The organism is Actinoallomurus iriomotensis (assembly GCF_030269445.1).
GTDB lineage: Bacteria > Actinomycetota > Actinomycetes > Streptosporangiales > Streptosporangiaceae > Actinoallomurus > Actinoallomurus iriomotensis.
The window spans coordinates 341342-398455 of record NZ_BSTJ01000004.1; the positions used below are offsets into that span (position 1 = coordinate 341342).

At 72.7% G+C, this 57114-nt stretch carries 53 protein-coding genes and 1 pseudogene (1 of these 54 running past the window's edge); 22 read left to right on the forward strand and 32 right to left on the reverse strand.

The features are described from left to right. Positions 1-109: 109 nt before the first annotated feature. The gene (locus tag QSK37_RS18920; RefSeq protein ID WP_285622696.1) at positions 110-2752 is read right to left on the reverse strand and encodes a bifunctional acetate--CoA ligase family protein/GNAT family N-acetyltransferase; all 2643 of its coding nucleotides are present in this window, start codon (positions 2750-2752) and stop codon (positions 110-112) included. Positions 2753-2952: 200 nt separating this feature from the next. Between QSK37_RS18920 and QSK37_RS18925 the strand changes: the two genes are divergently transcribed. Beyond that, positions 2953-3375: an Hsp20/alpha crystallin family protein gene (locus tag QSK37_RS18925; RefSeq protein ID WP_285622699.1), complete on the forward strand. Its 423-nt coding sequence runs from the start codon at positions 2953-2955 to the stop codon at positions 3373-3375. Between the two features lie 71 nt (positions 3376-3446). Here QSK37_RS18925 and QSK37_RS18930 read toward each other — a convergent pair whose 3' ends face one another. Then, positions 3447-4439 carry an Acg family FMN-binding oxidoreductase gene (locus tag QSK37_RS18930; protein WP_285622702.1) on the reverse strand — a complete coding sequence of 331 codons (993 nt, stop codon included), beginning with the start codon at positions 4437-4439 and terminating at the stop codon, positions 3447-3449. Next, the gene (locus QSK37_RS18935; protein ID WP_285622704.1) at positions 4436-5326 is read right to left on the reverse strand and encodes a universal stress protein; all 891 of its coding nucleotides are present in this window, start codon (positions 5324-5326) and stop codon (positions 4436-4438) included. Before QSK37_RS18935 ends, QSK37_RS18930 begins: the two co-directional genes overlap by 4 nt. 132 nt (positions 5327-5458) lie before the next feature. Between QSK37_RS18935 and QSK37_RS18940 the strand changes: the two genes are divergently transcribed. The 6 genes from QSK37_RS18940 to QSK37_RS18965 are packed head-to-tail and all read left to right on the forward strand — an operon-like array spanning position 5459 to position 10329. Beyond that, on the forward strand, positions 5459-6571 hold the full coding sequence (locus tag QSK37_RS18940) for a 4Fe-4S dicluster domain-containing protein (RefSeq protein ID WP_285571826.1): 1113 nt from the start codon (positions 5459-5461) through the stop codon (positions 6569-6571). Next, entirely contained in the window at positions 6564-7043 is a 480-nt protein-coding gene (locus QSK37_RS18945; protein ID WP_285622706.1) for a cyclic nucleotide-binding domain-containing protein, read from the forward strand. The genes QSK37_RS18940 and QSK37_RS18945 overlap by 8 nt, the downstream gene beginning before the upstream one ends. 5 nt (positions 7044-7048) lie before the next feature. After that, positions 7049-7840, forward strand: a complete 792-nt coding sequence (locus QSK37_RS18950) for an FAD/NAD(P)-binding protein (RefSeq protein WP_285623536.1) — start codon at positions 7049-7051, stop codon at positions 7838-7840. A 14-nt stretch (positions 7841-7854) separates the two neighbouring features. After that, positions 7855-8613 carry an NADH-quinone oxidoreductase subunit B family protein gene (locus QSK37_RS18955; RefSeq protein WP_285622709.1) on the forward strand — a complete coding sequence of 253 codons (759 nt, stop codon included), beginning with the start codon at positions 7855-7857 and terminating at the stop codon, positions 8611-8613. Beyond that, on the forward strand, positions 8600-9892 hold the full coding sequence (locus tag QSK37_RS18960) for a Ni/Fe hydrogenase subunit alpha (RefSeq protein ID WP_285622712.1): 1293 nt from the start codon (positions 8600-8602) through the stop codon (positions 9890-9892). The genes QSK37_RS18955 and QSK37_RS18960 overlap by 14 nt, the downstream gene beginning before the upstream one ends. After that, positions 9889-10329 (forward strand): hydrogenase maturation protease, encoded by a 441-nt coding sequence (locus QSK37_RS18965; protein WP_285622715.1) that lies wholly within the window; start codon positions 9889-9891, stop codon positions 10327-10329. The genes QSK37_RS18960 and QSK37_RS18965 overlap by 4 nt, the downstream gene beginning before the upstream one ends. Here the strand turns inward: QSK37_RS18965 and QSK37_RS18970 are convergent. After that, a complete protein-coding gene (locus tag QSK37_RS18970) occupies positions 10326-10766 on the reverse strand; it encodes a pyridoxamine 5'-phosphate oxidase family protein (RefSeq protein WP_285622718.1) in 441 nt (146 codons plus the stop codon). The genes QSK37_RS18965 and QSK37_RS18970 overlap by 4 nt on opposite strands. Before the next feature lie 193 nt (positions 10767-10959). Between QSK37_RS18970 and QSK37_RS18975 the strand changes: the two genes are divergently transcribed. Next, positions 10960-11949: a rubrerythrin family protein gene (locus tag QSK37_RS18975; RefSeq protein ID WP_285622720.1), complete on the forward strand. Its 990-nt coding sequence runs from the start codon at positions 10960-10962 to the stop codon at positions 11947-11949. A gap of 13 nt (positions 11950-11962) precedes the next feature. Here the strand turns inward: QSK37_RS18975 and QSK37_RS18980 are convergent, their stop codons facing one another. The 11 genes from QSK37_RS18980 to QSK37_RS19030 form a co-directional block, all read right to left on the reverse strand. Then, positions 11963-14239, reverse strand: a complete 2277-nt coding sequence (locus QSK37_RS18980) for a heavy metal translocating P-type ATPase (protein WP_285622723.1) — start codon at positions 14237-14239, stop codon at positions 11963-11965. Beyond that, positions 14236-16662, reverse strand: coding sequence for a glycoside hydrolase family 65 protein (locus QSK37_RS18985; RefSeq protein ID WP_285622725.1), 2427 nt, complete (start codon positions 16660-16662; stop codon positions 14236-14238). The genes QSK37_RS18980 and QSK37_RS18985 overlap by 4 nt, the downstream gene beginning before the upstream one ends. Beyond that, complete coding sequence (locus QSK37_RS18990; RefSeq protein WP_285622729.1) at positions 16652-17404, reverse strand: HAD family hydrolase; 753 nt, start codon at positions 17402-17404, stop codon at positions 16652-16654. The genes QSK37_RS18985 and QSK37_RS18990 overlap by 11 nt, the downstream gene beginning before the upstream one ends. Positions 17405-17438: 34 nt before the next feature. Further along, positions 17439-18089, reverse strand: a complete 651-nt coding sequence (locus tag QSK37_RS18995) for a V-type ATP synthase subunit D (RefSeq protein WP_285622732.1) — start codon at positions 18087-18089, stop codon at positions 17439-17441. Further along, positions 18086-19456: a V-type ATP synthase subunit B gene (locus tag QSK37_RS19000; RefSeq protein WP_285622735.1), complete on the reverse strand. Its 1371-nt coding sequence runs from the start codon at positions 19454-19456 to the stop codon at positions 18086-18088. Before QSK37_RS19000 ends, QSK37_RS18995 begins: the two co-directional genes overlap by 4 nt. A gap of 14 nt (positions 19457-19470) precedes the next feature. Then, a complete protein-coding gene (locus tag QSK37_RS19005; RefSeq protein WP_285622736.1) occupies positions 19471-21129 on the reverse strand; it encodes a V-type ATP synthase subunit A in 1659 nt (552 codons plus the stop codon). Further along, a complete protein-coding gene (locus QSK37_RS19010) occupies positions 21117-21656 on the reverse strand; it encodes a V-type ATP synthase subunit E family protein (protein WP_285622739.1) in 540 nt (179 codons plus the stop codon). Before QSK37_RS19010 ends, QSK37_RS19005 begins: the two co-directional genes overlap by 13 nt. 1 nt (position 21657) lies before the next feature. After that, a complete protein-coding gene (locus QSK37_RS19015; RefSeq protein ID WP_285622742.1) occupies positions 21658-22086 on the reverse strand; it encodes an ATP synthase subunit C in 429 nt (142 codons plus the stop codon). After that, positions 22056-23402, reverse strand: coding sequence for a V-type ATPase 116kDa subunit family protein (locus QSK37_RS19020; RefSeq protein WP_285622744.1), 1347 nt, complete (start codon positions 23400-23402; stop codon positions 22056-22058). Before QSK37_RS19020 ends, QSK37_RS19015 begins: the two co-directional genes overlap by 31 nt. Next, on the reverse strand, positions 23386-24273 hold the full coding sequence (locus QSK37_RS19025; protein ID WP_285622746.1) for a hypothetical protein: 888 nt from the start codon (positions 24271-24273) through the stop codon (positions 23386-23388). Before QSK37_RS19025 ends, QSK37_RS19020 begins: the two co-directional genes overlap by 17 nt. Positions 24274-24336: 63 nt before the next feature. After that, on the reverse strand, positions 24337-24651 hold the full coding sequence (locus tag QSK37_RS19030) for a hypothetical protein (RefSeq protein ID WP_285622749.1): 315 nt from the start codon (positions 24649-24651) through the stop codon (positions 24337-24339). A 315-nt stretch (positions 24652-24966) separates the two neighbouring features. Here QSK37_RS19030 and QSK37_RS19035 point away from each other — a divergent pair, with 315 nt between their 5' ends. Both QSK37_RS19035 and QSK37_RS19040 read left to right on the forward strand, forming a co-directional pair. Further along, positions 24967-26442, forward strand: a complete 1476-nt coding sequence (locus QSK37_RS19035; protein ID WP_285622752.1) for a bifunctional aminoglycoside phosphotransferase/ATP-binding protein — start codon at positions 24967-24969, stop codon at positions 26440-26442. Between the two features lie 58 nt (positions 26443-26500). After that, the gene (locus QSK37_RS19040; protein ID WP_285622754.1) at positions 26501-27139 is read left to right on the forward strand and encodes a CBS domain-containing protein; all 639 of its coding nucleotides are present in this window, start codon (positions 26501-26503) and stop codon (positions 27137-27139) included. Between the two features lie 3 nt (positions 27140-27142). Here the strand turns inward: QSK37_RS19040 and QSK37_RS19045 are convergent, their stop codons facing one another. The 6 genes and pseudogenes from QSK37_RS19045 to QSK37_RS19070 all read right to left on the reverse strand — a co-directional run bounded on the left by QSK37_RS19045 (position 27143) and on the right by QSK37_RS19070 (position 32573). Next, positions 27143-28531 (reverse strand): WS/DGAT/MGAT family O-acyltransferase, encoded by a 1389-nt coding sequence (locus QSK37_RS19045; RefSeq protein WP_285622756.1) that lies wholly within the window; start codon positions 28529-28531, stop codon positions 27143-27145. A gap of 9 nt (positions 28532-28540) precedes the next feature. Further along, entirely contained in the window at positions 28541-29401 is an 861-nt protein-coding gene (locus QSK37_RS19050; RefSeq protein ID WP_285622759.1) for a universal stress protein, read from the reverse strand. A 244-nt stretch (positions 29402-29645) separates the two neighbouring features. Continuing rightward, complete coding sequence (locus QSK37_RS19055) at positions 29646-30026, reverse strand: substrate-binding domain-containing protein (protein WP_285623538.1); 381 nt, start codon at positions 30024-30026, stop codon at positions 29646-29648. A gap of 4 nt (positions 30027-30030) precedes the next feature. Next, complete coding sequence (locus tag QSK37_RS19060; protein WP_285623540.1) at positions 30031-31350, reverse strand: ABC transporter permease subunit; 1320 nt, start codon at positions 31348-31350, stop codon at positions 30031-30033. 168 nt (positions 31351-31518) lie between these two features. After that, positions 31519-31836: pseudogene (locus QSK37_RS19065) on the reverse strand (hypothetical protein); the annotation flags it as partial. A gap of 197 nt (positions 31837-32033) precedes the next feature. Further along, complete coding sequence (locus QSK37_RS19070) at positions 32034-32573, reverse strand: cupin domain-containing protein (protein ID WP_285622762.1); 540 nt, start codon at positions 32571-32573, stop codon at positions 32034-32036. A 115-nt stretch (positions 32574-32688) separates the two neighbouring features. On the opposite strand from QSK37_RS19070, the gene QSK37_RS19075 reads away from it, so the two are divergent. Continuing rightward, on the forward strand, positions 32689-33249 hold the full coding sequence (locus tag QSK37_RS19075; protein WP_285622764.1) for a TetR/AcrR family transcriptional regulator: 561 nt from the start codon (positions 32689-32691) through the stop codon (positions 33247-33249). 521 nt (positions 33250-33770) lie between these two features. On the opposite strand, the gene QSK37_RS19080 is transcribed toward QSK37_RS19075, so the two are convergent. From QSK37_RS19080 to QSK37_RS19090, 3 genes are read right to left on the reverse strand one after another with little or no spacing between them, the layout of a single operon-like run. After that, positions 33771-34358 carry a dihydrofolate reductase family protein gene (locus QSK37_RS19080; RefSeq protein ID WP_285622767.1) on the reverse strand — a complete coding sequence of 196 codons (588 nt, stop codon included), beginning with the start codon at positions 34356-34358 and terminating at the stop codon, positions 33771-33773. Positions 34359-34407: 49 nt separating this feature from the next. Next, positions 34408-34908: a pyridoxamine 5'-phosphate oxidase family protein gene (locus QSK37_RS19085; protein ID WP_285622770.1), complete on the reverse strand. Its 501-nt coding sequence runs from the start codon at positions 34906-34908 to the stop codon at positions 34408-34410. Continuing rightward, positions 34905-35465 carry a cysteine dioxygenase family protein gene (locus tag QSK37_RS19090; RefSeq protein WP_285622773.1) on the reverse strand — a complete coding sequence of 187 codons (561 nt, stop codon included), beginning with the start codon at positions 35463-35465 and terminating at the stop codon, positions 34905-34907. The genes QSK37_RS19085 and QSK37_RS19090 overlap by 4 nt, the downstream gene beginning before the upstream one ends. A 75-nt stretch (positions 35466-35540) precedes the next feature. Here QSK37_RS19090 and QSK37_RS19095 point away from each other — a divergent pair, with 75 nt between their 5' ends. Beyond that, positions 35541-36398 (forward strand): LysR family transcriptional regulator, encoded by an 858-nt coding sequence (locus tag QSK37_RS19095; RefSeq protein ID WP_285622776.1) that lies wholly within the window; start codon positions 35541-35543, stop codon positions 36396-36398. Between the two features lie 195 nt (positions 36399-36593). On the opposite strand, the gene QSK37_RS19100 is transcribed toward QSK37_RS19095, so the two are convergent. Continuing rightward, positions 36594-37436, reverse strand: a complete 843-nt coding sequence (locus QSK37_RS19100) for an oxidoreductase (RefSeq protein WP_285622778.1) — start codon at positions 37434-37436, stop codon at positions 36594-36596. 204 nt (positions 37437-37640) lie between these two features. Here QSK37_RS19100 and QSK37_RS19105 point away from each other — a divergent pair, with 204 nt between their 5' ends. Continuing rightward, positions 37641-38183, forward strand: coding sequence for a TetR/AcrR family transcriptional regulator (locus QSK37_RS19105; protein WP_285622781.1), 543 nt, complete (start codon positions 37641-37643; stop codon positions 38181-38183). A gap of 542 nt (positions 38184-38725) precedes the next feature. On the opposite strand, the gene QSK37_RS19110 is transcribed toward QSK37_RS19105, so the two are convergent. After that, positions 38726-40270 carry an MFS transporter gene (locus tag QSK37_RS19110; RefSeq protein WP_285622784.1) on the reverse strand — a complete coding sequence of 515 codons (1545 nt, stop codon included), beginning with the start codon at positions 40268-40270 and terminating at the stop codon, positions 38726-38728. A 217-nt stretch (positions 40271-40487) separates the two neighbouring features. On the opposite strand from QSK37_RS19110, the gene QSK37_RS19115 reads away from it, so the two are divergent. After that, on the forward strand, positions 40488-41735 hold the full coding sequence (locus QSK37_RS19115; RefSeq protein WP_285622786.1) for a phospholipase D-like domain-containing protein: 1248 nt from the start codon (positions 40488-40490) through the stop codon (positions 41733-41735). 85 nt (positions 41736-41820) lie between these two features. After that, positions 41821-42021 (forward strand): hypothetical protein, encoded by a 201-nt coding sequence (locus QSK37_RS19120; protein ID WP_285622788.1) that lies wholly within the window; start codon positions 41821-41823, stop codon positions 42019-42021. A 32-nt stretch (positions 42022-42053) separates the two neighbouring features. Here the strand turns inward: QSK37_RS19120 and QSK37_RS19125 are convergent, their stop codons facing one another. From QSK37_RS19125 to QSK37_RS19140, 4 genes are all read right to left on the reverse strand, one after another. Continuing rightward, positions 42054-42476 (reverse strand): STAS domain-containing protein, encoded by a 423-nt coding sequence (locus QSK37_RS19125; protein WP_285622790.1) that lies wholly within the window; start codon positions 42474-42476, stop codon positions 42054-42056. 374 nt (positions 42477-42850) lie between these two features. After that, positions 42851-43228, reverse strand: coding sequence for a fluoride efflux transporter CrcB (gene crcB / locus QSK37_RS19130; RefSeq protein ID WP_285622791.1), 378 nt, complete (start codon positions 43226-43228; stop codon positions 42851-42853). Further along, positions 43225-43572, reverse strand: a complete 348-nt coding sequence (locus QSK37_RS19135; protein WP_285622793.1) for a DUF190 domain-containing protein — start codon at positions 43570-43572, stop codon at positions 43225-43227. The genes crcB and QSK37_RS19135 overlap by 4 nt, the downstream gene beginning before the upstream one ends. After that, positions 43569-44051, reverse strand: a complete 483-nt coding sequence (locus QSK37_RS19140; protein WP_285622796.1) for a fluoride efflux transporter FluC — start codon at positions 44049-44051, stop codon at positions 43569-43571. The genes QSK37_RS19135 and QSK37_RS19140 overlap by 4 nt, the downstream gene beginning before the upstream one ends. Before the next feature lie 254 nt (positions 44052-44305). On the opposite strand from QSK37_RS19140, the gene QSK37_RS19145 reads away from it, so the two are divergent. Then, on the forward strand, positions 44306-45511 hold the full coding sequence (locus QSK37_RS19145) for a cytochrome P450 (RefSeq protein WP_285622800.1): 1206 nt from the start codon (positions 44306-44308) through the stop codon (positions 45509-45511). Between the two features lie 3 nt (positions 45512-45514). Here QSK37_RS19145 and QSK37_RS19150 read toward each other — a convergent pair whose 3' ends face one another. Further along, positions 45515-46468, reverse strand: coding sequence for an aldo/keto reductase (locus tag QSK37_RS19150; RefSeq protein ID WP_285622803.1), 954 nt, complete (start codon positions 46466-46468; stop codon positions 45515-45517). Positions 46469-46476: 8 nt separating this feature from the next. Further along, positions 46477-47694 (reverse strand): cytochrome P450, encoded by a 1218-nt coding sequence (locus QSK37_RS19155; RefSeq protein ID WP_285622805.1) that lies wholly within the window; start codon positions 47692-47694, stop codon positions 46477-46479. A gap of 168 nt (positions 47695-47862) precedes the next feature. Here QSK37_RS19155 and QSK37_RS19160 point away from each other — a divergent pair, with 168 nt between their 5' ends. The 6 genes from QSK37_RS19160 to QSK37_RS19185 all read left to right on the forward strand — a co-directional run. Continuing rightward, positions 47863-49488, forward strand: a complete 1626-nt coding sequence (locus QSK37_RS19160) for an FAD-dependent monooxygenase (protein WP_349497972.1) — start codon at positions 47863-47865, stop codon at positions 49486-49488. 42 nt (positions 49489-49530) lie between these two features. Then, a complete protein-coding gene (locus tag QSK37_RS19165) occupies positions 49531-50403 on the forward strand; it encodes a phytanoyl-CoA dioxygenase family protein (protein WP_285622810.1) in 873 nt (290 codons plus the stop codon). 64 nt (positions 50404-50467) lie between these two features. After that, a complete protein-coding gene (locus QSK37_RS19170) occupies positions 50468-51517 on the forward strand; it encodes a ketoacyl-ACP synthase III family protein (RefSeq protein ID WP_285622811.1) in 1050 nt (349 codons plus the stop codon). Positions 51518-51558: 41 nt separating this feature from the next. Next, the gene (locus QSK37_RS19175) at positions 51559-52614 is read left to right on the forward strand and encodes a ketoacyl-ACP synthase III family protein (protein WP_285622813.1); all 1056 of its coding nucleotides are present in this window, start codon (positions 51559-51561) and stop codon (positions 52612-52614) included. Then, positions 52614-56594, forward strand: coding sequence for a type I polyketide synthase (locus tag QSK37_RS19180; RefSeq protein ID WP_285622815.1), 3981 nt, complete (start codon positions 52614-52616; stop codon positions 56592-56594). The genes QSK37_RS19175 and QSK37_RS19180 overlap by 1 nt, the downstream gene beginning before the upstream one ends. After that, positions 56584-57114, forward strand: the 5' portion of a protein-coding gene (locus QSK37_RS19185) for a transketolase (RefSeq protein ID WP_285622817.1). It continues 321 nt past the right edge of the window; only the first 531 of its 852 coding nucleotides appear in the window; its start codon is at positions 56584-56586; its stop codon lies beyond the right edge, outside the window. Before QSK37_RS19180 ends, QSK37_RS19185 begins: the two co-directional genes overlap by 11 nt.

Sequence of the window (57114 nt, forward strand, 5' to 3'; positions counted from 1 at the left end):
CCCGGCCCCGGTCCGGGCCCGGGCGTCGACGGACCGACGATCTCCCGGCGCCTGCTCGGCCGGTCGACCGTCCGCGTGCGTGTCGGGCCTCGGTGTGGGGGGCTCAGAGTCAGCGGAGACGGCGCAGGTGGGGGTCCCAGCGGCGCTGCGGCAGGACGTGGATCCGGGCGTCGACGGCGATGACGCCGTCCGGGCGGGCGATGATCGGGTTGAGGTCGATCTCGGCGATCTCCGGGTGGTCGTCGGCGAGACGGGACAGCCGGAGCAGGGTGTCCTCCAGCGCCGCGGTGTCGACGGCCGGCGCTCCGCGGTGGCCGAAGAGGAGCGGCGCACCGCGGATGGAGCGGATCAGCTCGGCGGCGTCCAGGTCGGTCAGCGGGGTGAGCCGCACGGAGCGGTCCCCGAGCACGTCGGTGGTCACGCCGCCGAGGCCGAAGACGACGAGCGGGCCGAAAACGGGTTCCTGGACGACGCCGCACAGGACCTCCACGCCCGTACGGGCCATCCGCTGGACGAGCACGCCGCGGAGCCGGTCGCCGAACAGGTGCACGAACCGCGTGTAGGCGTGCCGTACGTCCTGTTCGCCGTGCAGGTCCAGTGCGACGGCGCCCGCGTCGCTCTTGTGCACGAGCCCGGGTACGTGGGCCTTGAGCGCGACATGGCCGTACAGCCCGGCCACGGCACGTACGGCCTCATCGGCCGACGAGGCCCGGCGCCACTCGATCACGGGTATGCCGTAGGCGGTCAGTACGTCCATGCAATCGGCCGGTGAGAGCCAGTCCCCCTCCGGCGATCGGGCGAGCGCGTCCTGGATGATCCGTGCCACTGGAGGAGCCGTGATCGCGCCCAGGTCCGGCTCGCGTCCCTGGGGACGGTCGAGCCATCGGCGGTACGACCAGGCGCGGGCGACGGCGCGCGCGGCGTGTTCGGGGAACGCGTACGAGGGGACGCGGCGTCCGCCCGGCCCGGGCCGGGCGCGGACGGTCTCGTCCTGGCCCAGGACGACCGCTGCCAGGGGACGCGCGGTGCCGCCGGTGGTGACCGCGGAGACGAGGTCGGAGGCCGCCGTGGGCACCACGATGGCGATCACCGCGTCGACCTCGGGGTCGGCGGCGACGATGTCCAGGCAGCGGGTGAACCGGCCCGGGTCGATGGCCGCGGTGGTGTCGACCGGACCGGCGCATGCGGCTCCCGGTGGGAGCAGCCCCGTCAGCTCCCGTACGGTCGCGTCGCCGAGGCCGGCGGCGGTCAGTCCGGCGTCGGCGCAGGCGTCGGCGGCCAGGACGCCCGCGCCGCCCGCGTTCGAGACGACCGCGACGCGAGGCCCGGCCGGCAGCGGCTGGTGGGCGAGCAGCGTGGCGGTGTCCAGGAGCTCGCCGAGGCCCGCGGCGGCGATGACGCCGGCCTGCTGGAACAGCGCCTCCTGCGTGACGGCGGGTGTGGCCGCCGCGGCGGTGTGGGAGGCCGCCGCCCGGTGACCGGCCGCGGAGCGTCCCGCGACGACGGTGAGCAGCGGCATCCGGCGGCCGAGGCGCCGGGCGGTCCGGGAGAACTTGCGCGGGTTGCCGAAGGACTCCAGGTACAGGACGCCCAGCCGGGTGGCGGGATCGGACTCCCACCACAGCAGCAGGTCGTTGCTGCTGACGTCGTACTTGTCGCCGGTCGAGACGAAGGTCGACACCCCGATGTCCAGGCGCGACAGGTGGTCGCGCAGGGCGATGCCGATGCCGCCCGACTGGACGACGACCCCGGCGCGGCCGGCGTTCGCCGCGCGCGCGGCGAACGTCGCGTCGAGCCGTACGGCGGTGTTGGCGATGCCGAAGCAGTTGGGCCCGACGAGCCGCATGCCGTACCGGCGGCAGGTGCCGGGCAACGCGCTCCCGTGCAGGCCCGAGGTGATCACCACGAGTGATCGCACGCCGCGGCGCCCGCATTCCTCGGCGACCTCGGTGATCGCGCCCGGCGGTGTCGCGATCACCGCGAGGTCGGGGCCCTCGGGCAGCGCGGACACCGAGGGGAAGCACGGGACGCCCGCGAGCTCCCGGCCCGCGTTCGGGTTGACCGCGTAGACCCGGCCGCCGAAACCGCCGGCGAGGAGGTTGCGGAGGATCGCCCGGCCGACGGACCCGGCCCGGCGCCCGGCGCCCACGACCGCGACGGACGCCGGGCACAGCAGGTGACGCAGGCTCTCGACGTCGGCGAGCCGTTCGCGCTCGGCGACGGCGTCGAGGTACGTCCCGTCCCCGGTCAGCGGGATCGTCACCTCGACGACCCCGTTCACGGTGCGGCGGTCGACCGGCAGGCCCGCGCAGGCGAACACCCGCGACATCGCGACGTTCTGGGCCAGGGTCTCGGCGCGGAACGCGACGAGGCCGCGGGATCGGGCCAGCGAGACGAGATGCTCCAGCAGCAGGGTGCCCACGCCGCGGTTGTGCATCCTGTCGGCGACGGCGAGCGCGATCTCCGCCTCGCCGGCCGTCGCGGTGCGGTCGTACTCGCCGACCCCGATGAGCTCGCCGGCGAGCCAGGCGCCGAGCACCGCGTGATCGGGACCGGGTTCCCGGCACAGGCGCGCCGCCACCTCGTCGGCGATCCGCGGGCTGATCCCGAAGAACCGGAGATAGAGGTTCTCCGGTGACATGTCGCGATGAAGTTTGTGAACGGCGTCGAGATCGCCCGGCAGCACCTCACGGATCGCCACCGCCGTGCCGTCCGTGAGCAGCGCGTAGACCGGGGCCGCCGGCTCCACCATGTCTCCCAGCATCGATCCGCGGCAGGTTCCGGGCAGCGGGCCGAGGTCACCCCCGCACAGGACCTTCGGTCCCTCCGCGCACACCGGGCTCAGGGGACGCCGCGTCGGGACGGAAGTCCCGCGTCCGCGGGAAGACCGCCTCTACACCGCGCGCCGGTCATCGGACGGAATGGGAGAGCAGGCGAGCTGAGGAGGAGACGATGAGTGTGCCGGCCCGCAGAGAGACCAGGGGAATGTTCCCCGACCTGTTCGACCTGTTCGAGATGCCGCTCACGGCCCTGCGCCCGTTCACCGGCCAGACCGGTCAGGCCATCCGGGTGGAGGACGCCATCGAGGACGACCGGTACGTCGTCCGAGCCGAGATGCCCGGCATCGATCCGGAGAAGGACCTGGAGATCAGCGTGTCGCGCGGCGTGCTGACCATTCGCGCCGAACGCCAGGAGTCGCGGGAGGGACGGCGCCACTCCGAGTTCCGCTACGGCTCCTACGAGCGACACATCCGGCTCCCGGAGAACATCAGGGAAGACGAGATCAAGGCCACCTACGACCAGGGCATCGTGACCATCACGATGCCGCTCCAGGAGCAGAAGGAGGCCACCCGGCGGGTGCCCGTCGAACGTTGATCCCCCGCCGCAAGGACGCGAACGCCGTTCCGGTCCACACGGCGTTCGCGTCCGCCTCTGAACCGCCCGGCTCACGGCTCAGGGCGGATGAGCTCCTCGGGCGGCCGCCGGACGCTCCTCCCCTCCCTCTCGGCGACGCCCAGTCTCATGATCGTCTGCGGATGCGCGCCGTCGCAGAAGCGGGCGCGGATCAACTCGCGCAGCTCCGGGATCTCCAGCGCCTGGGTGTGGAACGCGGCGGAGACGCCGTCCTGCGCGGCGCGCAGCAGCACGTGTTGCAGCGCCTGCCCGGCCTCGAGCCACGCGCCACGCTCGTCCGTCCTCGTCGTCAGCAGGGCCACCACCCCCGCCGCGCCGTGCCGTTCGTCGGCGGGGAGACCCCAGCCGTGGCCCCGTGCGAAGTCGCGCTGCGCGAACGGCGGATCCGTGCGCCCGGGGTCGTGCGGGTAGGCGTCCTCGTGCACGCCGTCCCGCCGGCGGCTGCCGGGACGCGGCGCCCAGCGGGCCATCTCGGCGCAGTAGTCCGGGTTCTGGCGCAGCAGTTGCTCGGCGACCTCGGTGAGGGCGCCGAGCGCGATCCTCGCCCGCGGGTCCGCGACGACGCGGAGCGCGGCGTTCTCGTCGAGGGCACAGGTACGGAGCGCCTGCAGCAGCCCGGCCGGCAGTCCCTCGGGCCGGAAGCCGCCACGGTGGGTGCGGCGGCGCCGGATCTGGTCGTACATCCGGTTCTCCTCCTCGCCGGCCGGCCGGGCCGGTCCCAGCGTCACGTCGGCGATCAGCCCGGGCCGGTCCGGGTCGGACGCCATCCGTACCTGCGGGCTGTGGCCGAGACGGCGGGCCGCGAGGCGGAGCGTGCACAGCGCCGCGCCGCAGCTCATCAGCATCTCCCGGCCGTCCGGGTCCGCCACGTTCAGCCGGCGTTCGGGGTCGGCGTGCAGGGTCACGGTCGAGCCTCGCGTGCCGAACCACCAGGGCTGGGTGTTGTGCACCGACGGCGCCCACGCGGCGGCGTCGACGAGGAAGTGCGCGGTGTCCTGTTCGGACACGGCATGGGTGACGTTCATGATTCCTCCTGCCGGGACACGGGCCGCACCACGGCCACGGGGCAGTGCGCGGAGTGCAGCACCGCGTGGCCCACGGAGCCGAGCAGCAGCCCGGGGAACCCTCCGCGCCCGCGCGAGCCGACCACGAGAAGGTCCGAACGCGCCGAGGCACCCGCCAGGATCCGGGCCGGGCGGCCGTGCAGCGCCTCGCCGCACACCTCCACGTCCGGGAACTCGGCCCGCCAGGCCGCCAGGGACTCGTCGAGCGCCCGGCCCTGCTCGTCACCGACCACGGCCGGGTCGTAGACCAGCGGCTCCATGTCGCCCGGTCCCGCCGAGCCGGGATGCGACCAGACATGGATCGCGTGGAGGCGCGCCTTCCGCATGGCCGCCTCCTCGAACGCGAAGCGGATGGCCGGGCCTTCCGTCTCACCCCGGTCCATCCCCACGGTCACCTCGTGCCATGGGACGTGCTCCGCCTCGCGTACGACCACGGCGGGCACGGGCGCGTGCGTGGCGACCTGCAGAGCCGTGGAGCCGATCGCCAGCCGGGCGGCCAGGCCGGTCCCGTGGGCGCCGACCACGACGAGCGACGCGGTACGCGCCCGTTCCAGCAGGACCCGGGCGGGCGAGCCGGCCTTGAGCTCGCCCTCGACGGGCAGGCCGGGGCAATGCTCGCGGGCGGCGGAGACGGCCGCCTCGAGCACGTCCCGGCCGCGCGCGATCACGTCCTCGGGTACGACCCCGGTCTCCGGATCGATCGGCGTGCCGTACAGCCAGGGCACGGTGTGGATGACGTGCAGGGTGTGGTCGCGGAGCGCCGCCTCGTCGGCCGCCCACGCGACCGCGGACATGCCGCGGTCCGATCCGTCGGTGCCCACGACGACGACCGCCGGGATGTGCCGCATCACCGCCTCCTCCATTCACAAGACTCGCTTGCGTCGCGGCACGTCGTGAGTGTCGAACGGCCTGGGGTCAGGGGACCTTCGCCCCGTACGGGACGCCGGCCGCAGCGGTCACTCTGAGCAAGGGGGATGACCATGCCGTGGATCCTGGACGGCCTCGCCGATCTGCACGGCGCGCTGCGCGCCGACGGCTACACCGTGATCGGCCCGACGTATCGCGACGGGGCGATCGTCCTCGCCGAGCTCGCGTCGGCCGACGATCTCCCCTACGGCTGGGGCGTCACTCTCGAACCGGGCGGATACCGCACCCGCCGCCGCGAGGACGACGCGGCGTTCGCCCACTCCGCGGGGCCCCAGTCCTGGAAGCCGTTCCTGCACCCGCCGCGCGTGAAGCTGTGGGAGGGCCGGCGCACCGAGGACGGCGGCTTCTCGATCGAGACGGAGGAAGAGACCCCACCGCGCTACGCCTTTCTCGGGGTCCGCCCCTGCGACCTGCGGGCGATCGGCGTGCTGGACCACGTGATGATCGGCGGCGCGCACCCCGACGAGGCGTACGGCGCGCGCCGTACCGGCGCGTTCATCATCGCGGTCAACTGCACCGAGCCCGGCGAGACCTGCTTCTGCGCGTCCATGGGCACCGGCCCGCGCGCGGACACGGGTTACGACCTGGTGCTCACCGAGCTGATCGGCGAAGGACGGTTCCTCGCCGAGGTCGGCACCGGCGCGGGCGCCGCGCTGCTCGACCGGATCCCCCGCGAGGAGGCGGACGAGGCCGTGACGGAGGGGGCGCTGGCCGAGGTCGCGGCCGCCGCCGACCGGATGGGCCGGGAGATGCCCGAACCCGAGGGACTGCGGGACCTGCTGGCCGGCAGCCTGGACGCGGCCCGCTGGGACGACGTCGCCTCCCGCTGCCTGACCTGCGGCAACTGCACGATGGTCTGCCCGACGTGCTTCTGCACGACCGTCGAGGACGTCACCGACCTGACCGGCGAGCACGCCGAACGCCGGCAGCGCTGGGACTCCTGCTTCGATCTGGACTTCTCCCACCTGCCCGGCGGAAGCGTGCGCACCTCCGGCAAGAGCCGCTACCGCCAGTGGCTGACGCACAAGCTGGGCACCTGGCACGACCAGTTCGGCTCCTCCGGCTGTGTCGGATGTGGCCGCTGCATCGTGTGGTGTCCCGTCGGCATCGACCTGACCGAGGAGGTCGCCGCCCTGCGCGAAGAGCAGGAGGAACGGCGTGACTGAGCGTCTGTCCGGATCTCTTCTCGCCGCTCACGGGCTCTTCCGGGGCATGCCGGCGCACCACCTGGACCGGCTGGCGTCGGTGGCCAGGGCCGAGGACCTGCCCGCGGGTCATCGTCTCTTCGACGAGGGCGGCCCGGCCGACCGGTTCTGGTTGATCCGGTCCGGTCGCGTCGTGCTCGACCTCCACGTGCCCGGGCGCGGCGACCTGATCATCGAGTCGCTCGGACCCGGGACGGTGCTGGGCTGGTCCTGGCTCTTCCCGCCCTACGAGTGGAGGTTCGGGGCCGTCGCGGCCGAGCCGGTCCGCGCCATCGTGTTCGACGCCACGGCCGTACGGGTCGGGTGCGCCGCCGATCCGGCGCTCGGGTATGAGCTGACCCGCCGGTTCGCCGCGGTCATGCTCGACCGGCTGCAGAACACCCGCATGCGCCTTCTCGACCTGTACGGCGCGCCGGCGGGAGGCCCCTGGTGACCGCGATGACGCCGACGCCGTACCGGGTGGTTACCCGGCACGCGGAGACGCACGACACGGTCACCCTCACCCTGGAGCCGTGCGACGCGGCGATCGCGCCGGTCCGGCCCGGGCAGTTCACCCTGCTGTACGCCTTCGGCGTCGGGGAGGCGCCCATCTCGGTCAGCGGCACCGGGCCGCTCCTCGACCAGACCGTCCGCGACGTCGGCGCGGTCAGCCACGCCCTGACCGTCGCCGGGCCGGGACAGATGATCGGCGTCCGCGGCCCCCTCGGCGTCGGCTGGGGCATCGAGGAGACCACCGGCCGCGACGTCGTCCTCGCCGCGGGCGGCATCGGGCTGGCACCGCTGCGCTCCGCGCTGCTGTACGCCCTGGAGCACCGCGCCTCCTACGGCGACATCACGCTCCTGGTCGGCGCCCGTACGCCCGGGGACCTGCTGTACGCCGCCGAAATGGCGGACTGGCGCGGGCGAGGGGTACGGGTCGAGGTGACCGTCGACCGGGCACACTCGGGCTGGGACGGGCAGGTCGGCCTGATCACCACGCTCGTCTCCCACCTCGACGCCGCGCCGGACGCCGTGGCGTTCGTCTGCGGACCGGAGATCATGATGCGCCTCACCGCGCGGGAACTCCTCGCCCGGGGGATCGATGACGTCCGGATCTCCCTGGAACGGAACATGCGCTGCGGAATCGGCTGGTGCGGTCACTGCCAGCTCGGCCCGTGGCTGCTCTGCCGCGACGGTCCGGTCGTGCCCTACCGCGACGCCGCGCCGCTGCTCAGCGTGAGGGAACTCTAGGAAGGGAGCCGACGGTGCCTCCCAAGCTGGCCGTGTGGAAGTTCGCCTCGTGCGACGGCTGCCAGCTCAGCCTCCTCGACTGCGAGGACGAGTTGCTGACGCTCGCCGGCGAGGTCGAGATCTCCCATTTCCTGGAGGCCTCCTCCATGATCGCGCCCGGACCGTACGACGTCTCGCTGGTCGAGGGATCCATCTCCACACCCGCCGACGCCGAACGCATCAGGCACATCCGGCGCGTCTCCCGGCGGCTGGTCACGATCGGGGCCTGCGCCACCGCGGGCGGCATCCAGGCCCTGCGGAACTACGCCGACACCGAGGAGTACCGCTCGGTCGTCTACGCCAAGCCCGAGTACGTCGCGACGCTCGCCGGCTCCACCCCGATCTCCGCGCACGTTCCGGTCGACTTCGAGCTGCGCGGCTGCCCGATCGACCGGAGCCAGCTGCTGGAGGTGATCTCGGCCTACCTCGCCGGCCGCAGGCCCGGCATCCCCGACCACCCGGTCTGCTTCGAGTGCAAGATGCGCGGCACCGTCTGCGTGATGGTCGCCCACGGCACCCCGTGCCTGGGACCGGTGACCCACACCGGCTGCGGTGCGATCTGCCCGGCGTACGGGCGCGGCTGCTATGGCTGCTTCGGCCCCGCGACCAGGCCGAACCTGGGTTCGCTGAAGACGTGGCTGGGCAGTATCGGCATGTCACGCCCGGACGTGGACCGGGCGTTCGCCACCTTCAACGTCGCCGCGTTCGAGGAGCAGCCGGATGACCCACCGTGAGCGCACCTTACGGGTGGGCGCCCTGGCACGCGTCGAGGGCCAGGGCGCGATGTACGTGCGGGCCCGCGACGGCCGGGTCGAGGAGGTCCGGCTCGACATCTATGAGCCGCCGCGGTTCTTCGAGGCGTTCCTGCGCGGCCGCGCCCACACCGAACCGCCCGACATCACCGCCCGGATCTGCGGGATCTGCCCGGTCGCGTACCAGATGAGCGCGTGCCGGGCCATCGAGGCCGCCTGCGGCGTCACCGTCAGCGAACCCCTGGAGGCGCTGCGGCGCCTGCTGTACTGCGGCGAGTGGATCGAGAGCCACACCCTGCACATCTACCTGCTGCACGCCCCGGACTTCCTCGGTTACCCCGGCGCCGTGGAGATGGCGCGGGACCACCGGCACGTCGTCGAACGCGGCCTCGCGCTGAAGAAGGCCGGAAACACGATCATGGAACTGATCGGCGGCCGGCCCATCCACCCGATCAACGTCCGGGTCGGCGGCTTCTACCGCGCACCCACCCGAGCGGAGCTCGCCGCGCTGACCGGCCCGCTGCGCCGCGCCCTCGACGACGCCCTCGCCACGGTCGAGTGGGTGGCCGGCTTCGACCTGCCCGACGACCGGCTCGACCACGAGTTCCTGGCCCTGACCGCCGACGTGTACCCGATCGAGGGCGGTGTGCCGCGCACCACCGGCGGGCGGACGTTCGAGGTCGCCGACTTCGAAGACCACATCATCGAGGAGCAGGTGCCCCACTCCACGGCCCTGCACGCCCGTCTCGCCGGAGGCGGCCGTTACCTGACCGGCCCCCTGGCGCGGTACGCGCTCAACCGGGATCGGCTGTCGCCGCTCGCCCGCGACGCCTCCCGCGCGGCGGGCCTCGGACCGGTGTGCCGCAATCCCTTCCAGAGCATCGCCGTACGCGCCGTCGAGGTCGTCTACGCGGTCGAGGAGGCACTGCGGCTCATCGAGGCGTACCGGCCGCCGCCGGACCCGTACGTCGCCGTACCGCCGCGCGCCGGCATCGGACGCGGGGCGACGGAGGCGCCGCGAGGAGTGCTGTTCCACCGCTATGAGCTCGACCCCGCCGGCCTGATCGGTTCGGCGCGCATCGTGCCGCCGACCTCGCAGAACCAGGCGGCGATCGAGGACGACATGCGCGCCGTGGTGCAGGCGCGCCTCGACCTGGACGACGCGGCGCTGACGGCCGTCTGTGAGCGGGCGATCCGCAACTACGACCCGTGCATCTCCTGCGCGACGCACTTCCTCGACCTGACCGTGGAGCGCTCGTGATCGTCATCGGCGTCGGCAACGAGCTCCGCCGCGACGACGGCGCCGGGCCGGCCGTCGTCGAGGAGCTGCGGAGCCGGCCGCTGGAGGGGGCGACCCTGGCGGTCTCCGACGGAGAGCCGAGCCGCCTCCTCGACCTGTGGGCGGGCGCGGACCTCGCCGTGGTGGTCGACGCCGTGCCGTCCACCGGCGAACCCGGCCGCGTCCGCGAACTCGGCACCGTGGGCGACGTCGCGTCGGGCACGAGCAGCCACGCTCTGGGCCTCGGCGTCGCGACACGGCTGGGCGAGGCCCTCGGCCGGATGCCCGCCGCGCTGCGGATCTACCTCATCGAGGGCGCCGACTTCGGCTTCGGCGACGGCCTGAGCCCACGGGTCGTAGGGGCCGTGACCGAGGTCGCCGACCGCATCACGGCGCTCAGCCGCGAAGCCCGCTGCTAGGGCTCGTTCCTGCGTTCGATCGAGACGCCTCCGCCGTGCAGCGGAAGCCGGAATCCGCTCACGCGTTCGAGGCGGAGGCGGATCAAGTAGGGCTTGGGACGCCGGTCCCAGGACACCGGCCGGTGCCTGGCGACGGGATCGGGTTCGGCGGTGAGCTCGGCGTGGCCGACCGCGAGCACGCTCCATCCGGCGCGGAGGGCGGGTTCGAGGTCGTCGGCCTCGAACGAGATCGTCCGACCACTGCGTACGGCGTCCAGCTTGCCTCCGGCGGCGGTGCGGAAAACGATGTCCTCACCGGTGAGGGCGAAGTTCACCGGAACGACGGTGACCTCACCGTCGTCCGCTGCCCAGGCGACGCGCCCGACGTCCACCGAACGCAACAGCGAAAGGCAGGCGTCGCGGCCGAGCATCCGATGGTCGTCTCGCTGGCCGGTCATGCCATCTCCCACGTTAGATGACCGGGCGTCATCCTCCTGGCGGACGGAAGTCATGGGAAACCGGGACCTTTCGTCCTTCGTCGTCGTGAGCTGCGACTCCTACCCCCCGAGTACCCCGGCGGTCAGGTTGGAGGTGACAGCGGAGGAAGACGCCCGGGATCACGGGCCGAACGCGATATTGCGAGGAGGCACCATGACGAGCCTGCCGACGCGGTTCCTGCTGGGCAGTACGGTCACGGCCGCACTGAGCATTCCGCTTTACGGAGCCTTTGCCGCGGCCGCGGCGGGCAGCGCGAGCGCCGACGTGGTCGCCCGTACGCCGAGCCCGCAGACACGCGCCGACCTGGCGAAGGCCATGCGGGGCGAGGCCTTCGCGAACGTCTCGTACCGCCTCTACGCCGACCAGGCCCGCCGGGAGGGACTGCCGTCGGTGGCCCGCCTGTTCGAGCGGACGGCCACGACCGAGCGGGACGAGCACTTCGCCGAAAGCGCGCGGATGGCCGGCCTGGTCGGCGACGACGCGGCGAATCTGCGGGCCGCCATCGCCGGCGAACACTACGAGCACAACACGATGTACCCGGGGTTCGCCCGGCAGGCCGCAAAGGACGGCGACGCCAACGCCTCGGACCGCTTCGCGGAGATAGGCCGCGACGAGGGCCGGCACGAGACCGCGTTCCGCACCGCCCTGAAAGTCGTCCAGACCGGACGGGGAGCCGTTCCGGCGGCGCCGGACGTGACCCCTCACCAGGTGTCGGCGGGCCCGGCCAAGGTCCGCGCGGAGCGGACGAAGACCAACCTCGACACCGCCATGCACGGCGAGGCGCAGGCGTACGCGAAGTACAACCTGTGGGGCGAACGGGCCACCGACAAGGGCGACCCGGACGTCGGACGCCTGTTCCACGGCACCGGCGAGGTGGAGCGCCAGGAGCACTTCGCCGAGACGGCGGAGCTGGCCGGACTGGTCGGCAGCACCCGCGACAACCTGAACAAGGCCATCGCCGGCGAACGGTACGAATCAACGACGATGTACCCCTCCTTCGCCGACCGCGCCACGAGCGCCGGAGACACCGAAGCCGCCCGCATGTTCTCCGACACCGCGAAGGACGAGGGACGGCACGCGCGCGCCTTCGAGCAGGCACGGAACCGGCTCGGTCAGGAGGGCACCGGCGCCTCGTCCTCCTGAGCCGCATCGCGGATCAGAAGGCCTGAGCCCCGGATGACAGAGAGAAGTACGCCTCTTCCTCCTGGGCGAAATGCAAGGTCAGCACGGCGTGGAGGCCGTAGAGGCACGCCTTGAGATCGTCGAGCTGGTCCGGCCGGAGACCGCCCTCGGCGGCGAGGCCGAGGTGGTGGCCCAGCCGGCGGACGAGACGCTCGATCTCGGCGTGCCCGCGGCTCATGGTGGTCGTCGTCTCCGTACCGCCGAGCGCCCGTGCCACGGCGGGATACAGCCGGGTCTCCTCGCCGCGTTCGTGCGGCAGGAGCGTGCCGACGAGGAACCGGTGCACGTCACGGACACGCTCCAGCGCCTCGGGCGTCGCCGAGAGGGTGTCGGCGACCGTCCGGAGGTTCTCCAGCGGCGGCCGGAGAAAGGCGTGCTCCCGGCCGAACCGGCGCAGCAGCGCGTCCGTCGCGAGGTCGAGCGGGACGCGGGTGCCCCGGCCCCCGCGCAGGGCCCGCAGGGCGTTGAGGATCACCGCGGCGTCGATGCCCTCCTGCAGCAGCGCGCCGGCCGCGGGCGGGATCAGGCCGATGGCCGCCCCGGCCATCGCCACCAGCGACAGCAGCATGCCGGCGCCCGCGCTCTGCACGGCGATCCTCCGCGCCCGGCGCGCGACGTCCATGGCGTCGGCCAGGCGGCCGAGCCGGTCGGTGGTGATGACGATGTCGGCGGCCTGGGAGGACGCGGCGGCGCCCCGCGCGCCCATGGCGACGCCGACGTCGGCGGCGGCCAGCGCCGGGCCGTCGTTGATGCCGTCCCCCACCATCGCGCTGACGTCCGGCTCGTCGCGGACCGCCCGTACCTTCTCCGCCGGTGAGCACTCGGCCTGGACCTGGTCGACGCCCAGCACGGTCGCCACGCTCTCGGCGACGTCGGCGCGGTCGCCCGTCAGCATGACGATCCGCCGGATCCCCGCGGAACGCAGCCGCCGCAGCGTGCGCGGCGCGTCGGCGCGGACGGCGTCGCGGAGCAGGACGACCCCTCGCGTTCTTCCGTCCAGGGTCACCCACACGGTCATGGCGCCGTCGAGCGCCGCGCGGGCCCGCACGCCGGACATCCAGGCGGCCTCCGAGACCGCCTTGCCGACGGTCACGCGCCGGCCGTCGACCCGGCCTCGCGCACCGCGGCCGGGAACCTCCCGGACCTCGCAGGGCCGGGGCAGGCTCAGGCCGCGCTCATGAGCGGCCCGGACGACGGCCTCGGCGAGCGTGTGCGCGGACATCTGGTCGATGGCGGCCGCCAGCCGCAGCAGCTCGGCCGGGTCCGTCTCCGCGTCGGTGACCACGTCGGTGACCTCGGGACGGCCGGTGGTCAGCGTGCCGGTCTTGTCGAGGATCAGGGTACGGGCGTGGCCGAGGGTCTCCAGGGCCGCGCCGCCCTTGACGACGACCCCGTGACGGGCCGTACGCGAGATGCCGGCGACGATGGCCGCCGGCGCGGCCAGCAGCAACGGGCAGGGCGTCGCGACGACGAGCACGGCGACCGCGCGGACGAGCTGCCCGGACGCCAGCCACGCCCCGCCCGCCACGGCCAGGCTCAACGGGAGGAAGAGCACCGCGAAACGGTCGGCGAGGCGGACGACCGGCGCGCTCTCCGCCTGCGCCTCTCGCGCCAGGCGCACGACCCCGGCGTACGTGCTCTCCTCGGCGGTCGCGGTGGCGCGCAGGTCGAACGGGTCACCCGCGTTGAGCGTCCCGCTGCGCACGGCCGCGCCCACGTCGTGTTCCACCGGCAGCGCCTCGCCGGTGAGCGCGGACTCGTCCAGGAACGCGGCCTCGCGTTCGACCACGCCGTCCACCGGCACGACCGAACCCGCGGGCACGAGCAGGCGGTCACCGCGCACGACGTCCTCGACCGGCACGCGCCGTACGGCACCGTCCTCGTAGCGCCGCGCCTCGTGGGGAGTGCGCTCCAGCAGGGCCCGCAGGTCCCGTCGCGCCCGGCCGCTCGCGTAGTCCTCCAGCGACCGCCCCGTCGCCAGCATGACCGCGATCAGCGCGCCGGCGAGGTACTCGCGGACCAGAAGGGAGCCCAGGAGGGCGAGGACCGCGATCAGGTCGACGCCGAGCCGCCGCTGCCGGAGGGCGACCAGGACCCACCACACCGCCGGGACCAGCGCGAAGAGCGTCGCGCCGGCCCACAGGACGTCGGCCGGCCCGGCGAGCCCGAGGGCGCGGCAGAGCCCTCCGGCCACCAGCGGCCCGGCGGTCCCGGCCGCCAGGGCGACGCGGCCCGCGCCGGCTCCGGTCATCCCGTTCCGTCCTCACCGCCGAGCCCGAACCGGACCGACCGTCCCGCCGCGAGGACGGTGACGGGTCCGTCGTCCACCGCGACCCGGACCGGCGGCCGGGTGGAGAGCGGCAGGGCGAGACGGACCGCCCTGTTGTCGGCGGACAGGCGCAGGCCCGAGTGGCCCCGGTACTCCAGCTCCATCGCCAGCCCGGGCAGGTCCGGCGGCAGCGCCGGGTCGACACGGAGGACGCCGTCGCGCAGCTCGAGTCCGGTGTAGCACCGCTGGGCGAGATCGAGCGTTCCCGCCATGGCGCCGAGGTGGATGCCCTCGCTCGTGGTGCCGCCCTGGACGTCGTGCAGGTCGCCGTCGAGGGCTTCGAGGAAGAACCGCCAGGAGGCGGGGCGGTCGGAGCGGGCGAGCACCCAGGCGTGCACGACGGCGCTCAGCGTCGAGCCGTGTGAGGTGCGGGCGAGGTAGTACCGCACCGTCTCGGGGATCGTCGCGGGGGCGAAGCGGTAGCCGAGCCGGGCGAACAGCGCACGCAGTTCGTCGGCGGTCAGCAGGTAGAAGAGCATCAGCACATCGGCCTGTTTGGACGCCTTGTAGCGGTTCGGAGTGTCGCCCTCGGCCTCGAGGATGCGATCGAGACGCCGGATGTCGCCGTACCTGTTCCGGTAGCCCTCCCAGTCGAGCTCGGCCAGCTCCTCGTAGCCCTCGAACTGGCTGATGATCCCGTCCCGATGAAAGACCACCCGCAGCCGCCGGCTGACGTCGTCGAACTGCGCCAGCTCTTCGTCCGTCAGGGCCAGCCGCTTCCGGAGTACGGCTCGCCGTCCCGGCGGCAGCAGGTCCAGCACGTCCAGCGCCCGCCACAGCGTCCAGGCCGCCATGACGTTGGTGTAGGCGTTGTTGTCCAGACCGGGGCGGTCGGCGTCCGGGTAGGCGTCGTGGTACTCATCGGGTCCCATGACACCGCGGATGTCGTACCGGCCGCGTGAGCGGTCGTAGGTCGCGACGTCCGCCCAGAACCGGGCGATCTCCAGCAGCGTCTCCGCGCCCTCCTCGCAGAGGAACTCCAGATCGCCGGACGCCTGGTGGTACTGCCAGATGTTGTAGGCGATCGCCAGCCCGACCTGCCGCTGCAGGCGCGAGTTGTCCGGCAGCCAGCGGCCGGAGCGGGGGTTGAGATGGAGGACCTGCGTCTCCTCACGGCCGTCGCTCCCGCTCTGCCAGGGGTACATCGCGCCGGTGTGGCCGGCCTCCCGGGCCGCGCGCCTGGCCGCCGGCAGTCGCCGCCGGCGGTATCGCAGCAGGGCGCGGACCACCTCGGGGAACCGCAGGCTGAGGAAGGGCAGCACGAACAGCTCGTCCCAGAAGACGTGCCCACGGTAGGCCTCGCCGTGGAGACCGCGAGCGGGCACGCCGGCGTCCACCCCGGCGGTGTGCGGTGACACCGTCTGCAGCACGTGGAACATGTGCAGGTTGACGGTCCGCTGCGCCGGGCCGCCGCCGACGTCGAGGCGCGCACGACGCCACAGGCGATCCCACGCCCGGCCGTGCCGGGCGCGCAGTTCGGCGAAGCAGGGTGCGCTCGCCGCGGATCGCCGAGCCGCGGCGGCCGGCGGCTCGGCCGGAGAGTCGAGCGAGGTGTGCAGGCCGGCCACCTTCTCGATCGTCACGGCCTCGCCCGGGCTCATCTCCACGGTCACATGGCGGGCGATCCAGCCGGGCTCGCCGTGCGTCTCGCGGCGCGTGGCCTCGCACGCGTGGACGGCGTTGCGGCACGCCAGGGCGATCCGGACCGCGGAGGTGGCCGTGTCGACGGTCAGCCAGAGGAGATCGCCGTCCGCGCCGGCCGAGTCGACGATCAGATGCCGGTCCGCCAGTCCGCGATAGCGCGCGACGCCGCGGTTGCGCACCCGGGCGTCGAGGCCGGATCGGAGCTCCAGCGAACCCGACCAGTTCTCGGCGCGGATCGTGGTCAGCATGGCCGCGAGGTGCGGGTCGTCCATCGACACGAGCCGCTGCTGATCCACAGCGGTCACCCGCCCCGCCTCGTCCTGGTAGCGCAGCCACCGGCGCAGCAGGCCGTGGCGCAGGTCCAGCTCCTGGCGGTGCTCCAGCAGCCGGAAGCCCTCGGGGGCGAACCAGCGCCCGTTCTCCGCGCGGAAGGTCAGCGGCAGCCAGTTGGGGGCGTTGACCAGGTCCTCGTTGACCACCCTGCGCCCGGCGACCCACGAGGACAGGCGGTCATAACAACCCGCGATGTAGGTGCCGGGGTAGTGCACGCTCCCGGCGCTGGCCTCAGGCGCCGCTCCCCGGGTGGCGAAGTAGCCGTTCCCCAGCGTGCACAGCGCCTCGCGCAGCCGCACCTCGGCGGGATCGAACCCCTGGTAGACGACGCACCAGGGCCCCGTGGTCCGCGCGCGTTCAGGCGGCACGCGTCCTGCGGAACCGCAGTTCGGCCAGATCCGTGAGCACCGGATCGGCTCCGTGCTCGCGAAGGCCCGTCGCCCCCGTACGGTCGACGCCGACGACGACGCCGAAACCGCCTTCGCGCGCCGCCGCCACCCCGGCCGCGGACGCCTCGATGACCGCCGTGTGCCCGGGCGAGGCGCCCAACCGCTGCGCCACCTGCAGGTACAGCTGTGCGCTGGGGTGTTCGGGCAACGCGGTGCCGGGAGCGTCGAGGCCGTCCATGACCACGTCGAACAGGTCCGTCGCCCCCGCCCTCCTGAGTATCTCGGCGCCCTCGGGATGGACCGAGACCGCCGCCGTACGGACGCCGTCCCGGTGCAGCCGGCGTACGGCCGCTAGCGTGGAGGCGAAGGGACGAAGGCCGTACCGGCGGACCTCGCCGAGGAAGAACTCCTCCTGGCTCATGGCCAGGCCACGGAGATCGTCGAAGGGCAGGACGATGTCCCGGGAGGCGAGAAAGGCGCGCAGACCCTCCAGCCGCGGCCGTCCGCACATGTACCGCAGGTAGTCCGCGCGGACGTCGAAGGGCGTGAAGGTCGTCTCGTGGACCGCCGCGTGGGCCCGCAGAAACGGATCGAGCGCCGTCTTCCACGCCGCCGCGGTGGTCTGGGCGCCGTCGACGATGGCGTCCACTCCGAAGATCACCGATGTGACGCTGTGCGCCGATTCGCCGAGTACGCAGCCGCCGTTGATCCTGGTTCTCATCGTGGCCCCCTCTTCGCCTCCCCAACCTCGCCGATCACGACGGCCCGTGACCAGGGGCTTCGGTCCCGGCACGGTCGCCCGAAGGGCCCAGACCGGCCCGGCCGGCCCGCCGGAGACGGGCGGCGTCGGCGCGCTCCGCCTCTTCGAGCGCCAGGTCGATCTCCTTGATGGCGGCGGTCAGGCGGGGAAGCCAGCGATCTTCGAGCGCTCGGATCCGCTGCCGGATGACGGCGATCCGCCGCGCCGCGCGGCGTTCGGCCTCCCGCGCCACGGCGTGGTCGACGGCGGCCTGGAGCGCGGTCCGCGCGGCTCTCCGCGCCTCGGCGAGGGCCGCCGAGCAGGCCATCGGCGGTGGATCCCCGGCCGGTCGGCAGGTCGCGGCGGCGGGATGGCGCAGGCCCATGGTCTCCTCCCAGCGGACCGTAACGTCGGCCGGTGGCGACGGCCACAGAGCCCGGCGTCCGTCCGACATGCAGGCGCGCAGGGCCCACATGTCGGCGTCCGCGCACGCGGACTCCCACGCGCGGCGGGTCCGCTCGGCAACGGACGCCAGCCGGTCGTGCTCTCGCACGAGGATCCGGAGTTGGCGCTGGAGGACGTCGACGCCGCGCCGGGTGACCTCCAGCCGGCGGCGAAGCCACAGCCGGCCGGCCCGGCCCGGTGGGACGCGCGCCAGGATGGTCATCGCGTCCCACCTCGCTCGTCCTCCTTGGGAAGGCGTGCGTCCAGCTCAGCGGAGTCGATCATGGTCAGTTCCGGCCGTGGCAGCGTGCTCAGCGCCTGCCACGCCCGGTCCATGGTCTCTTCCAGCGCACGGCTCTCGCCCGGACGCTGGGCCAGGACGCGGTGCCGGAAGCTCAGTTCGAAGTCGATGAAACGCCGGTCCGTCTCGCTGAGCGCGGACGCGCCGATCAGCTCGGCGAGCTCACGCGCCTGGCGAGCGCGGGCGAGAGCGGCGAGGATCTGTGCGGCCAGATCCATGTGGGCCGGCGTCACGGCGGCACGCATCAGCCGGGACAGTGACGCCAGGACGTCGATCGGCGGGCGGACGTCGACGTCGGGGGCCAGCACGATCTGGCCCTCGGTGATGTATCCGGTGAGGTCCGGCACCGGATGGGTCATGTCTCCGGCCGGCATGGTGAGGACCGGCAGCACGGTGATCGAGCCCGCCCTGTCGCGGATCCGCCCGCACCGCTCGTACAGGGAGGCCAGGTCGCTGTAGAGGTAGCCGGGGTAGGCGCGCCTGGCCGGGATCTCGCCCCGTGCCACCGACACCTCGCGCAGCGCCTCGCAGTAACTCGTCATGTCCGCCAGGACGACGAGAACGTGCCGTCCGCCGGTGAACGCCAGGTTCTCGGCGATGGTGAGGGCCAGCCGTGGGGTGAGGACACGCTCGATGACGGGGTCGCCCGCCAGGTTGAGCAGGAGCGTCAGTTCTCCCGCCGCGGAGCGCTCCTCCAGCGTGTCGCGCACGGTCGCGGCGTCGGCGTGGGTGAGGCCCATGGCGGCGAAGACGACGCAGAACGGCTCGCCTCCGGCGCCGGCCTGCGCGCCGATCTGGGCGGCGAGTTCCAGGTGCGGGAGTCCCGGCGCGGAGAAGATCGCGATCTTCTGCCCCCGTACGAGCGTGGTCAGGGCGTCGATCGCCGAGATGCCGGTGAGAACCGGCTCCGCGGGTGGGCTTCGCCGTGTCGGGTTGAGCGGTGCGCCGCCGACCGGCGCGTCGGCGGCGCCGAGAACGGGAGGTCCGCCGTCTCTGGGCCGTCCGCGGCCGTCGCAGACCCGGCCGAGCCAGCCGTCGCCGACCGGGATCTTGAGCGGACTTCCGGTGAACGCCACCCGGACGCTCCGCCGGGTCATCGCGTCGGTGCCCTCGAAGACCTGGACGACCGCCAGGTCCCGGTCCACCTCGAGGACGAGCCCGCCGCGTTCCTCACCGGAGTCGAGCCGGACGCGGGCGTACTCGTCCCAGCCCACGCCGGAGACGCCCCGCACGACGATCAGTGGACCGCGCAGGTCGGTGACGTCGGTGTACTCCGGCTCGGGCCACATCGATCAGCACCGCCTCAGCCCGGACCCGCGGCGCCGGGCCCGGCCCGCTGCTCCTTGGCCCGCAGCAGACGAGAGAAGTCGCGTCCCTCGATCTCCTCGGCCGGGACCCCGCGCGCCGCCATGGCCTCGCATTCGGCGATGGCGGCGAGGATCCCGTCGGTGAGCGCGGCGGTGCGCTCGGGCGCGCTGAAGGCGTCGACGGCGCTCAGCGCGCTCTGCCGCAGCACGCCCTCCCGCAGCATCCGGCCGGCCAGGAGCGCCACACGCTCGTGCGCGGGCAGGGACTCGGCTCCGACGAGCTCGGCCAGCAGGCCGAGCCGGTCGGCCTCGGCGAGTATGGACGCCACCCGCCGGCGGCGCTCACCCCAGCCGGGAATCCCGTGCCGGGCGTACCAGCCGGCGAGGGTGTCCGCGTCCCGGGCGAACGAGGACGCCCACGACACGGCGGGATAGTGCCGGGAGTAGGCCAGGTCGCGGTCCAGGCTCCACAGGCAGCGGACGAAGCGCTGCGTGAGGGTGGTCACCGGCTCGGTCATGTCGCCGCCCGGCGGGGAGACCGCGCCGATCACGGTGACCGACCCGATCCGGCCGCCGAGCGTGGTGACCCGGCCGGCGCGCTCATAGAACGCCGCCAGGGCCGACGCGAGGTCCGCGGGATAGCCCTCTTCGGCGGGCAGCTCTCCGTGCCGCGACGCGAACTCCCGGCGAGCCTCCGCCCAGCGGGAGGTGGAGTCGGCGATGACCACGACGTCACAGCCCATGTCGCGAAAGTGTTCGGCCACGGTCATGGCGGTGTGCACGCAGGCCTCGCGCGCCATCATCGGCATGTTGGAGGTGTTGGCGATGACGACCGTACGGTCGGCGAGGCGGCCGCCCGTCCGCGGATCGGTCAGCTCGGCGAGTTCGGCGACCACGTCGGCCATCTCGTTGCCGCGCTCGCCGCACCCGACGTAGACGACGACGTCGGCGTCGCACCACTTGGCGATCTGCTGGAGCAGCACGGTCTTGCCGGTGCCGAACCCGCCGGGGACGGCCGCCGCGCCACCGCGCGGTACCGGCAGCAGCAGGTCGACGACGCGTTGCCCGGTGACCAGCGGGACGAGTTCCTCCAGACGTTCCCGGTACGGTGCGGGGCTGCGGACCGGCCGCCTGCGGCACAGCGTGATGTCGCGGTCGCCGACGGACGCCACCGGCACGTCCGGCGCGCAGCGGCCTGGTGGGCGGATCGCGGTGACCCGTCCCGGCACGGGAGTGAGGACGGCGTAGGGCACGGCGCCCGCCCCTTCGACGGTGCCGACCGGCTCTCCCGCGCCGAGTTCGTGGCCCTGGGGGACGGCCGGGGTGAAGCGCCACTCCTTCGGGCGCGGTGCGCTCCGCACGGCCGTCAGCCAGGTGCCCGCGTCCGTCAGCGGACGCAGGAGCCCGTCGAACACCCCGCCCAGCAGGTGGGGCCCGAGGGGCGCGGACAGCGGCTCGCCGTACGCCTCGGCCGGATCGCCGGGTGCCAGTCCCCCGGTGTACTCGTACGCCTGAACGGTCGCGCTGTCGCCGCGGATCGCGACGACCTCTCCCGGGATGCCGGCCGTGCCCAGGCCGACGAGCGTGAACATCCCCGCCTCCGGAAGGCCGCACACCTCCACCAGCGGGCCGTCGACCCGGGTCAGGACTCCCACAGTCGTTCCACCTCCGCGCCGAGAACGTCCACGGCGTGATCGGCGAGCGCGGCGGCCGAGCAGTCCACGCGGCGGTCCGCGGCGACGGCGATGACGCCGCCGCCCGGGGCGGTGACGGTCCGCGCACCGCCCCCGGCGCGGTCGCACGCCAGCCGCCGCAGCCGGTGCACGGTCACCGGGCTGTCCGCGCACAGCGAGGCCACCGCGGACCGGACCCGGCGGCGAAGCTCCTCGTACGCCTCCCGGCGAGCGGCGAGGACGATCGTCCTCGCCCTCCGCCGTGCCCGTACCCGGTCCGCGCGTGCCGAGGCGGTGGCCTCCGAGCGGCCGGTCGCGTGGGCTTCGGCGAGGATCCGACCCGCCTCGGCGCGGGCCTGCGTGAGCAGGGCGTCCGCGGCGGCGTGTGCCTCCGTGCGGATCCGCGCGGCGTCGCGTCTCGCCTTCCGCAGCAGCGAGCCCGCGACGGGATCGAGGGCGGCCGTGACGAGCGGCCTCGCGCCTTCCTCTCCGTACCGGGGTTCGGCCATGTCACGCCTTTCCGAGGAGCAGGATGCCGATGACCAGCCCGTAGATGGCGATGCCCTCGGAGAGGCCGACGATCACGAGCACCCGCCCGAACAACTCCGGGCGCTCGCTCATGGCGGCCACCGCCGCCGCCCCTGTGTAGGCCACCGCGATCCCGGCGCCGATGGTGGAGCCGGCGACGGCGATTCCGGCGCCGAGCAGGGCGGCCGGGTTCCTCGTGGCGCCCGCGCCGGCGGCCACCGCGGCGGTCACGTGCGACGCCGACGACGGCTCCGCGGTCAGCGCGATCGCCAGGACGACGAGGGCGGCCACCGCCACCGCGGCGTCGGCGAGCAGGAGCAGCCGGACCACGCCCGGACCGCGACGGCGCAGGAGCCGGGCGACGACGAGTCCGGCGACGATCAGCGGGAGGCCGGCGAGCCATGCGGCCATGGGGAGACCTCCTCCGTGATGACGGGTAGCCGCCAGGGGCGGAACGGGCGTCCCTGGGCCTGGAAGACCCGGGAGAACAGCTCGTAGTACTCCAGACGCAGCGCCTGGACGGCCACCACCAGGCCCTCCAGCGCGAAGGCGAGCAGGTTTCCGGCGACGAAGACGGCGACCGCCCCGGCGGCGCCGGCCGTTCCCCGCGGCCACAGGGCACGGGTGCCCGCCCAGACGATCGAGCCCAGTGCCGCGTGCGTGAGCCCGAAGGCCGCGAGCCGTGTGAACGAGGCCACGTTCGAACCGAGGCCGAGGACGGTGTCGAACAGTTCGACACAGGCTTCGAAGACGCCTCCTTCGCCGGTGAAGCCGACGAAGATCAGGACCATTCCCAGCGACGCCAGCACCGCGCCCAGGACGACCAGCGGCACCAGGCTCGCGTACCAGCCGGCCGCGACGACCGCCAGCCCGGCGAACAGCGCGACTCCGGCGATCCCCGAAGAGGCGTAGAGCGCGGCCCTCCAGCCCGCCTCGCGAACGCGGTTGACGGTGCCGAGAGCCAATGCGCCGGCCAGCAGCGCCGCGCCCACGAAGACCGCCGCCGCCATCAGCGCCACCGGACGCTCCAGCGGCCGTAGCCACAGTGCCGGCAGCACGCCGGTGGGGCCGAAGAACTCCCCGTACAGCGCGCCGAAGACGATCCCGGCCAGGCCCGTGCCCGCGGCGAACGGCCAGGCCCGCCGGAACCGCGCCAGGCGGTGCCAGAACGCCAGTGCGGCGGCGATCAGCAGCAGCAGCGCCCCGTGGCCGACGTCCCCGAACATCATCCCGAACATCAGCAGGAACGCCCCCACGGCGACGGGCGTCGGATCGACGTCCCGGTACGGAACCGTGCCGTACGTCTCGACGAGCGAGCCGAGCGACCCGCGCACGCCGCCGGGACGCAGCATCGACGGGATCTCCACGCCGCGGGGACGGGACAGGACGACGACCGCCCCGTCCACGGCCTCGAGGTCCGCGGACAGGCGCCCGACCGTGTCGGCCGGGGCCCAGCCGGCGATGGCGCTCACCCCGTCGCGGGTGGTCGAGGCCCGCGAGTGTGCCCGCAGTGCCGCCTCTCCCGCGAGGAGTTCGGGCCGGCCCGTGGCGGGCGGAGGCAGGACCGACAGGACCGCCTCCGGCGCGGGAGCCGGCGTCGCGTCGTCGAACTCGACGGTCCCGGTGCCGGCCAGCCGTACGAGGACGGCTCTCATCCGGTCCGCCGGGGCCACCACGGCGATCCGGTCCATCCGCACCGGTCGAAGGGACTCACGCCATGACCGCATCGAACGCCTCCCGAGGGTGACCGCCACGTGAGGCCAGCTCCAGCGCGGCGCGCACCCGCCGCGCGTCGGCCGCGAGCACCGCCACCGCGCCGAGCACCGGTCCCTGATCCAGGCGTGCGCCCGACAGGAGCGCGAGCCCGTCGCGTTCCAGCCGGGACCACCAGCGCGCCTCGGCGGCCCACAGGTCGGCGGGATGCCGGACTCCCTGGAGCGCCCAGGCGGCATGGTCGGGCAGACGGCGGCCGAACTCGGCGAGGTCGCCCGCCCGTACGGTCCGCCTCCCGACGAGGTCGGCGGGAGGTTCCGGCACCGGGCGCTCTTCGGCGAAGCGTTCGCGCGCGACGAGCAGTGCGAGGGCGCCGGCGGCCCAGGGCCGGGTGTCCGGCGAGATGGCGGCGACGCGGCGGGCCCACTGCGTCCTCATGCGGAGCTGGATGCTCCGCGCGTCGTCCCCGCCGGGGTCGCCCCAGGGCGACGCGGCGAGCGCGCGGCGGAGATCGGGCGCGTTCCGCAGGTCGGACCAGGCGGTGGCCATCGTGCCCAGCTCGAAGAACGGGCCGCCCGACATCAGCGCGTCGACGTTCGCGATCTCGAACCAGCCCGCCAGCGCGCGTAGCGCCGCGGCGCCGGTGCCGGGCAGCCAGCCGGCGAGCACCCGCACCTGCCAGAGCAGCGTGCCGAGGAGCGCGTGCTGGGCCTCGACGAGGCTCTGACCGGGACGGACCCCGCGCCGATACGGCGTCGCGTCGAGCCGGGCCAGCGCCCCTTCCAGGGCGGGCGAGGACGCGACCCGGCGCGCGACGTCGGGCCCGGCGCAGCGCCGGGCGAGAGCCCTCGCTCGTGTGGTTCCCGCCACCCAGGCGGCCGTCACGACGTCCCGCCGATCCTCACGGTCCGGCGCGGGCTCCGGCGGCGTTCGCGTACGGGCGCCGGCTCACCGCAACTCCCGTTCGAGAAGTCCCACGGCTTTGTCGATCATCTCGGGCATCCGCTCCGCGGCGAGGCGGCGGATGTCGTCGGCCTGCCGTTCGGCCTCGGTGATGACGGCCGCGTTCTCCGCCGCACTACGCGCACGGGCCTCCGCCATGGCTTCGCGCCGCCGCGTGGGAGCCGCCGCTCGCGCCTCGGCGACGATCGCCTCGGCCCGTTCCCGTGCCCGCGCGGTCTCGGCGCTCGCGTCACGCCTCGCGGCGTCGCCGATCGCCCGGCATTCGGCGTGGACCGGCTCCAGCGCGCGGAAGACCGCCATCAGCTCCTCGGCCGATCAGCCGGTACGCCCGTGCGTGCGGCGGCGCCGGGAGCGACCGCCGGACGCCAGCGCCGCAGGAAGTCGCGCAGGGTCGGCATGTCCACATGCTCGCCAGCCCGTGGCCCGGCGGGCAGGGGCGCATGGACGCCTGTCGAGGGACCTTCGGCCCGGTTCGGCGATCACGGCCGTTCTGCCCCACCGGCAGGGGACGGATGGCCCTGGATGCCGCGACCTCCGGGGGCCAGAGTGGGCCAGAGTGGGAGAGCACGGGAGGAGCCAGACCATGCCAGCGACCTTCACCGGAGAGCCGGGGCGATGAGCGCCGCCGGGGTCGCGGAGACCCATGCCGGGGTGGTGTTCTTCGTCGGCGACCGCGCGTTCAAGCTGAAGAAGCCGGTGAACCTCGGTTTCCTCGACTTCTCCACGCGTGAGCGCCGCGAACGCGCCTGCCACCGCGAGGTCGAGCTCAACCGGCGCTTCTCCCCCGACGTCTACCTCGGCGTCGCCGACGTGACCCTGTCGTCGGGGCTGCCCTGCGACCACCTCGTCATCATGCGCCGGATGCCCGCCGAACGGCGGCTCTCCCACCTCGTGGAGACGGGCGTTCCGGTGGACGACGCGCTGCGGGCGATCGCCCGCCTGCTCGCTCGCGTGCACGCGAGCGCTCCCCGTGGGGAGCAGATCTCCGCGGAGGCCACCCGCGATGCCGTACGGCGGCGCTGGACCGACGGCTTCGACCAGGTCAGGCCGTTTCACGGGCGGGCGATCGACGCCCGGGAGGCCACCGAGATCGAACGGCGGGCGCTGCGCTTCCTGGACGGGCGAGAGCGCCTGTTCGACGCCAGGATCCGCGAAGGCCGCGTAGTCGACGGGCACGGCGACCTGATGGCCGATGACATCTTCTGCCTCGACGACGGCCCTCGGGTGCTGGACTGCCTGGACTTCGACGACCGGCTGCGCCGGCTGGACGGCCTCGACGACGCGGCGTTCCTCTGCATGGATCTGGAGCGCCTGAACGCGCCGCGGCTCGGCGAGCACTTCCTCTCCTGGTACTCCGAGTACGCCGACGACCCCGCGCCGCCCTCGCTGCGTCACCACTACATCGCCTACCGGGCGTTCGTCCGCGCCAAGGTCTCCTGCCTGCGCTGGGGCCAGGGCGAGGCCGGGGCGGCGGCCACCGCCGGACGGTACGCCGAGATCGCCCTGCGCCATCTGAACGCCGGCGCCGTACGCGTCATCCTCGTCGGCGGGCTGCCCGGCACCGGCAAGTCCGCGCTCAGCGAGGCTCTCGGCGACCGGCTAGGCTGCACCGTCCTGGGCAGCGACCGGATCCGCAAGGAACTCGCCGACGTCTCCCCGGACGTCTCCGCCGCGGCGGCGTTCGGCGCCGGGATCTACACCGCCTTCTGGAACCGGCGCACCTACGCCGAGCTGCTCAGGCGCGCGACAAGGCTCCTCTCGTACGGCGAATCGGTCATCCTCGACGCCTCCTGGACCTCCGCCGAGTTCCGGGCGGAGGCCGCCGCGCTCGCCGAGCACGCCGACCTGACCGCCCTAAACTGCCATACGCACCTCGCCGAGGAGCGCCTGCTCACGCGCACCGGCGGCGTGTCCGACGCGGACCCGGCGATCGCGGCCCGGATGGCCGAAACGGCGGCCCCCTGGCCGGACGCCGTACCCGTCGACACCTCCGGGCCCGTCGAGAAGTCCGTCGAGCTCGCCCTGTGCGCCATCCGTCCGCCCGGGGCCGCTCACGTCTGGCATCGCCGCCCGCAGCTGGCGCCCGGCTGAGGCACCACGCGGACGTGAAGGGGGGACCCATATGAGGCATCGGACGGTAGGGGACGTCATGACGAAGTCCGTGGTGAGCGCGTACCCGGACGCCCCGTTCCACGAGATCGTCCACGTCATGATCGAACGCGGCATCACGGCCCTGCCGGTGATCGATGAGGACCATCGGGTGCTGGGGTTCGTCTCCGAGTCCGACCTGCTCGCCAAGGAGGCGGTCGAGGCCCGGCCGAGACGGCTCGGGCTGCGCAGGCGCCGCGGCGGCCGGGCGACCACGGCCGCGGACCTGATGACGACGCCGGCCGTGAGCGTGCGGCCGGAGACCACGATCGTACGGGCCGCGCAGCTCCTCGACCGGCGCGGGATCAAGCGCCTGCCGGTGGTCGACGACCAGGGCCGTCTCGTCGGGATCGTCAGCCGGCGCGACCTGCTCCACGTCTTCGCCCGCACCGACGAGGAGATCCGCGATGAGGTCCTGCAGCAGGTGTTCGCCCGTCTGCTGCTGACCGACCCGGCGGCGGTCTCGGTCCGGGTCCGCAACGGCGTCGTGACCCTGTCCGGGACGCTGCCGCAGGAGAACCTCATCTCGATCGCGGTCCGGCTCACGGCCGCCGTCGACGGCGTCGTCGGTGTGATCGATGAGATGGGCCACGCCGAGGAGGACCGGGCGGGAGCGACGCGCCCGTCGCCGGGGCCCTGATCGTCACACGACGACGGGATCGGGCGACGCGGCCTCGGCGAGTTCGTCGAACCCGTGCCGGATCCCACGGCTGAACAGCTCGATGTCGGGCATCGCGTCGAAGTCACCGGTGATGCCGAGATAGAGCGTGTCGAGGTAGGAGACGACCCCGGTCGACACGCGTATTCCGGCGGCCAGCGGCACGTACGGATAGATCGCCGCCAGCCGTCGTCCCATCGCGTACAGGGGGACGGGCGGGCCGGGCACGTTGGTGGTGATCGTCTGGATGTACGGCTGCCGCATGCGCAGCGCCGTACGGGCCGCGACCGCCAGGACGTTGGGCGCCAGGCCGAGCATCCGGGTGAAGACCGTCGGGCCCACCGCCTGGTGACTGGCCTTGAGCGCCGTGGTCTGCCGGCAGATCAGCTCATGGCGGCACAGGGGATCCGGCCGTCCGCACGGCAGGCTCACGAGCACGCCCGACACGCGATTCGTCAGCGTTCCCTTCTCGTCGGGCAGGCGGACCGAGACCGGCACCAGGGTCCGTACGACGGTGTCGGGGCGCAGCTCGTCGCGTTCGGCGAGCAGGTCACGAAAGCCCCGGGCGACCGCCGCCAGCACGACGTCGTTGACGGTCCCGCCGAGGGCATCGCTGATACGGCGCGCCTCGCCGAGATCCGCCTCGGTCCAGGCCCACCGGCGGTGCGGGCTCGTCGGGCCGTTGAGGGACGACGCGCCGCGGCCCTCCCGCAGCCGCCGGGCGTACGCCGGCAGGCCGCGGACGAACCGTGCCGTCGCGGGGCAGTGGCGCGTCAGCTCCGGCAGGCGGGCCACCTGCCGGAGCTGCTCCATCGTCGTACCGACGACGCCCGCGAGCACGAGCGACGGGCGGGAGGGCTCCGGCTCGGCCTCGGGAAGCGGGATCGGGCCGCGCTCGTCCCGTACGGGCACCTCCCCGGGGCTCAGGTCGAACAGGCTGGTCATCAGGTCGCTGCCGCCGACGCCGTCGACCATGCAGTGGTGGACCTTGCTGATGATCGCCCACCGGTCCTCCTCCAGCCCCTCGACCAGCCACATCTCCCACAGCGGGCGGCTGAGATCCAGTCGCTGCCCGAGCACCCGGCCGGCGAGGTTGCGCAGTTCCTCCGCTCCCCCGGGCGCCGGCACGGCGGTGTGACGCACGTGGTAGAGAAGCTGGAAGTGCGGGTCGTCCACCCATACCGGGCGGCCGAGGTCCAGTGGCACCCGGCGCACCCGCTGGCGGAATCTCGGCAGGCCCAGCAGCCGGGCGACCAGCGCGCGGACGAACTCCCCGTAGGTGGGCGCCGGACCGTCGAAGACGCTCACCGAGGCGATCTGCAACGGCCTCGTCTCGTTCTCGGCGAAGAACATCCCGGCGTCGATGCCGCTCATCCGCTGCATCTAGCCGGCCTCGCCCTTCGCACCGGACGGCACCACCGCCACGGGGCAGCGGGCGTGGTGGATCAGGCCGTGGCTGACCGAACCGAGCCGCAGCCCGGTGTGCCCGCGCGCCGCGACGACGATGAGGTCCGCGTCGGCCGAGGCCGCCACGAGCGCCTTGACGGGATGGTCGCGAGGACAGTCCTCGGCCACCGCGACCTGGGGGTACCGGTCGCGCCAGGGCGCCACGATGTCATGCGCCTCCCGGTGGGCGACCTGGGCCAGCTCACCGACCTCCATCACCGCGTACGGGCCCTCCGGCGGGCACCAGGCGTAGATCACCCGAAGCGACGCCTCGCGCACGACCGCCGCTTCGAACGCGTACCGCAGTGCCGTGGCCGCGTGCTCCGACAGGTCGATGCCGACGACGATCCGCCGTCGCTCGGGGCCGTCGCCGTCCCGTACCACCACGACCGGGGCGTCCGCGTAGCCCGCCGTGTGCAGGCTCACCGAACCGAGCAGCAGGCTCGCGAAGCCGCCGCGCCCCCGGTGGCCGACGACCACCTCGTACGCCTCCTCGGCCTGGCGCCGCAGCGCCACGGACGCCGGCTCGGCGACGAGCGCCGTCGTCACCGGCAGCCCGGGCTCCCACCCGCGTACCTCCCCTATCGCCTGCTCGAGGATCGCCCCGCCGGCCTGCTGGAGAATCTCCGTCATCATGGGAACCGGGTAGAACGGCACCTCGCCCCAGGGCTCCAGCGCGTGCATGATCCGCAGCGGCCGGCCACGCCGTACGGCCTCCTCGGCCGCCCACCTCAGCGCGACGCGCGACGGATCCGAACCATCCACGCCGACGACCACCGGCGACAGTTCCTCGGCCACCAGACCCTCCCGGGAGAGCGGCTCACGGCGGAGCCGGCCCACCCTGAAGGCGTGCCACCCGTGCCTTCATGGCACTCCCCGGATTCGGACATCGTTCGCCAAGTCCCAGGGGCCTGGGCGGCGCCGACTCGGGTCCGGCCACGAAGCTGGTACCGGCTCCACGGCGAGCCCCACTCATAACGCGCGCCGCCTCCCGACCACCCTGTCAGGTCATCGGGAGGCGTCCGCGTGCGTCGACCGGCGCTCAGGAGTCCAGCGAGAAGTTGTGGAGCTTGTCGGCGTTGATGAGCACGCAGTCGACGGACTGCTTCTCCGGCTGGCCGGTGGAGCCGCTCTTGAGGTACTTGTCGGCCTGGTCGACGGCCATCTGGGAGATTTTCGCCGCCGGCTGCAGAACGGTGGCCTTGATGCCGTGCTTGAGGATGGATGCGGCCACGTCCGGGCCGCCGTCGAGGCCGGTGACGACGACGTTGGTCTTCTTAGCGGCCTGCAGCGCCGACCACGCGCCCAGCGCCATGGTGTCGTTGCCGGCGATGATGCCCTTGACGTTGGGGTGGGCCTGCAGCATGGTCTGCACCTTCTGCAGCGCCTCGGTCTGGTCCCAGTTGGCGCTTCGCCGCCGCAGGCGCTCAGGCTGAGGGCGGCGGCGAGGGTGACGCTGGCGAAGCCGATGACGCGGCTACGGCTAGAGAGACGACGCACGGTCGGTCTTCCTTTCGGGCGGATGTGGTCCGGGGACGGGATGCGAGCCTGCGGGGCGCGGCTATGTGGTCATGCGGGTCTTGACGCGCTCCTGCGTCTGTTCCATGACGACGGCCAGCACGATGATGGTGCCCTTGCCGCCCGTCAGCGACGTCCCGCCCAGCACCGCGGCGGCGATGGGCGTTGAGCTCGTAGGTCGTGGCGGTGTCGGGGTAGGCGGCGCCGAGCTCGGAGGTGAGGATCAGCCCGGCCAGCGCGGCGCACACCCCCGAGATGACGTACGCCGCGATCTTCACGTGGGAGGTGCGGATGCCGGCCAGCTCGGCGGCGCGTTCGTTGCCGCCGACGGCGTACACGCGGCGGCCGAACGGCGTGCGCGTGGTGATGAGGACCGCGACCGCCGCGACCAGGACCATGATCCAGATGGCGACGGGCACGCCGAGCCAGCTCTTGATGCCGAGAGTGGAGAAACCGGTGTTGTGCCGGGTGAGCCGGCCCGGAGTGGACGGCAGCACGTTGGCGCGAACCGACAGCGCCTGGACGAGGCCGTCGCGTTGCCGGTCCTCGGGGACCAGCGCGAGGCCGAGCGCCAGCCGGCCGGACACCCGGTCGTCGTCGGCCTGCCGGCCGGCCACCCGGATCGCGGCGGCGGTGTGACGGCGCAGGCCCATCAGGGCCTCCATCAGCTCGGTCCGCCCGGCGCCCATCAGCCCGTAGATGCCGACGATCTCCCCCGCCTTGACGTGGACGCCGACGTCGTCGACCAGCGGGACCGGGTAGCCCGGCACCGTCAGGCCCTCGACTTCCAGCAGCACGCCTTCGGCCTCGCTCTCCGGGCGGGTGAACAGGCTCGCCTGGGAGCGGCCGACCATCTGCTGGACGATCCAGCCGGTGTCGGTCCGGCTCATCGGCGCCTCGGCCACGAGCCCGCCGTCGCGCAGCACGGTCACGTAGTCGCCGATCCGGCGGAACTCGTCCAGCTTGTGAGAGATGTAAATGATGGTGACGTTCTGCGTCCGCAGGTCGTCCAACACTTCGAACAGCACGTCGACCTCGGCGTTGCTCAGCGCCGAGGTCGGCTCGTCCATGATCAGGATGCGGACGTCCAGGGACAGCACCCGGGCGATCTCCACCAGCTGCTGGGTGCCGATCGGCAGGTCGCCGACCAGCGTGTCGGGGTCGATGTCCTGGCGCAGCCGGGCCAGCGCCGCCCTGGCCTGGCGGCGCTGCTCGGCGACGCTGGTCAGGTGCGTGCGTCGTCCTCACCGTCCGTTAGCCGTGAACGGCCGAGCCCCGCGCTCGTCGAAGAAGCGCATGCACACGTGGTGCGGGCGCTCACCGGGGACGCTTCGGTCCGTGCCGGGACGACGGTGACGGCCTGCGGTCGAAGAGCGGCGCGGTGGTGACGGTGTCGGTCATCGGGCCAGCTCCTCGAAGGCCACGGTGGCCTGCTCAGCGGAGGGCACCTTGTGATGCCACTCGACGCGGTCCTCCATGAACGACATGCCCTTGCCCTTCGTGGTGTGGGCGATGACGCAGACCGGCTTGTCGCCGGTGGCCGGGGCGAACGCGACCAGCAGCCGGCGGTGGTCGTGGCCGTCGCACTCGCGAACGTCCCACCCGAAGCTGATCCACTTGTCGGCGAGCGGCTCCAGCCGCTTGGTGTCCTCGGTGCGGGCGCCCTGTTGCAGCCGGTTGCGGTCGACCACCGCGGTGAGCGCCGACAGCCCGTGGTGGCCGGCCTGCCGTACCTCCGGAAGGCCCGTGCACGCCCGGCACCTGGGCGGGCACGGCGCCTGTTACCAACGGGCCTGGCCGTGGAGTCGACGCGCAGCGCGGGACGGCACATCCACGACGGCCCTGGCGCACCTCCTCGGCCCAGACATCGGCTTCGCGCCGTCGAGGGGCGGCGGATCACCGCCCTGTGGCGCTACGCGGGCCGGGTGCGGTCCGCGCCGATGGCGACGCCGACGATCGTGCAGGGTTCGGTGCCGCGGTTGTGCCAGGCGTGCCGGGTACCGTTCTGGACGACCACGTCACCCGCCCGCAGCACCGTCTGCTCCCCGTCGTCGAGTTCCAGTGTGACCTCGCCCGAGACGACCAGGACGTAGTCGAGGCTGTCGGTGGTGTGCATCCCCGAGGCGCCGGGCTCATTCGCGGCCATCGCCCCCGGCATCTGCCGCTCCAGCTCCTCCAGAGCGGCGGCCACGTCCAGATCCGGAGCCGGGAGCAGCTCACCCGGCGGGACGGTGTTGATCATGAAGCGCGATCCGTCTCGGGGCGGGTACCACGCCTCGGCACGGCGCGGCGAGCCGTCGTCGGGGAACGTGGGTCGCTCGTCCCGGCCCCACAGCCGGAAGAACGCGCAGCCGGGCATCAGCTCCGAAGTGATGGGCTCGACATCACGGTCGTCGACCACGCGGGCCTTGCCCTGGGCGTCGTGGCCGGTGACAACTCGGCGAACCTTCATGTGCTCCATCCGACCTCTCTTTAATACTGTCGCGTATGGATACGGTTGCGTATTGATACGCCACCGTATCTTCCGCTTGACGAACCCGTCAATACGCTGGCGTATCCTGTTGCCCGTGGTGAACGAGTCGTCCCGGCTGTCCGCCCAGGACTGGGCGCGGGCCGCGCTGAAGGCGATCGCGGACGGCGGGCTGGCCGCGGTCGCGGTCGAACCGCTGGCGCGGACGCTCGGCGTGACCAAGGGCAGCTTCTACGCGCACTACCGAAACCGGGACGAGCTGATCACCGCGGCACTCACGGAGTGGGCGCGAAGTCACGGCGCCGAGGGACTCGCCGAATTCGCCGCGATCGCCGATCCGGCACGGCGGTTGCGCGAGCTGCTCACCACCGTCGTGCAGGCCGTCCAGCCGCTGGCGCCGTCGGTGCACCTGAGCCTGCTCGGCGACCGCAACGACCCCCGGGTCAGGGACGCGGTTCACCAGGTGAACCAGGCCCGGCTGGAACTCCTGGCTCGCACCTACCGCGAGCTCGGCCTGCCGCCGGACCGGGCGACGTCTCGGGCACGGGTCGCCTACGCGGCCATCCTCGGACTGCTGCACCTCGCACAGACCGATCCGGACGCCCCGCACTCCGCCGTACTCGCCGACGAGGCGACCGCCATCTTCCTGCCGTCATGACGGCGGCGGAAGGAGACCACTCGAGAACCCTGGTGTGAGGGTTCCCTGGCGGTCGTCGGTCAACGGTGTCCTGGCAGGTCACCAGATCTGGGCATAACAGGCCAGCGCGACGGCGATCGCCGCGGGTGTAACAGCACCCACGTTGGCGTACGGACTCACGTGCGGAGCCATGTACACGGGAACGATCACCGTGCGGGTCGTGGTGTAGGCCTTGCGATCGTGAAGCCTGCCGAGTGATGGCGGTTGGCACGGAGAGAGGTGGCTTGAACTGCGAACGGGTTCGCGGTGCGTATCTGCCGATGCCGCTGACCGTATCCTCCGGTGATCCGGTCGAGATGTCGCAGCTGCCGGACTTCGCTCGCCTCGCCGAGCTGGGCCGGCTCGACGCCGGGCTTTCCGGCTGAACGAAGGTACAGGTGACCCGCTCACCGTCGGGACGGCCGGTAGCGGAAGAGCGAACGCCGGCCGATGCCCGACGAGCGGCATCACCGGCGTCCAACTCTCCGAAAGGGCTTCGCCTATTACCTGATCTCGTAGCGCAGAAGCGCCACACCGTTCTCGAACGGGGTCGCCTCGACCAGCTTCAGGTCTTGCCGATCCTCGAAAACGCGCGTTCCCCTGCCCCGGGACGCCGGGCAGACTCGCATCTGGACTTCGTCGACGACGCCGGCGTCCAGCAGGGAGCGCATGAGCGTCAAGCTTCCCCACAGCCAGATGTCCTTGCCGCTCTGCGCCTTGAGCTCCCGGATGGTGGCGACCGGGTCGCGTGTCACGGTCGCGGCGGGAAAGTCGCCCCAGGGGGCCTTGTCCAGCTTCGAGGAGACGACGAACTTGGTGAGGTTGTTGAGCTTCTCGCCGTACTCGCCCTGTTCGTCGGCGTAGGGCCAGTAGTCCTTGGACTGGGCGTAGGTGTTCGCGCCGAGGATCATCGTGTCGACCGAGTCGATGAACCCCATCACGCTCGCCTTGAACGCCGGGTCGCTCTTCTCGGAAAAGGGCTCCCCCGAAACGAAGCTGAGCCCGCCGTCCTCCTCCGCCGCGATGTTGTCGACGGTAACCCACTGCTGGACCACGAGTTTCCGCGTGGCGCCGACTGCAGCAAATGTCATTTCTCGTACACCTCAGTATCTCGTCTGCGGAGGCCATCCTGGCGATCCGTCAGCCGCGTCGACGTTCTTCCTGCTGCCGGATCAGTTCCTCGACCGCGCTCGGGAGGGTCGTCTCGAAGTCGATCAGCTTCGCCCACGTCGGGGTCACGACGATCCGGACCATGCCGTCGTGATAGAGCGAGCGGACGCCGGCCTCCCACTCGACCCGTTGCTCGGGCGTCATCTCGTACGAACTGGTCTCCTGGAGATACTCGTCCGGGATTCCATCGACGAAGTCCAGCTCGGCCTGACCGCGGATGAGCAAGATCGTGGGTGGGTGCACCTCGGTGTCGATCGTCAGGGCGACCGCCGGGTTGTGACGCAGGGCCGTCAGCTTCGGGGCGTTCTTCGCGGTGCACATGACCACCTGGGAGCCGTTCCAGGCGAACGCGATCGGGATGTTGCGGGGCGTGCCGTCCTTGGCGACGTAGGCCAGGCGGGTCACGTCGCGGGCCAGCAGTTCCTGGCTGATCGGCCGGTTCAGAACCTCGCTGATCTCGTCCGGCTTCACCGGTCGTCCTTCAACGCGTAGGTACGGCGCACGCTGGTGCCGCTGCTGAGGTCCGCGCCGTACACGTGAAGCGTGATCGCGGTCGTGTCACCGGTGTTGCGGACCCGGTGGATGTCGTCGGGTGGGGCGACGCCGGTGACCGAGCCGGCGGGCCGCCGTCGCTCGCCGATCTCGACCAGCCGGTCGCCGTCGATGTCGTACAGGGTCTCGGTCTCGGTGCCCTGCAGCACCACGAATGAGCACCACACCAGGTGGTCGTGGATGTCCGTCACCTGGCCCGGTCTCCACACCACGGCGGACACCGAGAACGTCGCCTCGGTATGCAGGGTGTGCCGGGTGTAGCCGTCGGGCGAGCCGGCGCGCTCGGCCGCGGTGAGCAGGTCGACGCTCGGCATCGTCTCCTCGAGTACGTCGGCCACCTGCTGCGCGATGGTCCGCGGATCGGCGCGCCGTCGGGCGCGTGGCCGGATACGCGCGACGAGTTCGGCCAGGCCGGGCCTGGGCGGCGAGTCGACGCCGGAAGCCACCATCGGTGGCGAACTGAGCTGCTCCGTCATGACGACGATGCTCCCGGTCCTGTTTCATGACGTCCAATGCCAAAAACATCGACTTCGCATAGAGAATGTTGATTTATGAACCTGACGCACCTGCGAGTGCTGGAGGCCGTCGCCCGCCACGGGTCGGTGACCGAGGCGGCCAAGGAACTGCACTACTCCCAGCCCTCGGTCAGCCACCACCTCCGGCGGCTGGAGGCCGCGACCGGAGCCCGGCTCGTCCAGCGCGTGGTCCGCGGCATCCGGCTCACCCCCGAGGGCGAGCTCCTCGCCCGGCGGGCCAGAGAGATCATCGGACGCGTGGACGCGGCCTCCGTGGAGCTGGCCACCCAGGTCGGGCTCCGGGCCGGACGGGTCCGCGTCGCCGGCTTCCAGACGGTCCTCAGCACGATCGTCCCCAAGGCGGCGGCCGAGCTGTCCGCGTCGTACCCGGGCATCGAGCTGATCCTCACCGACGTGCACGCGGTCGAGGCACTGCGGATGCTGCGCGCCGGGCACGTCGACATCGCCCTGGTCTTCCGGCACTCCGACACCCCGGACGAGGCGGAGGGTCTCCGGTTGACCCACCTGCTGGACGATCCGCTCTACTTGATCAGCCAGAAGCCGGACCAGCGCCTGGAAGACCACCGCGACTCCGCCTGGGTCGGCGGGTGCGAACGCTGTCGCGCGGCGATGGTCGACGCCTGTGAGCGTGCCGGCTTCACCCCGCGGATCTCCTACTTCAGCGACGACATGGTCGTGGTCCAGTCGCTCGTGGCGGCCGGCATGGGCGTCGCCACCCTCCCCGGGCTCGCACTCGAAGCCCACCGTACGCCGGGGATCCACGCCACCGAGATCACCGGCAACACACGGCAGATCTTCGCCGCGACCTACGGCGAGCCGCCGGACCCACCCGCGACCACCGCGCTGATCAAGATCCTCAAGACCATCGCATAGCACCGGCGGATCGGCCGGTCCGAGCGGCATGTCGAGTGAGGCGGCCACCTATGGCGACCCGCCTGAGGTGAGAATTATTTCGGTCCCCACACTGTGCGGCATGACTCGCCTCACGCTCGTCGGAAACGACCACGGTCTCGGCACGAGTACGCGTACTCGCCTCCGCATCGCTGCGGGTACGCCGACGGGGACGGGCTAGCGTTCCTCCGCCGGATAGTCGGCGGAGCGACTCACGTCGGCCCACTTCTCGGTCTCGGCGGCGCGGGCCTCCGCGGCCTCCCGCGCGAGCGTGACGGCGCCGCCGCCGAGGATGAGGCGTCGTGGCGGGTCGTCGGCCGCGACCACGTCGATGATGATTTTGGCGGCGCGGGACGGGTCGCCTGGCTGGGTGCCGTCGCTGGCCCGCCGATAGCGGTTGATGGCGCCCACCGTCTCCTCGTAGTCGGGTCCGACGGGCGGGATTCGCATGGACGAGCCCTGCCAGTCGGTACGGAACGCGCCCGGCTCGACGATGACCACCTTCACGCCGAACGGTGCGACCTCGCTGGCGAGCACCTCGGAGAAGCCCTCGACCGCGAACTTCGCGGTCTGGTACGCGCCCATCCCAGGCGTGCCGCCGACGCGTCCCCCGATGGAGGAGAACTGCACGAAGGTCCCCGACCGCTGGGCGCGCAGGACGGGCAGCGCGGCCCGTGTCACGTTCACGACTCCGAAGAGGTTGGTCTCGATCTGGGCGCGGAAGTCGTCTTCCGCCATCTCCTCGATCGGCGCGCTGTTGGCGTAGCCCGCGTTGTTGACGACCACATCGAGGCGGCCGAAGGCCTCGGTGGCCTCCTTCACCGCACCGGAGGCCGCGGCGGCGTCGGTGACGTCCAGTGCGACCGCCCGAATCCGCTCACCGTACCGGGCCGACAGGTCGTCCAACTGCTCCGGCCGTCGCGCGGTGGCGACGACCTGGTCCCCCACCTCCAGGACCGCCTCGGTCAGACGGCGGCCGAAACCACGCGACGCCCCGGTGATCAACCATGTCCTAGCCATGTTCCGCTCCTCCACATCCGGTCAACTGTCTCTACAGAGTAGCACTTACGATCAGAGTTACCTCGTTGGCGAGCCAAGTGATCAGCGATGTGCTACACGATTGAGCTCTAGTTGCCTCATATGGGTAGCATTTGGATAGGTATAGTCTCCCAAAGTGTGGCGAAAAACCCTTCATCTGCTGCACGAACAGGTATCTTGAGCCGGGTGAGAGCAGACGCGACACGCAACCTGGAACTCGTCCTGCGCACGGGGGCCCGCCTGCTCGCCGACGACCCCTCGGCGAGCATCGCCTCCATCGCCGCGGCCGCCGGAGTGGACCGGCGCACCGTCTACCGCCGCTTCTCCTCCCGCGAGGAACTCCTGGCCGCCGTGTACAAGGTCCGGTACGACGCGGTCGAGGAGGCCATCGAGGCCGCCAGGCTGCGCGAGGCCCCGCCCGCGGTCGCGCTGCACCGTTACGTGGAGGGCATCGTCGCGGTCAACCGCAAATGGCCGGTGGAGACGAGCCTCCTGCTCACCGAGGAGACGATCCGCGAGCGCCGTCAGCGCCTGATCGATGAGGTCGACGCCTTCTTGCGGCGCGCTACCGAGGAGGGGCTGCTGCGGTCCGACCTGCCGCCCGGCTGGGTGAGTTCGCTCCTGCCACCGCTGATACGGCGCGCCGCGGAGAACCTGCCCGAGCTGAGTGCCGCACAGGCCGCCGACGTGGTGGTCGACACGCTGCTGAGCGGTGTCGGCGCGCACTGATCCGCGCCCCGCGGAACGACCATCACCTCCACACGGCGCCCGCGCGAAGTCACTGTGGCGTCGCCGCGCGCGGAGGTGATCGCCGACCTGGCGCGCGCCGGCCGCGCGGGCAGCCGCGTCGCGGCGCACGGTCGGGATGGAGCGGTCGGCGGAGTCCCGTCGCCGGGTGGCTCCACACGGCGGGCGCCGGGCCCGGCACGATCGTCGCGGTCGCGAAGTACGCCACCGAGACGGCATCACCCCGCCCGCACGGCCATGGCCCGGCCGTACAGGCGAACGCGCGCGAATACGCCCCGCTGCCGACCTCGGCGACCGCGAACCGGCCGCCCCATCCGTACGACCACAACCTCGCCGCACAGACGAACGCGCCCGTTACCGGCCTCAGCATCCACAGACCGGCCGCCCGCCTGACGAATCAGCGGGCCGTAGGCCTGACCGTTCCTCTCCCTCACACCTGACCGTACGAGCGGGACCTCGGCGATCATCTCCGCGTACGCGGCCGGTGGGCTCCGGCACACCCCCGCGAGAGAGACCCAGGGCGGTCAGCTTCTGCCCGCATGGGCGCCATCCGGGATCGTCGCCCCGGCATGCCCGGCGGGTCTGGTCCGGGGTGCGAACGTCAAGGTCAGGATGAGGCCGGTGAGGGCGATGCCGGCCGTGGCCAGCAGCGAGACGTCCAGGCCGTACGCGAAGGCGTCCCGGATCCTGCGCTCGAGCGAGAGCGAGCCAAGCCGATCGGCGATGGCCAGTCCGCTGAAGACGCTGTGGCGGATCTCCGGAGCGGCGCCGACCGGAAGGCCGGCGTGGCCCAGGCGCGCCTGATACGACGCGGCGAGCACGCTTCCCATGACGGCGCTGCCGAGCGGAGCGCAGGTCTTCTGGAACGTCTGGACCACCGCGGAGCCGATCCCGCTGCGCTCAACGGACAGTTCGGACAGCGCGACCGACGTCGTGGCGGTCAGGGCCAGCCCGACACCCGCGCACAGCACCGCCATCCAGATCACGACGAACGCGGTGGCCGAGACGGCGCTGGTGACGGCGCCGATCCCAGCACCCACACCGGCCAGCACGAAGCCCAGCGCGATGGTGAGCCTCGCGCCGGCGGCCTTCGCGAGCGGGCCGGCGGGCAGGGCGCCGAGGACGAGGCCGATGACGAAGGGAAGCATCTTGAGGCCCGACTCCATGGCGTCGGCCCCCTGCACCGCCTGGAAGTACTGCGGCATGCTGAACAGCAGCCCCGCCACGCACAGCCCCGCCATCCCGCTCAGGCCGGCTCCCCAGGAGAACGCCCTGGACCGGAACAGCGCGGGATCGACCATCGGCATGCCGTCCCGGCCGCCGAGCCGCCGCTCCCAGGCGAAGAATCCGCCCAGTATCGCGATGCCGCCAGCGGTCGTCGTCAGCGTGACGGCCGCACTCCAGCCGCGCTCACCCGCTTCGATCAGGCCGTACGTCAGCACCACGAGCCCGATGACCGACGAGATCATCCCGGTCAGGTCGAGGTCGGGACGCTTGGTGGCACGTGATTCCGGCACCAGGACGGTGCCGACGATCAGCCCGACGGCGACGACCGGAACGTTGATCAGGAACACCCAGCCCCACCACAGGTGCGTCAGCATCCAGCCGCCGAGGATCGGTCCGGCCGGGAGGGCCAGGAAGTTGGCGACCTCGTACACGCCCACCGCCGCACCCCGCTCACGGTCGTCGAACAGGACGGTCAGCGCCGACATCGCCATGACCGTGATGCCGGAGCCCGCGAACCCCATGAGCAACCGCGCGGTCAGGAAGATGCCCGGAGAGGGCGCGTAGGCGCACAGCACCGATCCGGCCCCGAAGGCCGCCAGTGACACGAGCATCACCTTCTTCCGGCCCCACCTGTCCCCGGCCAGGCCGGCCGGGAGCACACCGGCCGCGAGAGTCAGCAGGTAGCCGGACAGGAACCACTGCAGGCCCGACTCCGTGGCCGAGAGCGCCTTCGCCAGCTCCGGCAACGCCACCGACAGGACGGTGCCGTCCAGGGTCACCACCAGCACGCACAGGTTGACGGCGGCCAGGGCCCACCACTTGCGTCCACCGGCGCCAGTCATGGAGGTTCCTCACTGTCGACGATCAGAGGTAACTACCAAAAGGAGGTTACCCCCAAAAGGGGGAGACCGCCATGACGGCGGCCGGCTCCCCAACCTGGCGGACGATCGAGTCAGCGAAAGTTAACTGGCTGTTAATTCACGAGTGGATTGCCTCGGTAAGGGCTGTTGCCCCTACTGTCCGTCTAGGTAGAGTCGCGGCGGCTTTGAGGGGGAATGCATGACCGACTGGAAGAGACGCAGCGTCGCACTGCTCGCGAGTACCGGCCTCGTAGCCACCGGCCTCGGCTATTGGACCGCCGGCGAGGCCGACGCGGCGTTCGCGCCGCGGGCCGGGGCGATTTTCAATGACCCCGAGGGCACGCACAGTCAGCAGTACGCCATCATGCAGCAGATCGAGACCGATATCGCCGCCGCCCCGAAGGGGTCGGTCATCCGGGTCGCGGTCTACAGCATGGACCTGGACGAGGTCGCCAACGCCCTGATCGCCGCGCACAAACGCGGCGTTCACGTGAAGGTCCTCATGGACCAGCACGCGAAGAACAGCCTCTGGAACCGTCTCGTCGCCGAGCTCGGCAGCAAGGTCAGCACCAAGAGCGCGAGCAGTTACGCCGCCCTGTGCTACGGCGGGTGCATGGCGCACCATTATTCGGGCGGCAAGCCGGTTTCCTGGCTGCACACCAAGTTCTTTCTGTTCTCTGGCGGCGGCAAGCCGACCGTGACGCTGACCAGCGCGAACCCGACGGCGATCCAGGCCGAGGTGACCTGGAACAACAGCTACACCATTGTCGGCAACAGTGGCCTGTACGACGCCTACGTGAAGAACTTCACCGACATGTCGAAGGGCTCGGCGGGAACCCACAAGACGAACTACTACTGGACGTACGGCTCCAATCCCAAGGCGTACTACTGGCCGAAGGCGAGCGGCGCCAGTGACACGATCCTGGGCATGCTGAAGCTCGTCACCTGCTCGAAGACCTATGCCACCCAGGTCCGCATCGCGATGTACCAGTGGAGCGACAACCGGGTCGCGGTCGCGAAACAGCTGGCGAGCATGGCGTCGAAGGGATGCAAGGTCGCCGTCATCTATACCAAGGACCAGGTCTCCTCGGGCGTCCGGTCGACGCTGGCCAAATCAAAGGTCGACGTACGGGACACGACTCAGGGTACGAACGCCGACGGCTACGCCTCGTACTACACGCACAACAAGTACCTGCTGATCAACGGCCGCTACGACGGCGTCAGCGGACGGCAGATCGTGATGACCGGCTCGGCGAATTACACGACCAACGCGCTTTACCACAACGACGAGACGGACATGAAGCTGACGAGTTCGAGCGCGTACGCGGCCTATCTGGGCAACTTCAACGACGAGATCGCCGCCCTCTCGGCCGCCACGGCGAAACAGCGCGCCCTGGGCGAGCTGCCCACGATCCCGATCGACCCGCTCCAGGCCGAAGACAGCTGACGCACGGCCGCGCGGGCGGCCCGGAGGTGAGGACGCGGCGCACGCGCGACCGGCGCCGCCGAGACGCGACGCTAGGATTTAGAGCGTGCTCGAAGTCGATTCACAGCCGGAGACCGCCTCCATTCCCCCGGCGGGCGTGACCATCGCCGAGGTACTCACCAGACTCGCGGAGATCCAGCGGCACCTCCAGCTCATCGACCACAAGATCGACGTCTACCGAGGCCGGCTCGCCGCCGGCGACGCCGACCGACTCTGGGCGCCCACACACCAGCCGGACGCCCCCTGAAGACGGACAGCGGGCGGATCAGCCGGAAAAATTCATCCCGCCCCGGTGCGTACCGCCGGCGACCGGGTGCCCGGTGCGGTGCCGCACGGCGGGGACTCGGCGAGGGCGTCTTCGATGGTCGGGTGGACGGACAGCAGGCGGGTCAGCGTGGTGATGCGCAGGATGCGCAGGAGTGGGCCTTCGGGGCAGATCACGCGGAGCCGTCCTCCGCGCTGCCGGATCCACCGCTGGGCGCTCACCAGGACGCGCAGGCCGCTGGCGTCGCAGAACTCCACCTTCGTCATGTCCAGGATGAGGTCGGCCGACCCGTCCTGGGAGTTGATGACCTCGATCAGGTGGTCCTGCAGCCAGGGCGCGGTGGCCAGGTCGATCTCGCCGGCCACCTCCAGCACCGGACATGGACCGGTGTGACGCGATGACGCCGAGAACAGCGGCGGAATCTTGTCCGCGACCATGAGGTTCCCCCTTCCTCGCCGATGCCGGTGGCTGCCTGCCCGGGCCGGTGCTCCGCGGTGGGGGAAAGTACCGCCGATGCGATCGCGCAGGCGTTCCGGGGAAACACCGGCCGATCGTTGGCCCAGGATGCAATGTCAGGTGTGGATGATGTGCGAGCCGCGAGCCGGTCGGGCCTGCGGCGGTCTATCGCTCGATGACGTGGTGTCGAAACCACCGGCTCCCAACTGTCTATCGCTCCCATGGGCGAGTTGACAAGTCACGGAACACGACCCTTGTGAGTCACAGGAAGGGCTGTGACCTGCGGTAACGCATGGGACAAGATTCTGCGGCGGCCCGAGGACCGCTCCCTCGCGCGGAGGCGTCGCGGGCCGCGTCAGTGGGCCCAGAGCGCTTCGGCGATGGCGGTGCCGGTGAAGGCCGCTCCCAGCCCCGCGACGACGCTGGCGATGACGTTGGCGGCGGCGAAGAACCTCGCGCCGGTCTCGGCCAGCCGCAGCGTCTCGTAGGAGAAGGTGGAGTAGGTGGTCAGGGCGCCGCACAGGCCGGTGCCGAGGAGCAGCTGCACGCCGGCCGGGGCCGCGTGGTACGTGACCGCGCCGGCCAGCAACCCCAGGATCAGAGAGCCGGCGACGTTGACGGTGAAGGTCCCCCAGGGGAAGAGGGCGTCGTGGCGGGTCTGGACGGCCCGGTCGGCGAGGTAACGCAGAGGCGCCCCGGCCATGGCGCCGACGATCACGAGCAGCCAGTTCACCGCGGCTCCTCGCGCCCGGTGTAGCGCAGCACCTCGACCTCGTCCAGTACCACCAGACCCTCGGTCACCAGTTCGTCCAGCTCGGGGAGGAAGTCCCGGATGCGCGGCTCGGCGTCGACGATGATGACGACGATCGGCAGGTCCTCACTCAGCGACAGCAGCCGGCTGGTGTGGATCAGGGACGAGGCCCCGAAGCCCTCGCACCCCCGGATGACGGTCGCGCCGGCCAGGCCGGCCTTGTGCGCGCGGTGCACGATCTCGGTGAACAGGGGCTTGTGATGCCACTGGTCGCTCTCCCCGATGAAGATCGTCAGGCGTAGTGCCGAACCGTGAAGGCGTGTCATGACCGTCTCCTTGCGATCAGACGACGTGTGGTGGCCGCCGCCGCCCACACCGCGCCGAGTGCCACGACGAGGGTCAGCGCGAGGTAGCCGAGCGCGGTACGCGCGCGGCCGGCGTCGATGAGGTGAGAGATGTCGACGGCGTAGGTGGAGAAGGTGGTGAAACCGCCCAGGACGCCGGTGCCGACGAACGGCCGTACCAGCCGGTGGACCGACCATCCGTCGGTGATGACCACCATGAACACGCCGATGATCGCGCAGCCGAGCGCGTTGATCCCCAGCGTGGTCCACGGAAAGGTCCCCGGCGCGGTCGGCCAGATCAGCCCGGCGCCGTAGCGGGCGGCCGCGCCGAGCGCGCCGCCGGCCGCGACGACCGCCACCACGGGCGCCTGGCCGCGTGTCAGCTCATGTCGCCGCGCGCGCATCCTCAGGTCGATGTCAGGATCGATGGGCTCGTGGACCCGGTTGTCGGGTGCCGTCATGCGTACCGATCTCCCTACTCGCGAGACGCCCACGTGAGTGCGCGGGCGTGTGCTGTCACAAGCAGGGACCGTTGGCGACACGAGTGCCGCGGTTCGGGTACGGCAGGCCCCACCGCCGCGCGGGGGCCACTCGGCCCCGCAGGTTCAGGATACCGGCACTCGCTCCCGACGCATGATCGCCACCGCCTCGTCGGCCTCTGGACACGGCCCACGGCGCGGCGGCATCCTGGAGCGCGCGCCGAGGGAGAACCGCGATGAGCCCATCCGAGCACGACATGCTCGCTTCACCGGCCTTCCCGATGGAGCGGACCTGCCCGTTCGCTCCACCGGCCGAATATCGGCGGATGCGCGCCGACGGGCCGCTCGTCCGTGCCGTGCTTCCCAACGGCGCGCCGGTCTGGGCGGTCACCCGGCACGCCGAGGCGCGGCAGATCCTCAGCGACCCGCGGATCAGCTCGGACACCGGACGGCCCGAACGCCCGCGGGGGCCCGACGACGATCGGCCCGACGAGGGCTTCTTCATCGACATGGACCCGCCCGAGCACAGCCGGTACCGGCGGTTGCTGATCTCGGAGCTGGGCGCCCGCCCGGTGGCCGCCATGCGGCCGCGCGTCCAGCGCATCGTCGACGCGGCGATCGACACCATGCTGGAGGCCGGGCCGTCCGCCGACCTCGTCGAGTCGTTCGCGCGCCCCGTCCCGGCGCGCGTGGTCTGCGAGCTGCTCGGCGTCCCGGTCGCCGATCATGAGTTCTTCGAGTCACGGCTCCGGATGCTGAGCGTGATGAGCATCGACCCGAGAGCGCCCCAGGCGTCCCGTGACCTGCGCGGCTACCTGGGCGAGCTGATCCGCCGCGCCGAGCACGCGCCACACGACGGCCTCATCGGGCGGCTGGCCGGCCGGCACCTGCCCACCGGGGAGCTGACCGCCGACGCGCTGATCAACATCGGGTTCCTGCTGCTGCTCGCGGGCTACGAGTCGCCGGCGAACATGATCTCGCTGGGCGTGGTGACGCTCCTGGAGCACCCGGCGCAGCTCGCGGCGTTGCGCGCCGATCCGGGCCTGCTGCCGGGTGCGACCGAGGAACTGCTGCGCTTCCACTCGGTGCAGGACTGGGTCAGCTTCGACCGGGCGGCGGCGGACGACCTCGACATCGGCGGGGTGCGGATCCGCGCCGGCGACCGGCTGACGGTGCTGGCCGCCTCCGCCAACCGGGACGAGCGGGCGTTCGAGAACCCCGACGAGTTCGACGTCCACCGGTCCGCGCACCACCATCTCGCCTTCGGCCACGGGGTGCACCAGTGCGTCGGCCACAACCTGGCCCGCGCCGTGCTGGAGATCGCCTACGGCACCCTGCTGGCCCGGATGCCGACACTGCGCCTGGCGGCCGGGCTCGACGCGCTGCCCTTCGCCTACGACTCCGGCCTGTTCGGGCTGCACGCCATGCCCGTCACCTGGTGAGCGTCAGCCGAGCGGCACCAGCGCGGTGATCTCGGCCAGTTCCTCGGCGGTCGGCGCCCAGTCGCCGGCGGCCACATTGGCCCGTACCTGGTCCGGGTGGGTCGCACCGGCGATCACCGAACCGCAGCCGGGCAGCGCGGCCAGCGCGCCGATGGCCACGTCCAGGAGCGACCGGCCGTGCTTCTCCGCCCAGGACGTCAGCGCCTCCACCCGGTCCAGCCGCTCCGGCGTGATGAGCTGGGAGCGCTCGGCGAGCCGGCTTCCGGCCGGGGGCTCCTGCCCGCGTCGCACCTTGCCCGTCAGCAGCCCGTGGGCCAGCGGGAAGTACGGCAGCACGCCGACCCCGTAGTGCAGGGCCGCCGGGACCACCTCGCGCTCGGCGTTCCGGTCCAGCAGCGACCAGTGGTTCTGCGCCGACACGAACGACGCGCGGCCTCGCGCGCGGGCGACGTGCGCGGCCTCGGCGATCTGCCAGCCGCTGAGGTTGGAGCTGCCGATGTAGCGCACCTTGCCCTCGCGCACCAGCTCGGTCAGCGCGTCGAGGGTCTCCTCGATCGGAGTGACGCCGTCGGGAAAGTGGTACTGGTAGAGGTCGATGTGGTCGGTGCGCAGCCGGCTCAGCGACCCCTCCACCGCCCGCCGGATGTACGACCGGCCGCCGAGCGCTCCGTGCGCCTCGCCCTGCCCGTAGTCGGGGCGTTTCCCGCGGCTGCCGAACTTGGTGGCCAGCACGACCTTGTCGCGCCGGCCGGCCAGCACCTCGCCGAGGAGTTCCTCGGAGGCGCCCGGCGACGCGCCGTACGACTCGGCGGTGTCGAAGAGCGTGACCCCCTCGTCGATCGCCGCGTCCACCACCTCCCGGGTACGGGTGACGTCGATGCGCGCACCGATGTTGTTGCAGCCCAGCCCGACCACCGACACCCGAAGGCCCGAGTCGCCCAAGGTCCTGTAGCGCATGATCCTCCCTATCCCTCGGCCGGTACGGCGCCCCAGGCGACCGGCAGCCGGTCCACTCCGTACACCGCCATACGTTCGCGGGTCGGCACCTCGGCCGCCGGAACGGCCAGGCGCAGGTCCGCGAAGCGCTCGAAGAGCGCGGTCAGCGCGATGCGGAGCTCGGCGCGCGCGAGATGCTGCCCGAGACACTGGTGGATACCATGCCCGAACGCCAGGTGCCCGGTCGCGGAGCGTGCCACGTCCAGCGTGTCCGGGTCGGGAAAGCGTCCCGGATCCCGGTTCGCCACCGGCAGCGCCAGCACCACCGTCTCACCCGCCGCGATGACATGGCCGCCGATCTCGACGTCGACCAGCGCGGTGCGCCGTACGTCGAACTGCAGGATCGACAGGTAGCGCAGCAGTTCCTCGACCGCCGGCTCGGCGAGTCCGGGGTCCGCGGTCAGCCGGGCCCGCTCGGCCGGTTCGGTCAGCAGCACGAACGTCCCGAGCGCGAGCATGCTCGACGTGGGCAGGTGGCCGGTGGCCAGCAGCACCATCCCGAGGTTGGTGAGCTCGTCGTCGCTGAGGTCGCCGGTCGCCACGGCGTGCGCCAGCAGCCCGTCCTCCGGCGTGGTGGACCGGCCGCGCAGGCGGGTGAGGAGGCCGCGCACCGTTCCGGTGATCGACAGGACGGCCTCGACCGCCCGCTCGGGGGTCGATTCCAGGTCGTTCATCACCGCGGTCGCCGCCTGGATCGCGTGCCGGTCCTCCGGCGGTACGCCCAGCAGCTCGCAGATCACCAGCGCCGGAACCGGCACGGCGAACGCGGCGACGAGGTCGGCGGGCGACCCGCCGTCCGCCATGCGGTCGAGCGCCTCCGCGGTGTACCGCCGGATCGCGGGCGTCAGCTCGGCGACGCGCCGGGGCCCGAAGTGGCGGCTCAGCAGGCGGCGGTACCGGGTGTGCTCGGGCGGGTCCATGTGCGGGAAGATGCCCGGCTCCGCCGGAGTCGGCCGCTCGTGCGCGCGCTCGTTCCCGACCGGCTGGTGCAGCAGCTCGCGCCGGGTGCTGAAGCGCGGGTCCGCCAGGATGGCCCGGGTGACGCCGTAGCCGGTGGCCACCCAGCCGACGTGACCGTCGGGGTAGGCCAGCCGGCTGAGCGAGGCTCGTCTCCGCAGCTCCACGGGGGGATCGAAGGGGGTCGGGCGGTCGGTCTCCAACGGCTGCGCCATCCGACCGTCGCTCATCCGGCAACCTCCCGCCTGGGCGCCGGGTCGCCCCGGCACGCCGATGATCACAGCGCGAAGATTATGCATGAGAAATCGCAAAAATGACACCACTAGTCATTTCTGGACTGCCCGATTAGCATCGGCGCTGACCGAACGGACACGTCCGTCAACGCGCAGGGTGCGCAATTGCTGCCGGTCTGTGATTGGCACGCCGACGACCCTTCACACCGTCTCCGACGAATCTTCCAGCAGTCTCATTGTTTATTTCCAGCAGAGGTGTTAATGGCTTTTCGGGATGCGCAGGTCGCTGTTGTCGGTGGCGGGCCGGTGGGGCTCATGCTCGCGTGCGAGGTGGCGCTCCACGGCGTTCCGGTGGTGGTGTTCGAACGACTTCCCGAGATCGAATGGCGACCGAAGGCCGAGGGCATCACCGGGCGGGCGGTCGACATCATGGACCGCCGCGGGCTCATGATCGGGGTCGCCGAGACTCCCATCACGCCGCCGACCACCGAGCAGCAGGCCCGCATCGCCGCAGGTGAGCGGCGCCCCGACAGCCTGCACCCCAAGGCGTTCCCGGGCGCGCGGCACTTCGCCAGCATGTTCCTGCTCCGCCCGGAGTCCCCCGACCTGCTGGTGCCCCAGCAACTGCTGGAGCAGGATCTGGCGCGGCGCGCGGCGGAGCTCGGCGTCGAGGTACGGCGCGGCCACACCGTCACCGGGTTCACCCAGGACGACGACCGGGTGCGTCTCGACGTCGACGGCCCGGACGGGCCGTATCGGCTGGAGGCGGAATGGCTCGCCGGTTGCGACGGCGGCCGGAGCATGGTCCGTAAGCTGTCCGGCGTCGCCTTTCCGGGAACGGACGGCATCACCACCGGCTACCGCGCCTTCGCCGAGATCGACGACCTCGACTTTCACCTGCCCGGATGGTTCCGTAAGGACGGCGGGCTCCTGGTGTACGAGGAGGGACCGCCCCGGTTCATCACCCTCGAATTCGACGGCCCGCCGGAGAATCGGGACGCGCCCATCACCGCCGAGGAGTTCCAGGGTGCGCTGCGCCGGCTCAGCGGCACCAAGGTGACGGTCACCGAGGTCAAGAAGATCACCCGGTTCACCGACAACGCGCGGCAGGCCGAGACGTACCGCAGCGGGCGGGTGCTGCTCGTCGGCGACGCGGCGCACGTCCACTCGCATTGGAGCGGTCCGGGGCTGCGGCTCGGCCTGGGCGACGCCGTCAACGTCGGCTGGAAGCTCGCCGCGGTCGCGCGCGGCTGGTGCGGCGAGGACCTGCTCGACACCTACACCTCCGAGCGGCATCCGGTCGGCGCGCAGACGCTGGAGATCCAGCGCGCGTCCATCGCGTTGATGCGGCCCGGACCTCACGTCGACGCGTTGCGCCGGCTCTTCACCGAACTGCTGCTCCGCGACGAGGCGAACCGGCAGCTCACCTCCCTGGTCGACGACCTGCACATCGGCTACGACATGGGCGACCCGTCACTGACCGGTCCGCTGGTCGGGCGCTACAGCCCGGACCTGCGGCTGCGGCGCGCCGACGGCACCGTGCGGGTCGCGGAACTGCAACGCGACGGGCGGGCCCTGCTGCTCGACCTGACCGCCGGATCCGGGCTGCGGGCGCTCGCCGAGCCCTGGTCCGACCGGGTCGACGTGATCACCGCCGAGTGCGACGAGGCCCCGGCGGACGCCCTGCTGATCCGGCCGGACGGCTTCGTCGCCTGGAGCACGCCCGCCGACCCGGCGTCGCTCCCGGACGCCCTCGCCCGCTGGTTCGGCCCGCCGGCCGGGACCGCCTGACGATTTGACCGACCTGGACCGACCACGCTCCCGGAGGCCGGAGTGAGTGATCCCATGCTGACCACGCTGCCCGCGACGAGCTCGGTCGACGAGGCCGTCGACGTGGTCGACCGCGACGGAGCAGTGATCATCGAGGACTTCGTCGACGCGGGCACGCTCCGCGGCCTGTGGGCGGACCTGGATACGGATCTGGAGCGCCAGGCGGACGGCGACGGACGCCTGGTCGGCGAGAAGACCCGGATCCTGCCGGGGCTGGTGCGCCGGAGCGCGCGGTCGGTGGCGATCATGCGCCAGCCGCACTTCCTCGGCGCGGCGCGGCACTTCCTGCAGCGCCCGGTGAAGGCCTGGCTCGGCGAGCAGCGCGTCGAGTTCGTCCCGACGATTCAGCTGGGCATCTCGCGGGCGATCCAGATCTGGCCCGGGGTGGCGCTCCAGGGGCTGCACCGCGACGACACGGCCCACCTCCGTACCCATCCGGGCCCGGAGAGCCGGGTGCAGGTCATGGTCGCCGCGAGCGAGTTCACCGCGCGCAACGGCGCCACCCGTGTGATCCCCGGGAGCCACCGGTGGGACGACGAGCGGGCGCCCCGCGACGAGGAGGCGGTCCCCGCCGAGATGCGGGCCGGTTCCGCACTGCTGTGGCTCGGCAGCACGTACCACGGCGCCGGCGTCAACGCCTCCGACGGCCCCCGCACCGGCCTGTCGTACGCCTACGACCTCGGCAACCTCCGGCAGGAGGAGAACCAGTACCTGTCCGTGCCGCTGGAGGTGGTCCGCGGCTACCCCGAGGACATCCAGCGGCTCCTCGGCTATGAGGCCTGCCCGCCGATGTGCGGACTGCACGAGCTGAACGATCCGATGCTGCTGCTCCGCGACGGGTCCCCGGGCCCGGCCGCGACGTCCGACACGCGGTGAGGCCCGCGCCTTACGGCCCCACCGCGCCCCGTACCGCGGCATGCCCGCATTGAAGGAGGGACAGATGCGTACTCCCGACTTGTACCTGCGCAGTATCGGCGTCCATCTCCCACCGGTGGTGGGCATCGAGACGGCCGTCGCCGAGGGCCGCTACCCGGCCGACGAGGTGGAGTACTTCCGTCTCGGCGGCGCGGCCGTGGCCGGTGACGTACCGGCGCCGGAACTGGCGCTGCGGGCCGCCCGGCAGGCGTTCGAGCGCTCCGGCGACCTGTCACCGCGCGAGCTGGACCTCATGCTGTACTCCGACGTCTGGCACCAGGGGCCGGAGGGCTGGGAGCCGCAGTACTACCTGCAGCAGCACCTGGTCGGCGGCGACGTGCTGGCCGTCGAGCTGCGGCAGGGCTGCTGCGGGCTGTTCAGCGCGCTGCAGCTCACCGCCGGGTACCTGCGGCCGGGCGGCACCGCCCTGCTGGTCGGCGCCGACAATCACGGCACCCCGCTGGTCGACCGCTGGCGGATGATCGAGGGCGCCGTGATGGGCGACGCCGGGTGCGCGCTGCTGGTCACCACCGACACCGGGTTCGCCGAGCTGCGGTCGATCAACGTGACCGTGCTCCCGGAGGCCGAGGCGGTCAACGACGGCGGCGTGCCGATGTTCCCGCCGGACGCCACCGTGGGCCGGCCGCTGGACTTCGCCGCGCGTAACCGGGAGTTCCGCAAGCGGCTGATCGCCGGGGACGGCGCCGAGGTCATGCTGGCGATCCAGAAGACGCTGCTGGAGCTGGTCGACCGCACGCTCACGGAGGCGGAGATCACGCTCGACGAGGTGGCGCGCGTGGCCTTCCCCCACGGGCGCTGGGACGACCTGGAGAACCGCGGGGTCAACTGGCTCGGGCTGACCATGGCCGACACCACCTGGGACTACGGCGCCGGGATCGGGCACCTCGGGGTCAGCGACCAGTTCGTCGCCCTCGACCACCTGCTGACCGTCGGTGCGCTGGCCGCCGGCGACCACGTGCTGCTCGTCGGGCTCGGCGCCGGCACCACCATGGCCTGCGCCGTACTCCGCATCCTCGACGTCCCGCCGGAGTACGCCTCCGGCGGTCCCGCATGAGCGAGCGGTGCACATCGACTTGGAGCGGTCCAGGAGGCGGTATGGAGACGGCGGACATGTACATCAGCGGCGTCGGGTCGTACGTGCCCGCGACGGTGGGCGTGGACGACGCCGTGGCGGCGGGCCGGTACACGGCCGAGGAGGTCGAGCTGCACGGGCTCGTCTCGGTCGCGGTGGCCGGTGACGTTCCGGCGCCGGAGATGGCGCTCCGCGCGGCGCGGACCGCGGTGGCCCGCAGCGGACGGTCCCCCACCGAGCTGGACCTGCTGCTGTACACCTCGACCTGGCACCAGGGCCCGGAGGGCTGGCCGCCGCAGTCATACGTGCAGCGCCACCTGGTCGGCGACGGTGTGCTGTCCACCCAGCTCAAGCAGGGCTGCAACGGCATGTTCACCGCGCTGGAGCTGGCCGCGAGCTACCTGCGGGGCGGGCACCGGGCCGCGCTCCTGGTCACCGCCGACAACTACGGCACTCCGCTGGTGGACCGGTGGCGGATGCTGCCCGGGGCCGTCGCCGGTGACGCCGCCAGTGCCGTCGTGCTGGACACCGAAGGGGGGTTCGCCCGGCTGGCGTCGGTGTGCACCGCGTCCGTGTCGCAGGCCGAGGAGATGCACCGCTGCGCCGAGCCGCTGTTCCCGCCCGGCGTCACCGAGGGACGCACCGTGGACTTCGCGGCGCACAACGACGTGTTCCGGCGGCGTGCGGTCGTGGAGGGCGACGGGACCGGGGTGCTGGTCACCCTGGACGAACGGATGGCCGAGGTGATCGACCAGTCCCTCTCCGAGGCCGGGATCAAGGCCGGCGACGTCACCCGGGTGGCCTGCATGAACACCTCTCAGGAGATCGCCGACCAGATCTGCGAGCACCGGCTGGGCATCCCGGCGTCCCGGTCGACCTGGGAGTTCGGCCGGACCCTCGGCCACTGCGGGGCCAGCGACCAGATCGTCGCGCTGGAGCACCTGGTCCGCGGCGGCGAACTGGGGCCGGGCGACCACCTGCTGATGTTCGCGTACGGACCCGGCGTGACCATCTCGGCCGCCGTCGTGGAGATTCTCGAGTCGCCCGTGTGGTCACGGACGCGGGGAGGCGATGCCTGATGGACCGGCCGGCGATCGCGGTGATCGGGATCGGCTGCCGCCTGCCCGGCGGCGCCGACTCGGCGGACGCGTACTGGAACCTGCTCCGCGAGGGGCGGGACGCCAGCGGACCGGCGCCCGCCGACCGCTGGCGCGACTACGCCGACCGTGGCCCGTCGTACGCGGCGGCGGTCCGCCGTACCGTGCCGCGCGGCGGCTTCGTGGACGGGGTGGCCGACTTCGACGCGGAGTTCTTCGGGCTCTCCCCGCGCGAGGCCGAGCTGATGGACCCGCAGCAGCGCCTCGTGATGGAGACCGCGTGGGAGGCGCTGGAGCACGCCGGGGTGTCGCCGGACGCGCTGGCCGGCACCGACGCGGGGGTGTACGTGGGCGTCTGCACCGGCGACTACGGGCACCGGCTGCTGGAGGACCTGCCCGACATCGAGGCGTGGACCGGGATCGGCTCCGCCACCTGCGCCGTGGCCAACCGTGTCTCGTACGCGCTGGACCTGCGCGGCCCGAGCATGGCGGTGGACACCGCGTGCTCGGCGTCGCTGGTCGCCGTCCACCTGGCCGTGCAGGCCCTGCGCGCCGGGGAGACCGACGTGGCGCTGGCCGGCGGGGTCAACCTCATCCTCTCCCCCGGCGAGACGCTGACCCTCGACGCCGCGGGCACGCTCGCCCCGGACGGGCGGAGCAAGTCGTTCGACGCCGCCGCCGACGGGTACGGGCGGGGCGAGGGCGCCGCGGTCGTGGTGCTCAAACGGCTCACCGACGCCGTACGCGACGGGGACCGAATCCTCGCGACCGTCCTCGGCAGCGCTGTCAACCAGGACGGTCGCACCGTGGGCATCATGGCGCCGTGCGGCCAGGCCCAGGAACACGTGATGCGCCGCGCGCTGCGGCAGGCGGGCGTCGAACCGGGCACCGTCGGCTACGTCGAGGCGCACGGCACCGGCACCGCGGTCGGCGACCCCCTGGAGGCCGCCGCGCTGGGCGCCGTGTACGGGGCGGGCCGGCCGGCGGAGCGGCCGTGCCTGATCGGCTCGGCCAAGTCGAACATCGGCCATCTCGAGGGCGCCGCCGGCATCGCCGGCCTGGTCAAGGCCGTCCTGGCGCTCGACCGCGGCGAGTTGCCGCCGAGCCGGCTCGGCACGCCGACTCCGGCCGTCGACTGGGCGGGCGCGAGGCTGCGCGTGGTCGACGCGCCGACGCCGTGGCCCGGCTCCGGGCACCCGCGCCGCGCCGCGGTGTCCGCCTTCGGCTACGGCGGCACGGTCGCGCACGTCGTCCTCGAGCAGGCGCCGGAGCAGGCGCCGCCCGCCGAGGGGACCGCCGGGCGGCTGTATCCGGTGTCCGCCGCGTCGCGGGCGGCGTTGCGGCAGGCCGCCGCCGGCCTCGCCGGTGTCGTCGGCGGCCTGCCGGCGGCGAGTGTCGGGCACACGCTCGCGCTGCGCCGGGCGCACCTGCCGTACCGGGCGGTGGTGGCGGCCGAGGATCCCGCCGCCCTGGCCGGTGGGCTGCGCGCCCTGGCCGCCGGCGCGCCGAACGACGCGGTGACCACCGGACGGGTGCTCGACGACGCCGGTCCCGGCCCGGTGTTCGTGTTCTCCGGGCACGGCTCGCAGTGGGCCGGGATGGGCCGCGAGCTGCTGGCGTCCGAACCGGCGTTCGCCGCCGTGATCGACGAGCTGGAACCGGTGTTCGCCGCCGAGATCGGCTTCTCGCCGCGAGAGGCGCTCACCGAGGGCGCGCTGACCGAGGTGGACCGGATCCAGACGATGATCTTCGCTATGCAGCTCGGGCTGGTCGAGCTGTGGCGCGGGTACGGGGTGCGTCCGCACGCGGTGATCGGCCATTCGGTCGGCGAGATCGCCGCCGCGGTGACGGCCGGGGCGCTGAGCCGCCTCGACGGCGCCCGGCTGATCTGCCGGCGGTCGCGGCTGCTGCGGCGGGTCGCCGGCCGCGGCGCGATGGCCATGGTGCAGCTGCCGTTCGCCGAGGCGGCGCGGCTGCTGGCGGGCCGTACCGACGTGGTCGCCGCGATCGCCTCGTCGCCCGGCTCGACGGTCGTCTCCGGCGAACCGGACGCCGTGGCCGAGGTGCTGCTCGGCTGGCTCGACGAGGGGATTCCGGCCCGCCGGGTCGCCTCGGACGTGGCGTTCCACGGACCGCAGATGGATCCGCTGCTGGCCGAGCTCACCGCCGCCGCGGCCGACCTGACCCCCGCCGTCCCCGGCGTCCGCGTCTACTCGACGGCGCTGGAGGATCCACGGGCGGCGCCGGGCTTCGACGGCGCGTACTGGGCGGCCAACCTGCGCCGGCCGGTACGCCTGGCCGGCGCGGTCGCGGCGGCCGCGGCCGACGGCTACCGCGCGTTCGTGGAGATCTCCCCGCACCCGGTCGTCACGCACTCGGTGCTGGAGACGCTGAGCGCGGAGGGGCACGAGGAGGTGTTCGTCGGCTCCTCGCTGCGCCGGAACCGGCCCACGCGGGCCGCCCTTCTCACCGGCGTGGCGGCGGCGCACTGCGCCGGCCTCGGCGTGGACTGGCACCGGTTGCAGCCGTCCGGCGGGCCGGTCGTGCTCCCCTCGTACCCGTGGCAGCGCCGCAGGCACTGGCGCGCGCCGTCGGCCCCGGACACCGGCGGGCGCGGCCACGACCCGGACGCGCACACGCTGCTCGGCGACGGCGTCGACCTGGCGGGCACCGACGTCCGGCTCTGGCGGACCGCCCTGGACGACCAGACCCGGCCCTATCCCGGCAGTCACGCGATCGAGGGAGTGGAGATCGTGCCCGCCGCCGTGCTGGCGGCGACGTTCTTCGCCGCCTCCGGCGGCCGGGCGCTCGGCGAGGTGACGATGTCCGCGCCGCTGCTGACCGCCGACCGCCGCGAGGTGCAGGTCGTACGGGACGGAACCGCGCTGCGGCTGGCCGTCCGCCTCGCCGGCGAGCCGGACGCCGCCTGGCAGATGATCGCCACCGCCACGGTCCCCGCCGCGCCGGGCGAGGCGCCGGAGCCCCCGGCGCAGCCGCTCACGCCGGCCGACCCCGGCACGGTCACGCACCGGCTGGCCGCCGTCGGCGTGCCCGGCACCGGGTTCGACTGGAGTGTCGAGGAACTGCTGCTCGGCCACGGCGCGCTGCGCGCCCGCGTACGGTGCGGACCGCCCGGCGACACGCCCCCGGCGGACGCCACTCCCCCGGCCGACGGCACGCTCCCCGCCGACGGCGCGCTCCCGGCGGACGCCACTCCCCCGGGCAACGGCGCGCTCCCCGTCGACGGCGCACTCTCAGCGGGTGGCACCGCGCCTGACGGCGCGCCCCCAGCGGACGCCACTCCCCCGGCCGACGGCGCGCTCCCCGCCGACGGCGCGCTTCCGGCGGGTGGCGCCGCGCCCGGTGCCTGGGCGTCCGTGCTGGACGCGGCGATGTCGGTGGCGCCGAGCGCGTTCCCCGGCGACCCGCTGCTGCGCATGGTGACCCACGTCGACCGGCTCGTCATCGTGGGAGAGCCGCCGGACGCGGTGGACATCGAGGTGTGGCTCGACCCCGAACGGGCCGACACCGTGCAGGTCCGGGTCACCGACGACGCCGGCGCCGTCGTCGCCTGGCTGTCCGGACTGCGGTACCCGGTGATCGACGCGCCGGCCCCCGGGGAGAACGGCGCCGACGGCGAGCGGCCCGCCGACTCGTTCGCCGACCTGCCGCCGGAGGAGCTGCGCGCGTTCCTGATCGAGGAGGTCGGCGCGCAGGTCGCCAGGGAGATGCGGCTGGCCCCCGCCGACCTGTCGCCGCACCGCCCGCTGGTCGAGCAGGGGCTGGACTCGGTGCTCACCGTGGTGGTCCGGCGCAGGCTGGAGAAACGGTTCCGGTGCTCGCTGCCGACGACGTTGCTGTGGCGGCAGCCGACCATCGCCGCCGTCTCCGACTACATCGCGGGGCTGGTGGCCGGCCCGGTGCCCGCCGCGAACGGGAACGGGGGCGCCGATGCGGGGTGAGGGAGTGGTCGCCGGTCCGGCCGAGCACGCCGACCCGGCCCGGATCGCGCGGCTCGCGACGCGATGCCGGCTCGTGCTCCTGGAGATGATCCATCGCGCGGGTTCCGGGCACGCCGGCTCGTCGCTGTCGTGCGCCGACATCATCAGCGTGCTGCGGTTCGACCGGATGGACTGGAGCGCGGACCGGTCCGGCGACGTGTTCGTCCTGTCGAAGGGCCACGCGGCGCCCGCCTGGTACGCCGCCCTGATCGTCGGCGGCGACCTGCCCGCCGAGGAGGTCGGCACGCTGCGGGCGCTGGACAGCCGGCTGCAGGGGCACCCGGACCGTACGCGGCTCGGGCTGGTGGACGTCAGCACCGGCGCGCTCGGCCAGGGCCTGTCGGTGGCCGTCGGCCGGGCCGTGGCCCGCCGGCTGCACGGCCGGGACTCCACCGTGTACTGCCTGCTCGGCGACGGCGAATGCCAGGAGGGACAGGTGTGGGAGGCGTTCCTGTACGCGGGCGCGAACCGGCTCTCCGGC

Bases quoted from the DNA above. Each gene is read 5' to 3' on its own strand.
- QSK37_RS19095 (WP_285622776.1), top strand. From the start codon at position 35,541: ATGAACCTGACGCACCTGCGAGTGCTGGAGGCCGTCGCCCGCCACGGG.
- QSK37_RS19010 (WP_285622739.1), bottom strand. From the start codon at position 21,656: ATGGCCGAACCCCGGTACGGAGAGGAAGGCGCGAGGCCGCTCGTCACG.
- QSK37_RS19140 (WP_285622796.1), bottom strand. From the start codon at position 44,051: ATGACGGCACCCGACAACCGGGTCCACGAGCCCATCGATCCTGACATC.
- QSK37_RS18940 (WP_285571826.1), top strand. From the start codon at position 5,459: ATGCCGTGGATCCTGGACGGCCTCGCCGATCTGCACGGCGCGCTGCGC.
- QSK37_RS19040 (WP_285622754.1), top strand. From the start codon at position 26,501: ATGACGAAGTCCGTGGTGAGCGCGTACCCGGACGCCCCGTTCCACGAG.
- QSK37_RS19180 (WP_285622815.1), top strand. From the start codon at position 52,614: ATGGACCGGCCGGCGATCGCGGTGATCGGGATCGGCTGCCGCCTGCCC.
- QSK37_RS19080 (WP_285622767.1), bottom strand. From the start codon at position 34,358: ATGACATTTGCTGCAGTCGGCGCCACGCGGAAACTCGTGGTCCAGCAG.
- QSK37_RS19175 (WP_285622813.1), top strand. From the start codon at position 51,559: ATGGAGACGGCGGACATGTACATCAGCGGCGTCGGGTCGTACGTGCCC.
- QSK37_RS19135 (WP_285622793.1), bottom strand. From the start codon at position 43,572: ATGACACGCCTTCACGGTTCGGCACTACGCCTGACGATCTTCATCGGG.
- QSK37_RS19020 (WP_285622744.1), bottom strand. From the start codon at position 23,402: ATGCGGTCATGGCGTGAGTCCCTTCGACCGGTGCGGATGGACCGGATC.
- QSK37_RS18950 (WP_285623536.1), top strand. From the start codon at position 7,049: ATGACGCCGACGCCGTACCGGGTGGTTACCCGGCACGCGGAGACGCAC.
- QSK37_RS18930 (WP_285622702.1), bottom strand. From the start codon at position 4,439: ATGAACGTCACCCATGCCGTGTCCGAACAGGACACCGCGCACTTCCTC.
- QSK37_RS18935 (WP_285622704.1), bottom strand. From the start codon at position 5,326: ATGCGGCACATCCCGGCGGTCGTCGTCGTGGGCACCGACGGATCGGAC.
- QSK37_RS18970 (WP_285622718.1), bottom strand. From the start codon at position 10,766: ATGACCGGCCAGCGAGACGACCATCGGATGCTCGGCCGCGACGCCTGC.
- QSK37_RS19115 (WP_285622786.1), top strand. From the start codon at position 40,488: ATGACCGACTGGAAGAGACGCAGCGTCGCACTGCTCGCGAGTACCGGC.
- QSK37_RS19150 (WP_285622803.1), bottom strand. From the start codon at position 46,468: ATGCGCTACAGGACCTTGGGCGACTCGGGCCTTCGGGTGTCGGTGGTC.
- QSK37_RS19170 (WP_285622811.1), top strand. From the start codon at position 50,468: ATGCGTACTCCCGACTTGTACCTGCGCAGTATCGGCGTCCATCTCCCA.
- QSK37_RS18990 (WP_285622729.1), bottom strand. From the start codon at position 17,404: ATGAGAACCAGGATCAACGGCGGCTGCGTACTCGGCGAATCGGCGCAC.
- QSK37_RS19070 (WP_285622762.1), bottom strand. From the start codon at position 32,573: ATGAAGGTTCGCCGAGTTGTCACCGGCCACGACGCCCAGGGCAAGGCC.
- QSK37_RS19145 (WP_285622800.1), top strand. From the start codon at position 44,306: ATGAGCCCATCCGAGCACGACATGCTCGCTTCACCGGCCTTCCCGATG.
- QSK37_RS19045 (WP_285622756.1), bottom strand. From the start codon at position 28,531: ATGAGCGGCATCGACGCCGGGATGTTCTTCGCCGAGAACGAGACGAGG.
- QSK37_RS19035 (WP_285622752.1), top strand. From the start codon at position 24,967: ATGAGCGCCGCCGGGGTCGCGGAGACCCATGCCGGGGTGGTGTTCTTC.
- QSK37_RS19000 (WP_285622735.1), bottom strand. From the start codon at position 19,456: ATGTGGCCCGAGCCGGAGTACACCGACGTCACCGACCTGCGCGGTCCA.
- QSK37_RS18980 (WP_285622723.1), bottom strand. From the start codon at position 14,239: ATGACCGGAGCCGGCGCGGGCCGCGTCGCCCTGGCGGCCGGGACCGCC.
- QSK37_RS19090 (WP_285622773.1), bottom strand. From the start codon at position 35,465: ATGACGGAGCAGCTCAGTTCGCCACCGATGGTGGCTTCCGGCGTCGAC.
- QSK37_RS18925 (WP_285622699.1), top strand. From the start codon at position 2,953: ATGAGTGTGCCGGCCCGCAGAGAGACCAGGGGAATGTTCCCCGACCTG.
- QSK37_RS18960 (WP_285622712.1), top strand. From the start codon at position 8,600: ATGACCCACCGTGAGCGCACCTTACGGGTGGGCGCCCTGGCACGCGTC.
- QSK37_RS18975 (WP_285622720.1), top strand. From the start codon at position 10,960: ATGACGAGCCTGCCGACGCGGTTCCTGCTGGGCAGTACGGTCACGGCC.
- QSK37_RS18920 (WP_285622696.1), bottom strand. From the start codon at position 2,752: ATGGTGGAGCCGGCGGCCCCGGTCTACGCGCTGCTCACGGACGGCACG.
- QSK37_RS19100 (WP_285622778.1), bottom strand. From the start codon at position 37,436: ATGGCTAGGACATGGTTGATCACCGGGGCGTCGCGTGGTTTCGGCCGC.
- QSK37_RS18995 (WP_285622732.1), bottom strand. From the start codon at position 18,089: ATGACCATCCTGGCGCGCGTCCCACCGGGCCGGGCCGGCCGGCTGTGG.
- QSK37_RS19110 (WP_285622784.1), bottom strand. From the start codon at position 40,270: ATGACTGGCGCCGGTGGACGCAAGTGGTGGGCCCTGGCCGCCGTCAAC.
- QSK37_RS19125 (WP_285622790.1), bottom strand. From the start codon at position 42,476: ATGGTCGCGGACAAGATTCCGCCGCTGTTCTCGGCGTCATCGCGTCAC.
- QSK37_RS19155 (WP_285622805.1), bottom strand. From the start codon at position 47,694: ATGAGCGACGGTCGGATGGCGCAGCCGTTGGAGACCGACCGCCCGACC.
- QSK37_RS19015 (WP_285622742.1), bottom strand. From the start codon at position 22,086: ATGGCCGCATGGCTCGCCGGCCTCCCGCTGATCGTCGCCGGACTCGTC.
- QSK37_RS19030 (WP_285622749.1), bottom strand. From the start codon at position 24,651: ATGGCGGTCTTCCGCGCGCTGGAGCCGGTCCACGCCGAATGCCGGGCG.